The organism is Amorphus sp. MBR-141, from assembly GCF_053628695.1.
The window spans coordinates 56,685-112,654 of record NZ_JBRJGW010000019.1 but is presented as its reverse complement, the minus strand read 5'-3'; the positions used below and the strand labels follow the sequence as shown (position 1 = coordinate 112,654).

The following is a 55,970-nucleotide window of genomic DNA, read 5'->3' as shown; positions in this document are numbered from 1 at the left end:
CGCTTCCACATGGCCAACCTCCGCCGGACGCTGGGGGACGGGGCGGGTGGAGCGCGATACATCGCGACGCAGGTGGGCGTCGGCTACGCCTTCGTCGCGGACGTGACCCGCACGGTCGCCGGGGAGACTGTCGCCGAGGACCCGGGCTTGCGTCCCGATGCGGTACCCACCGACGCCGCGCTGGGTCGGCTGCCGCCCAGAATCCGGGTCATCGGAAGGGAGAACGAGCTTCTGGTGATCCTCTCGGCAACCGAAGGCCCCAGCTTTCTCACCATCGTCGGACCCGGCGGAGTGGGCAAGACAACGCTTGCCGTGGAAGCCGCCTACCGCACCGCCGTGCAGACCGGCCACAAGCCCTGTTTCATCGACCTCGCCCAGATCGAGGATCCGGCGCTGGTGCCATCCGCGCTCGCCGCTGCGCTTGGCATCCGCGTGCACGGCGACGATCCTCTCGCCGTGCTCATCGCATCGCTGAGCGGACAGAGCCCGTGCATCGTGATCGACAATTGCGAGCACCTCGTGGAGGACGTCGCCGCGATTCTCGAGCGCATTCGTGCGGACGTGCCCGGGGTCCGCCTGCTGGCCACCAGCCGCGAACCTCTCAGGGCCCGCGACGAGGCGGTGCACTGGCTGGGACCGCTGGAGTTTCCGGACGACGCGGCGGCGCATTCGGCCGAGGAACTTCTCCGCTTCGCCGCCGTGCAGCTCTTCGTGGAGCGCGCCCGGGCCGCCAACATCGCCATGCAGCTGGACACCGACGACCTCCGTCTCATCGCCGACATGTGCCGTCGGCTCGAAGGCATGGCACTGCCGATCGAACTGGCGGCGGTCCGCTGCGCGACCCATGGCGTCCGCGACACCCACCGCCATCTGGGACAGCACCTGAGCCTCGGCTGGGCGGGGCGGCGGACTTCGTCGGAACGTCAGCAGACGCTGCGGGCGACGCTGGACTGGAGCCACGCGCTGCTGTCCGACGTCGAGGCGCTTGCGCTCGAGCGCCTGTCCGTCTTCGTCGGTCCGTTTTCGTATGCGGGCGCCATCTCCGTCATCGCTGAAGGTTCGATCGACGAACGGGTCGCCACCGGGGCGCTCGATGCTCTCGCCTCGAAGGGACTTGTTGCGATTTCCCGCGGCTCGGGCATGGCGCCGTTCCGTCTGCTCGAAATGACACGCACCTATGCCGGCGAAAAACTGCTCACGCGCGGCGCCGAGGAGGTCGAGACGACTGCCAGGCGGCACGCGTTGCACTGCGGCGAGATGCTTGTCGGGATACGGCAGACCAGCGCGGGCGGCATCGAGTTTGCGGAAGAATTGCCGATCCAACTGGGCAACATCCGGGCCGCGCTGGACTGGAGCTTCGGCCCGGCCGGGAATCCGGATATCGCCATCCCGCTTGCCAAGCACAGCGCCTGCCTGCTGATGCACCAGTCCCTGCTGGTAGAGGCACGGTCATGGTGCGAAAGGGCCCTCGGCGCGCTGGCAGGCGACTTCGTCGGCAGCGCCTACGAGATGGAGCTTCAGTCCATGCACGGGCTGGCGCTGATGTTCACCCGTGGCAACAGCCCGGCCGCGGAGGTGGCGCTGAAGCGCGCGCTGGACGTCGCCGCCGCGCTCGGGGAGTGCTGGCACGAGCTTCGCGTCCTCGGCATGCTGCAGATATTCCACGAGCGGACCGGCGACTTTCACAGCTCCCTCGCATGGTCCACCCGCGCCCTCGAGGTCGCGGAGGCGATCGACGCCCCGGAAGCGCGTGCCGTGGCAGCTTCACTGGCCGGCGTGTCCTACCACCTTCTCGGGGATCAGGCCCGGGCACGGCGTGAACTCGAGATCGCGCTGTCGCACAGCCAGCCCTTCACCTTCGTCAAGACGGTGCTTTACGGCTTCGATCACCGCAATCGCTCCGGAATTGCGCTGGCACGGGTGCTGTGGCTGCAGGGCGCGTCGGACGAAGCTCAGCGCTTGGCGCGCGAGGTCGAGGCCGAGGCCGCGGCGTTGAATCATCCGGTCACGCATTGCATCGCGTTGATGTGGACGATCACGGTACACATTTGGGCAGGCGACCTGAACTCGGCGATCGAGAGCCTGGGGAAGTTGCAAGCGCGGGCCGAGGTGAACGGCTTCGGTCCCCACCTGTCGGCGGTTCGCGGGCTTGGTGGCAGCTTGGCCATCCGCCAGGGCAAGCCTCGCGAGGCCGTTCGCCGCATCGAGGCGAGCCTCGCCGAACTGCACGCCGCCCGATACGAACTGCTGACGACCTCGCTGGAGATCTCGCTGATCGAGGGATTGCTCCTGACCGGCCGCGAGGCCGATGCGCTGGAGGCGGTGGAGCGGACTCTCGCGAGATGCCGGTGCGACGGCGACGGCTTCGCGCTTCCCGAACTCCTGCGCATCAAGGCGAACATTCTGAGAAAACTCCACCCGAAAGACCCGACAGCCGAAGCGACCTGTCTGGAAGGTATGGACTGCGCCCGGCGGCAATCGGCACGGGCCTGGGAGCTGCGGCTCATCCTTGACCTTTCGCGGTTCTTGCTGGAAGACGGGCGGCAGACGGAGGCCGCGACGCTGCTGCGGCCCTTCCGAAGGGATGTGAGAGAGGGAGCTGATTCCGCCGATGTAGGGGACCTTGAGTTTCTCTGGCTTCTCGCCGGAGGCGATGCCGATCCCGGCGGGTCCGCCGCAATCTGAGCGCCTGCTTCGGCGCCCCCTCATCGACTGCAGATCATGCCCTCCATCACCCTGTCCGGGCTCGCCTATGCGACCCCCGAGAATCGTACACTTTTCGCTGGCCTCGACCTCGTGTTCAACCGCGAGCGTGCCGGCCTCGTTGGTCGCAACGGCGTGGGAAAGTCCACATTGCTGCGGCTCATCGCGGGCGAGGCAACACCATCGGCCGGCAGCCTCACCGTCGAAGGCACCCTCGGCGTGATGCGACAGATGGCCACGATTTCGGCGAACGAGACGGTGGCCGATCTGTTCGGTGCGCGCGACGCGCTGGCCGTGCTGCGGCGGGCCGAAGCGGGCGAAGCCACCGTCGACGATCTGTCCTCGGCCGATTGGACCCTGGAAGAGCGCATCGCCGGTGCGCTGGGGCGCGTTGGGCTGAATGCCGGCCCGGCCACGCCGCTGACCGCGCTCTCAGGCGGGCAGCGGACGCGCGCCAGCCTCGCCGCGGCGCTCTTCGACGAACCGGATTTCCTGATCCTCGACGAACCGACCAACAACCTCGACCGCGAGGGACGCGAGGCGGTCATCGGGCTGCTCTCGACCTGGCGCGCCGGTGCGGTCATCGTCAGCCACGACCGGGAGCTGCTGGAAAACGCCGATGCGATCGTGGAACTGACGAAGCTCGGCGCCACCCGCTTCGGCGGAGGCTGGAGCGCCTATAGCGACCGCAAGGCGGTCGAGCTTGCTGCGGCCGAGCAGGACGCCGCCCATGCCGAGAAGGCCGTGACAGAGGCGAAGCAAAGGACCCGGCTCGCCGCGGAACGTAGCGACCGGCGCGCGTCGGCCGGGGCACGAAAAGGGGCCAGGGGCGACATGCCGAGAATTTCCGCAGGGCTCAGGAAGCAGAACGCCGAGGCGAGCCGCGGATCCGCCCGGCGGCTCGCCGACACGAAGGTGGAGGAGGCAGGTGCAGCGCTGGCGGCCGCGCGCAAGCGTATCGAGGTCGTACAGGCCCTCTCCATCACGTTGCCACCGACCGGGCTGGCCGCGGACCGCCGGGTTCTGGAGCTGGAGGACGTTACGGCGGGCCATAGTCCGGACCAGATGCCGATACGCCATCTGTCCTTCACCATGGCCGGCCCCGACCGGATCGCCGTCACCGGACCCAACGGATCGGGCAAGACGACTTTGCTGAGCCTGATTGTCGGCAGGTTGCGGCCCGCTTGGGGCACGGTGCGGCTGTCCGTACCTGCCGCGATGCTCGACCAGCGTGTCGACATCCTTCAGCCCGATGCGTCCCTGCTCGACAACTTCAGGCGCCTCAATCCGTTCGCGACCGACAACGCCGCGCGTTCCGCCCTCGCAAGCTTCCTGTTCCGCGGAGATGCGGCCTTGCGGATCGTCGAGACGCTCAGCGGCGGGGAGCTGTTGCGCGCCGGCCTCGCCTGCGTGCTGGGTGGTCCCACGCCGCCGCAACTGCTGATCCTGGACGAGCCCACCAACCATCTGGACCTCGACTCGATTGCCGCCGTGGAGGCGGCGCTGAGCGCCTATGACGGAGCGCTGCTGGTGGTGAGCCACGACGAGGTTTTTCTGGAGGCGATCGGCATCGCGCGACGGATTGATCTCACGGATCAGCGCCGCCCGGACTGAACCGGGCGGCTGTCTGCGCCGACATCAGGGGACCAGCAACAAATTGCCGGTGGTGGCTCTGACCCAGGCGACGCGGTCATTCTGGATCGACTGGTCAAAAGCACTCCCGTTAGGTCTCGTGGCGGCCCGCCCTCGCAACGGCTCACGCAGGCTCGCGGTGGCTAACGGGCGAACCGCAGGCTGCCGGCTTACTCATCGGATGGCGGCGCGTTCCGGAGCTCCTCTGCACCCCCCGGCCGGGTCGTCCAGTTCAATCCGCGCAGACCGGCCGCGACAGGCGGAGCATTGCGCGCATTCCGGAGGCAGACCCCAGATGGAACATCACCGCGCCCAAGCCGCCGTCGACCATTCCCGGCGGCGGTTCATCGGCGCCGCCACCCTGCTGGCCGCCACGTCCGTGATCGGCCGCACAGGCCCCGCAGTTGCGTCGGACGGCACATCGAAGGTCCGGCCGATGCCGAAGGCGGTCGACCTCTCCCGCGGCCTGAAGCAGATCGACGCCGGCGAGCTGAGCGTCGGCTATGTCGACGCGGGACCGCAGGACGGCCCGGCGGTCCTCCTGCTGCACGGCTGGCCCTACGACATCCACAGCTTTGAGGCCGTCGTACCGGAACTCGCCGCCGCCGGCTGCCGCGTGATCGCGCCCTACCTGCGCGGCTACGGCACGACGCGCTTCCTGTCGGCCGATACGGTCCGCAACGCTCAACCGTCGGCGATGGCAGTCGACGCCATCGCTCTGATGGACGCGCTGAAGATCCCCTCAGCGACCGTCGGCGGCTTCGACTGGGGCGCGCGCACCGCCAACATCATGGCAACGCTCTGGCCCGAACGCTGCAAGGCGATGGTCTCGGTCTCGGGCTACCTGATCGGCAACCGCGACGCGGCCACGACCCCGCTTCAGCCGGAGGCCGAGCACCAGTGGTGGTACCAGTTCTACTTCGCCACAGAACGCGGCCGCGCGGGCTATGCGACGTACACCGACGACTTCGCCAAGCTGATCTGGCGCCTCGCCTCGCCGACCTGGAAATTCGACGACGCCACGTTCGCGCGCACTGCGGCGGCGTTCGACAACCCCGACCATGTCGATATCGTCATTCACAACTATCGCTGGCGCCTTGGCCTCGCCGACGGCGAGCCCCGGTTTGACGCACTTGAGCAGCGGCTTGCCACGACAACGACGATCGGCGTGCCGACGATCACGCTCGAGGGCGATGCCAACGGCGCGCCTCACCCCGAGCCGGCTGCCTACGCCAAGCGGTTCACCGGACCATACGAGCACCGCCAGATCACCGGCGGGATCGGGCACAACCTGCCGCAGGAAGCACCGGACGCCTTCGTCCGGGCGATCCTCGACGCCGCCAAGCTGTAGGGAAGGCGCACCCATGCGACCCTCTCATGCAGCCGCCCTCGCGGCCATCGCCGGGTCGTCCCTGCTCGCCGTCGCCGTCGCGGCCGGCGGCGCCGGCGAGGTCGACCCCTCCTCTCCGATCTACGGCGTCACGCTCCCCGACGACTACCGACGTTGGGAACTGATCGCGCCCGCCGAGGAGGCCGCGCCGCTCGACGAACTCCGCGCGGTCGTGGGCAACGCCGCGGCCGTCGAGGCCTACAGCGCCGGGACGCTCCCGTTCCCGGACGGCGCCATCCTGGTCAAGCTCGCTTGGAGGCGAATCCCGTCGCCCGAGTTCGCGCCGGCCTCGGTCCCCGGTACCGCGACCACCGTGCAGGTGATGGTCAAGGACGCCGCGCGCTATCTCGACTCCGGCGGCTGGGGCTTCGGGCGCTTCACCGGCGGCAAGCCGGCGGACCGGGCGCAACACGAGACCTGCTTCGCCTGCCACGACGCCAACGTGAACGACCACGATTTCGTCTTCACCCGCTTCGCACATTGAACGTCCCGACCGTCGCCGGGGTGCGGTGGCAACAGGGCCTGGTTGGCGACGGGCAGGTACAGCCTTGCGGCGCTGCTGCCCAGGATCACCCCGAAACGCGATGACGGCCACCTGCGCGCCAGGCTCGCACATTGTGCAACCGCGCGCGGATCGGGACAGCAGGCGACAGGGCGCCCGGGCGGCCCGTCGCTCCCGCAGCCCCTCGTGCGCGCCCTGAACGGACACTCCGGCGGCGATACGGTCTTTACCGCCGATCTCGGCCTGCCGATCGTCTCGGCCGCGCTGCACCTCGTCATATCCGGCGACGCCAGCTGATCGGCTCGTTGTGGCAGGGGTCGATGGCCAACACGCCTGTCCCAGGCGATCGGCGCGCAGGCCGCCGGCATCAAGGACCTGCGGATAGAGGATCCCGCCGATCTCGACACGGTCATCGCCGAGGCCCGCGCCTATGACGGACCTGTGGTGGTCGAGCTCGCAAAGGCCAACCCGCTTCGGCGAGAGGCCGCACCCGAACGATCAATCCCCACACAAGGAGGCCGATCATGAAATGGGATCAGATGACAAGCCTGGAACTCGGTGAGGTCGCCCGGGCGACGCCGGTCTTCCTGTCCATCGCGGCCGTCGAACAGCACGGCCCGCATCTCCCCCTCGCCACCGATGCGATGATCGGCGAGCGTCTCCTTGGCGAGCTTGATCGGCGGATCGGGTCCGATGTCCTGATCCTGCCGCAACTCGCCGTGGGCGCTTCGGCACACCATCTGGACTATCCCGGCACGCTCAGCCTGCGACACGCGACCCTGCAGTCCTGCGTGATCGACATCGCCGAGTCGGTGTTCGGACACGGGTTCCGGAACCTCGTCATCTTCAACAGCCATGCGGGGAACCAGGCGCTCGGCGGCGTGGTTCTCGAGCAACTCGGAGCGGCGCATCTGGACCGGCGGATTGTGCTTGCAAGCTGGTGGAAACTGATTGCGCCCGAACTGCGAACGCTGCTCGCCCGCAAGGCGGGCGGGGACTCCCATGCGGGCGACCTGGAGACATCTCTCATGCTCCATCTGTATCCGGAGGCCGTGCGCGCCATAGCGCCGCGCCACGACGAAAGGTCCGCGCCATTCTCCTGGGCGGCAGGGGATCTTCTCACCGCGGAACGGGCGACGCTCTACGCGTCGATGCGCGACCGGACCGGCGGCAGCGGGGTCGACGGAGAACCGGGACGTGCGTCCGCCGAGCGCGGCGCAGCGATCACCGCCCTCGTCACCGAAGCGCTCACGGATCTGGCCCTCGGACTCAAGCGCACTGGCTGACTCGGCCACGTCGCGGCTCTTGATGACTGGTCGATGCAACTGGCTGACCGGTCTCGCTGCATGGTGGTCTTGGAAAATCAACCATGCCGATCGACCGCCTGAGAACGGCCCTGGCAGGCAAGGCCGGCGCCCGTCGGTTCAACGGGCGCCGGGCCGGAGTTGCGCACATGACGGTGGCTGGAACGATTTACCCGCCGCTCGGGATCGGACGGCGCGAGGGCCGCCTTACCGACGCAATCAGAAGCACGGCGGACGCCGCCAACAGCACCAGGTCCTTCAGCAGGAATTGTCCGACCGGAGCCGAGATGGCCGGAAATCCTCCCGCAGCCGGCTCAGCGACGCCGGGCGTGCTGAGGAAGAATGACAGGGTGATCAGGTAGGTCACGCAGGACATCGCCGCCCCGATCGCCGAGATGATGGGATTGAAGGCGCCTATGACGAGCGCCGCCGCGGTGGACAACTCCAGCACGCCGACGACATGGCTTGCACCCTGCGCGCCGAGCAGCGCGCCAAGCCAACCCAGGATCGGACTGTGCTGGATGAACGGGGCGATGCCGGCGGCCTCGTAGGCCGTGAACTTCATGCCGCCGAACCACAGGAAGACGATCACCAGCGCCCTACGCAGCAGCGCCAGCTCCGCATAGGATCCCGAATTCCGCTCGGCGATGATCATCTCCGGCCCCCTGAGCAATGGTCGCTCCGGCCGGCGCGATGCGGCGCCCGCCGCATCGATGATCGAGAGCAGACCGCCCCGTCGCGGGTCCGCAGTCTCGCTGATCCAGTCATCTGCAGTCATGTCCTTGCTCCAGTTCAGGTTACGGAAGCGCCAAACGCTCGGTCCGCTTCAGGCTGAGTGGTTCAATGGAGTTCATTGACGGAGGCGACGATCGCGTCCGCGACGACTTCGGGGTGGCTCAGCATGACGACGTGGCTGGATGGAACCCTGACGACCTTCGCATGGGCCGCGCGCGCCATCTGCTCCTGCAGCGCGGGCGGGATCATGCGATCATCCTGGGTGATCACCGTGTGGACGCGCTTCTCGCGCCAGGCCGCGTGCGTCACCTTCGCGTTGATGCAGTCGGCGTTCCAGGGGCCCTGGGTGATCGCGATGAGTTCGGCCTCCGACGCCGGGAGGTCCTGAGCGAAGTTCTTGCGCACCCCTTCCTCCGACAGCGTCAGGTAGCCGCCCTCGTCCTTTCGCAGAAACGGCGCATAGGGGGCCGGCGGCAGATCGGCGGTCATGCTGGCGATGGACTGGCCGGAGTCCGGAGCGAAGGCCGCCACGTAAACGAGCGACTTGACCCTGGGGTTGGCGCCGGCTTCGGTGATGACCACGCCAGCCCAGCTGTGGCCGACCAGCACGACGGGTCCGTCGACCTGATCGATGGCTCTGCGCGTGGCGTCGACGTCAGCTTCCAGTGACGAAAGCGGGTTCTGCACGGCGACCACGTCAAGGCCCTTCGCGCGCAGGAGCGGGATCACCTTGGACCAGCTCGACCCGTCGGCGAACGCCCCGTGCACCAGGACGACGGTCGGTTCGTTGGTCTGGGCGCAGGCGACGGAGCTTGCGGACACGAGCGCGGCCAGCGCCAGGCCGGACAACAGCTTCTTCATCTTGGACTTCCTTTCAGCGATGACGCCGGGCCGTTCCGGCCCGGATCCGGGGGATATGAAGGGTCCAGAACCGCTGGCGGGCAGGGTCTGTGACACCGACCCCAAGGATAGTGGGGCGGCGTGGAGCAAGCCCGTTATCGACGGTTAGCCTGCATGAGCGCTTGCGATGGTTTCGCTCGCCCCGACGGCATCAAGGCGTTCTCCGAGACGGGTTTTGCCCAGGACCTGAAAGGCATCGACCTGCCGGCGCTCGTCATCCACGACGACGGCGACCATCGTCCCGATCGCGGATTCAGCGCTGCTGTCTGCGACGTTTCTGAAGAAACGCACGCTCAAGACCTGCGAGAAGCGGTAGGAGCGCTCGCCTCCCTCTCGGTATTCCTGCCCGAAGGGGGCGTCCGGGATCAGTCGCGGGTCTCGGTCTTGCCCGTCTTCGGATCGGCGAACGGGACGGGATAGCGCAGCGTCGTGTTGGCGCGCTGCAGGATCGCGTGCTGCGGAATCTGGGCAATCGCCGGATCATCGAGGGGTGGCGGGATCGATGGAGGCCGTGATCGCCGCGGCCGTGTAGTGATGCCGCCAGGGGCCGGTGTGGCCCTGGCGGCAATCTCCCTTCTCAAGACAGCGCGGCTCCGCGGGGGCGGGGCCGCCCGCGCCGTGCAGATGCGCGACGCGTTGGTGAGGGCGCTCGTTAAGGCCGCGCTGATCCGTGAACGGCAGTACAGCCGCTCAGCTCAGGCTGATCGTCTTTGTGACCAAATAGGGCTCCATGCCTTCGATGCCGCCTTCGCTGCCGTAGCCGCTCTGCTTGACGCCGCCGAAGGGGGTTTCGGGCATGTTCACGAAGCTGTTGTTGATGCCGAGCATCCCCGTTTCGACCTCGCGCGATAGCCGGGCGGCGGTGGCCGTCGAGCGCGTGTAGGCATAGGCGGCGAGGCCGTAGGGCAGCCGGTTGGCCTGGCCAATCGCATCATCGAGCGAGCCGAAGGCCGTGACGGTCGCGACGGGTCCGAACGGCTCCTCGTTCATGATCCGCGCCGTTTCCGGCACGCCGGCAAGCACCGTCGGCGCATAGAAATAGCCCTGGTTGCCGATCCGCATTCCGCCAGCCTTCAGCGATGCGCCATGCTCGACGGCATCCGCCACGAGGGTTTCGACGAACGGGACCCGCCTGGCGTGGGCGAGAGGCCCCATCTGGACCTCGGGATCGAACCCGTCGCCGACCTGCACGCCCTTGGCGGCTTCCGCGAGGCCATCGACGAAGCGGTCATAGACGGGCTCCTCGACGAAGAAGCGGGTCGGCGAGATGCAGACCTGTCCCGCGTTGCGGTACTTCGTCGCCGACATCATCCGGACCGCGAGATCGACGTCCGCGTCCGCGCAGACGATGACCGGGGCATGGCCGCCCAGCTCCATGGTGCAGCGCTTCACGCCGGCATCCGCTGCCAGGCGGGCCAGATGCTGGCCGACCGCGGTCGAGCCGGTGAACGAGATCTTCCGGATTGCGGGATGGGCGATCAGTCGTTCCGAGACCATCGACGGCACGCCGTGGACGACGTTGAGGACGCCGTTCGGAAGGCCGGCGTCGGCCAGCGCCCGCGCGATCTCCAGGACGGTCGAGGGCGTTTCCTCCGCCGGCTTGATGACCATGGTGCAGCCCACCGCAAGGGCGGAGGCGATCTTGCGTGCCGGGATGATCCCCGGGAAGTTCCACGGCGTGAAGGCGGCGACCGGCCCGACCGGTTCCTTCACCACGCTCCACTGAATGCCGGGAATCGAGGCGGGGATGATCCGGCCATAGGTGCGCCGGCCTTCCTCCGCGGACCATTCCATGATGAGCGCTGAGGCCTGCACCTCCTGGTGCGCCTGGGCAAGCGGCTTGCCCTGATCCATGACCATGCGGGCGGCGATGCGGTCTGCCCGATCCCGAAGGAGGGCGGCCGCGCGCCGCAGGATATCGGACCGCTGCAGTGCGGTCCTGTCGCGCCAGCCCGGGAAGGCGCGCGCGGCGGCGTCGGCCGCGCGGTCGAGAAGCGCTTCATCCGCATGCGGGAGCCTTGCCAGCACCATCTCGGTCGCAGGATTGATGACGTCCTCGCCGGGGCCGCCATCGGCCCCAATCCATTCGCCATCGACATAGAGCTCAAGGTCACCATACGCCTGCGGGTCGGCCATCGAGATTTTTTCTCCCAGTTTTACAATGCTTTAGGCCAATCTTGACCTGCTGAGGTGAGGCGGAAGGCGATCCTGCCACCCGATGCCATCCCCGCACATAATTGTATGATATATAATACTGTTTGACCATGTGAAATCCAGACGCTACCGTCCCGAAAAATAATATCTCAAGGGAGGGAGCCCCTATGGTCCGTAGAAATATGCTTGCAGCGGCGACTGCCGTTTCCGTTGGCCTGATGTCGTTCGCCGCGTCGGCCGATACCGTCAAGATCGGCATCATCGCCCCCTTGTCCGGACCGCTTTCCGGCTCCTGGGGCGTTCCGTTTCAGCAGGGAATCGACACCTGGGTCGCCATGCACGGCACCGAGATCGGGGGCAACGAAGTCGAGCTGATCTACCGCGACCTGCCCGGGGTCGATCCCCAGAAGGCGCTCTCCCTGGCCCAGGAGCTGATCATCAACGAGGATGTTCAGTACCTCGGCGGGTTCGTCACGACGCCGAACGCGCTCGCGGTGGCGAACATCGTGCAGCAGGCCAAGGTCCCCACCGTCATCTTCAACGCCGCAGGCCCGACCATCGTCGGCAAGTCCGACTACTTCACCCGGACCTCCAACACGCTGCCGCAGATCACCGTCCCGCTGGCAAAGTACGTTGCGGAGAACGGACTGAAGCGCATCGTCACGGCGGTCGCCGACTACAGCCCCGGCCACGACGCGGAGAAGGCGTTCGAGGAGGCCTACGGCGCCGAGGGCGAGATCGTCGAGAAGATCCGCATCCCGATGTCGACGACCGACTTCGGCCCCTTCGTGCAGAAGATCCGGTTGCTGGAGCCGGACGCGCTGTTCGTGTTCCTGCCGGTTGGTCCGGCCACCTACGGCTTCGTCAAGGCCTACAACGAAAACGGGCTGAAGGAGGACGGCATCCGGTTCTTCGGCCTGGCCGAGACGCAGGAATCCGACCTGCAGCAGCTCGGCGACGGGGCGATCGGCATGGAGACGAGCTACATGTACTCCGCCGCCCACGATTCCGACACGAACCGGGAATTCCTCGCGAAGTTCGCCGAGGTGAATCCGGGCGCGACGGTCAATCCGGCGACGGTCATGGCCTTTGACGGCATGCATGTCCTCTACGAGATGATCGCCGCGACCGACGGCAAGCGCGACCCCGAGGCCGCCATGACCGCGGTCAAGGGTTTCGCGTGGGAGAGCCCGCGCGGCCCGGTGCACATCGACGCCGATACGCGCCAGATCATCCAGAACATCTCGATCCGCCGGGTCGAGCGCGCCGACGACGGTCTGCTGATCAACAAGGAGATCCAGACCTACGAGAACGTCGCTCCCTGAGCAGCATCAGGACCGGTCGGGGGCGGGTGGACGATCCTCCCGCCCCCGCTGCTGCATAGAAGGCGTCCCCGCCTCTGCCCGTTGGGCCGACGGCGATGAACCGCGACACACTCTCCGGATCAACGGCATCGCATGGCAACGGTCATCAGCATCCTCGTCGACACCATCGCCTACACGATGGTGCTGTTCACGATGGCCATCGGACTTTCCATCACCCTGGGGCTGATGAAGCTGGTGAACCTCGCCCATGGCGGCTTTGCCATGATCGGCGGCTTCATCGCGTCCTATGCGATCGTGTCGCTGGGCGTGCCCTTCTGGCCGGCCCTCCTGCTGGCGATCGTTGCGACCGTCATCGTCGCCATCCCGATCGAGATCTTCCTGTTCCGGCCGATCTACGGCAAGGGCGATCCCCTGGCGCAGGTTCTCATCACGATCGGCCTCGCCTTCTGCATGATCGGCGTCGCCAATCTGATTTTCGGCCCGACGATCAAGATCATTCCCCTGCCGGAGTTCCTGAGCGGTCCGGTCGACCTCGGCTTCCGTCACATGCCGGCGCACCGCCTGTTCGTCGTGCCGCTCGGGCTCGCCGTCGCCTTCGGCCTGTGGTTCCTCATCGAACGAACCAGCTTCGGCGTGCGGCTGCGGGCGAGCGTCGACAACTCCGCCATGGCGATGTCGCTCGGGATCCGGACGGAGCGCATCTACTCGCTCACGTTCGCGCTTTCGGTCGCTCTGGGTGCGCTGGGCGGCATCTTCGGCGCCGAGCTGATGCCGATCGAGCCCCACTACGCCCTGCGCTACATGGTGATCCTGCTGGTGGTGGTCTCGCTCGGCGGGGCGGGCTCCATCGGCGGCGCCCTGCTCGCCACGCTCTTCCTGTCCTTCGTCCAGACCGCAGGCAAATACCTGCTGCCGGGATACGGAGACATCCTGTTCTACGCGGCGGTGATCCTCTGCGTTCTGGTGTTCCCGCACGGCCTTCTCGGCCGGAAGACGCCGCACGCGCACGTGCCGACGCCTGCCACCGACATCAGCGCCCCGTCGCGCCGCACCGGCTACATCCTGGTGGCGGCGATCGTGGTGATCGCGCTGATCGCCCACAACCAGTTCCCGACCTACGCCGGGTTCTTCAGCCGCATCATCTCGCTGAGCCTGCTCGCCATTTCGCTGGACCTGGTGGTCGGTTTCTGCGGCATCGCCACGCTGGGCCAGGCGACGTTCTACGGGGTCGGGGCCTATGCGGCGGGGATCCTGGCGGTCCGTCTCGGCATCACCGATCCAGTGGCCATGATGGCCGGAGGGGCCGCGTTTGGCGCGCTGTCCGGGGTGCTGTTCGGCGCGATCGTGGTCCGGGCCTCGGGACTGGCCCAGCTCGTGCTGACGGTGGCCATCGTCGAGCTGGTGAACACCGCCGCCAACAAGCTGACCTGGCTGACCGGCGGCAGCGACGGCCTCGCCGGAGTCTCCGCCGGGCCGCTCTTCGGCGTCTTCGCGTTCGATTTCCGCGGGCACACCGGCTTCTACCTGTCGCTGGCGGTGCTGGCGATCGTGCTGGTGCTGCTCGTGACCCTGGTCAACGCGCCGTTCGGCCTCCTGTGCCGGGCGATCAAGGGCGACCAGGTCCGGGTGGAGTCGATGGGGGGATCGGTCAGGGGAAGCCTCGTTTCCATGTTCGCCGTTTCCGGGGCCGTCGCCGGCATCGGCGGTGCCCTCGTGGCCATCAACACCAGCGTCGTCGGCCTCGACAGCCTGACCTTCACGCGTTCGGCCGAGGTGTTCGTGATGCTGATCGTCGGTGGCGCGGGGACGCTGTTCGGCGCGGTCGCCGGCACCGTGCTCTACCTCTTCGCCGAGCACAGCATCGCCGTTCTGAACCCGTTCCACTGGCTGATCGCGATCGGTGGCCTCCTGATCGTGATGGTGTTCGCGCTGCCGACCGGGCTGCAGGGCATTGCCATCGCGCTCTACGACCGGCTGGGGAGGCGCCGACCGGAGCAGCCCGCGAAGCAGGGGGCGGACCGATGACCACGCCGCTCCTGCGCGTCGAGGCCCTGAGCAAGGCCTTCGGCGGTCTGGCCGTCAGCCGCGACATCTCGATGGACATCCACGCCGGGGACCGGATCGCGCTCATCGGTCCGAACGGCGCCGGCAAGACCACGTTCGTCAATCTTCTGACCGGGCGGCTGCGCCCCGATCGCGGGCGGATCCTGCTCGAGGGCGTCGACGTCACCGCCATGCCCACCGCGGAACGCGCCCGGCGCGGCCTGATCCGCTCGTTCCAGATCAGCCGGCTGTTCCTGGACATGACCACGATCGACCATCTGCGCCTGGCGCTGCTCCAGCGGGAGGGGCGGTCGCACGGGATCCTTCGCTCCGCGCAGGCCTATCCGGCGGTGGAGGAGGAGGCGCGGGAGATCCTGGATCAGTTCGGTCTCTCGGACATCGCGGAGATGAAGGTCGGCCGCGCCGCGTACGGCCAGCACCGGCTCCTGGAAATCGCCCTGTCCTTTGCGATGCGCTCCCGGGTGCTGCTCCTCGACGAGCCGGCGGCGGGCGTCTCGCGTCAGGAGATGCCGAGGATCCTGTCGGTTCTCGAGGCCCTGCCGGCCGACATGGCGGTGCTGATGATCGAGCACGACCTGGAGCTCGCCTTCCGGTTCGCGCGCTCCGTCGTGGTGCTCGCCGCCGGCTCCATCATCTATCGCGGCACCCCGGCCGACGTGGTCGAGGATGCGGAGGTTCGGGAGGTCTATCTCGGCAGCTTTGCCGGGCAGCCTCGTTCGGGCGACGACCAGGGGCGGCCGGCCAATGTCTGACGTCGCGTTGCAGGTCGACACTCTGTGCGCCGGCTACGGCCGCCTCCAGATCATCAACGATGTCTCGCTGTCGGTGCCGGCCGGCGCGCGGGTCGCCATCCTGGGCCGCAACGGCATGGGAAAATCGACGCTGTTCGGCTCCATCATGGGGCTGACCACCTATCGAAGCGGGCGCGTCGCGGTACTTGGGCACGACGTGACGCGCCTGAAGACCACCGATCGGGTGGAGGCGGGTCTCGGCTACGTGCCGCAGACCCGGGACATGTTCATGTCGCTGACGGTGGAAGAAAATCTGCGGGCCGGTCTGCGCAACCGCCCGCGCGGGGACGTCGCGGAATCCTACGAGCTGTTTCCGCGGCTCGCCGAGCGCCGCACCGCCATGTCGACGACCCTGTCGGGTGGCGAGCAGCAGATGCTGTCAATCGCCCGCACGCTGCTGGGGCGGCCGAGGGTGCTGCTGCTCGACGAGCCGCTGGAAGGACTGGCTCCCGTCATCTGCGATGAGCTGCTGGCCGCGCTGGGCGCGATGACCGGCAACGGCGAGATCACCACGGTCCTGATCGAGCAGCAGCTCGCGCGCGCGCTCGAGTTCGTTCAGTCCGTCGTGGTGATGGAGCGCGGCTCGGTCGCGTGGCAGGGATCGGCGGACGCGCTGAAGCGCGATGCGGCGCTGGTCGATCGATATCTCGGGGTTGGCGTGCACTGAGGTCGCCGCGCCGGACCTGTCCGGCGCCGAGGCGGAACCGACACGTCTGGTAACAGCAGAGGCAGGACATTTCGACATGAGCAGGCTCGACGGCAAGGTTGCGATCGTAACGGGTGCAGGGCAGGGGATCGGGGTGTTCTATGCGCGCGCGCTGGCGGCCGCGGGCGCGAAGGTGATGCTCTCGGACCTGAACGATCCGGCCGCCGTCGCCCAGGAGATCAACGCGGCCGGCGGCGAGGCGGCAAGCACGCCTGCCGACGTCTCCGACTGGGAGGCGTGCCAGAACCTCGTCGCGCGCACCGTCGACTCCTTCGGCGGCGTCGATATCCTCGTGGCGAACGCGGGGATCTACACGGCGATCCGGCGCGCCCGGCTTCTCGACCTGGAGCAGGAAGACTGGGACCAGGTGATGGCGGTGAACGCGCGCGGCACGTTCTTCTGCTGCAAGGCGGCCATTTCGGAGATGATGAAGACCGGCAAGGGCAAGGTCATCACCATCTCCTCCACCACCGTGACCACCGGCGTTCCGGACCTCACCCACTACGTCGCGTCCAAGGGGGCGGTCGAGGCCTTCACGCGCTGCCTCGCCCGGGAGCTGTCGGGAACGGAGATCTGCGTCAATGCCATCGCTCCGGGCCTGACGATGAGCGAGAAGGTGGTGGCGAACAGCAACCGGATCGGCGCCACCATCCAGGCCCAGCGCGCCGCGCGCAGCATCCAGCGTGACATGGTGCCGGACGATCTCGTCGGCACGATGCTGTTCCTTGCCTCTCCGGAGAGCGACTTCATGACCGGCCAGACGCTCACGGTCGACGGTGGAATCGTGTTCCGATAGCCGCGACGCGTCACTCTCTGGCCAGGACGGTTGGTTGCGCGATCTGCGGTTTGCGCTGTGAGCGCAGCCAGGTTCGGAGGGTTCCTTTGACACGGTTCCGGGCGCTCAGCGCTGTCCGCCGGGCGTCAGCGCTCCCCCTCCGGCAGGAACCGGTAGCCCACGCCGGGCTCGTTCAGGATGAAGCGCGGGGCGGCGGGGTCGTCCCCGAGCTTCTGGCGCACCCGGCCGACGAAGACCCTGAGATACTGCAGGTCCTGCTGATGGGCAGGGCCCCAGACGTCGTGCAGGAGCTGCCGGTGGGTGACGATCCGGCCGCCATGCCGGGCGAGGTGCAGCAGAAGCTCGAACTCCTTGCGGGTGAGGCGCACCGGTTCGCCGGCCAGCGTGACCGTGTGCTTCGCCACGTCGATCCTGAGGTCACCCGAGACGATCTCGGCCTGGGTCTCGCCGGGCTTGCCGCTGTTCCTCAAGAGGACGCGGACCCGGGCCAGGAACTCCGAGATCCCGAAGGGCTTCACCACGTAGTCGTTGGCGCCGGCGTCGAGGGCGGCGACCTTTTCCGTCTCGTCCTGGCGGACCGACAGGATCAGGATCGGCACCGGCGACCATTCGCGGATGCGGGCGATGACCGCCTTGCCGTCCATGTCCGGCAGGCCGAGATCGAGCACCACGAGGTCCGGCTTCTCCAACGCCGCCTTGTTGACGCCCGCCTGGCCCGCCTCGGCCTCCACGACGGCGAAGCCGTGGGCCTCGAGCGCGACGCGGAGGAACTTCCGGATCTGCGGCTCGTCGTCGACGATCAGGATGCGGCCCTGGCTCACCTCGGTCATTCCTGCTTCGCCTCCACGCTGGCGTCGTGCGCGACCGGCAGGCCGACGCTGATGCGCGTGCCGCGTCCGTTCGATCCTTCCGACACCACGATCCGTCCGCCATGGGCCTCGACGATGCCCTTGCAGATGGCCAGTCCGAGGCCGGTCCCGGCGCGCTGTCCGTCGCCCGCCCGCACGCGGTAGAACATGTCGAACACCTTGCCGCGGTCGGCCGGCGGAATGCCCGGTCCCTCGTCGACGATCGACAGCACGACCTCGGTCGTCGACGCCACCGCCTCGATGCGGATCGCGGTCCCCGGCGGTGCGTATTTGGCTGCGTTGTCGAGGATGTTGGCAACCACCTGCTCGAGCAGCACCGGGTCTCCCAGGACCGGCGGCAGATCGCGCGGAAGGTCGAACGCGATCGGGTGCGACTGGAACGCCGAGCGGAGCTGGCGCACCGCGCGGCCGACGGTCTCGCGGAGATCGACCACGTCCCGGGCGATCTTGAGGGCGCCGTAGCCGAGACGGGTCATGTCCAGCAGGTTCTGGACGTAGCGGTTCAGGCGCTCGCCCTCGTCGCGGATCGTCTCCGCCATAGCCTTGCGCCCGTCGGGGCCGAGCGCGGTGTCGGAATCGAGAAGGCTCGTGGCGGCGCCGATGATCGAGACGAGCGGTGTCCTGAGATCGTGGCTGACCGAGGAGAGGAGCGCCGCGCGCAGGCGTTCGGTCTCCGACAGCACGCGCGTCTCTTCCATGTCGGCGACCAGGCGCGTGCGCTCGATGGCGAGCGCGACCTGGTCGACGAGCGCTTCCAGCAGGCGCCGTTCCTCCGGTCCCATCGGCTGCGCCTTCGGAAACTTCACGCCCAGCAGCCCCTGGTTTCCCTGGGCGGTGGCAAGCGGCAGGAACAGCCAGGACGCGGCCGGAAGGGTCGCCGACCCCCAGCCGGCCGGCTCGCCGTGGTCCCATGCCCATTCCGCCGCGCCCCGGTCCTTGACGTCGAGCGTGTCCTCCGGCGGATAGCCGCCGAGGATCTCCAGGCTGCGACCTTCGCGCGGGCCGAGCACCAGGGAGGCGCAGTTCAGCGTCGAGGCGACATGATGGACGGCCGCCCAGACGACGTCGTCGAGGGAGGCCGCCCGGGCGATCTTGCGGCTGAACTCGAAGAGGTTCGCCGTGCGCCGGGCGATCGTCTGCTGGGCCTGCACCTGCGCCCTCAGGCGGGCGGCCAGGTTGCCGGTGGCGACGGCGATGATGAGGAACAGGACGAGCGTGCGGACGACGTACTCGCTGTAGACGTGCAGCGTGTAGTAGGGCTCGGTCAGAAAGAAGTTGTAGGCGAGGAAGCTCAGGATGCTCGCAACGATCGACGGCCACAGCCCGCGTCGCGTCGCCACGATCAGCACGGCGATCAGGAACAGCAGCGACAGGCTTTCGACCGGCAGCAGGCGGTGGAAGGCGATGCCGATCGCGCTCGCGATCGCCACGGCAGCCAGCGCGAAGCCGTAGGCCTTCGGATCCCGTTCGGGGGTGAAGCGCGGCGGCCGGATGGCCGCTCTGCGCGCTTCCTCCGCGTCGGCCGAGACGAGCGTCACCTCGAAGTCGGTGCCGGACGAGACGATTCTCTCGCCGACGCTCTCGCGAAACAGCCAGGCGCCGAAGCGGCGGGGGCGCGGGCGGCCGACGAGGATGCGGCTGACGTTGCGGGAGCGGGCGTAGGAGAGGATCTCGGCGGCAAGGTTGGATTCGGCGTTGAGCGTGACGACTTCGGAGCCGAGGCTTTCCGCCAGCTTCAGGGTCTCGACGATGCGATCCTTGGCCGCTTCGGGAAGGGTCTCGCTCGCCGGGGTTTGCACATGGACGACGATCCACGGCACGCGCGCCCGGTCGGCGGTGCGCTTTGCGGCGCGCACCAGCGCCTTCGCCACGGGGGATTCGTTGATGCAGACGAGGATGCGGTCCTGCGCCGGCCATGGCCCGGCTATGGCGTGGGTGCGCATGTGCGCCGTCATCTGCGCGTCGACGCGGTCTGCGGCGACGCGCATGGCGAGCTCGCGCAGCGCCGTCAGGTTGCCCTTGGAGAAGAAGTTCTGGATGGCCCGGGCGATCTGGTCCTGGACGTAGACCTTGCCCTGCCGCAGCCGGTCGATCAGCTCTTCCGGCGGCAGGTCGATCAGCTCGATCTCGTCGGCGATCTCGATGACCCCGTCCGGCACCGTCTCGCGCACCCGCACGCCCGAAATCCGGGCGACGACATCGTTCAGGCTTTCCAGGTGCTGGATGTTGAGCGTCGTGTAGACGTCGATGCCGGCGGCGAGCAGCTCCTCCACATCCTGCCAGCGCTTCGCGTGCCGGCTCTCGGGCACATTGGTGTGGGCGAGTTCGTCGACGAGCACCAGCCGGGGGCGGCGCTCGAGGATGGCGTCGAGATCCATCTCGGGCAGGTAGTGTCCGCGATAGACGATCCGCTGGCGCGGGATGATTTCCAGGTTGGCAAGAAGCCGCTCGGTCTCCGCCCGTCCATGCGTCTCGACGATGCCCACGACGACGTCGACGCCGCCGGCGCGGCGTTCGTGGGCAGCCTCGAGCATGGAATAGGTCTTCCCGACGCCGGGGGCGGCGCCGAGAAAGATCTTGAGACGGCCCTTGCCCTCCTTGGCGGCTTCCGCCAGCAGGGCTTCGGGTTCGGGTCGGCTGTCCGTGTCGCTCATCGCGTCCCGATCAGTTCGTGCCCGCTTCGCCGGCGCCGTCGGCTGGCGGCGACATCTTGTCGAGGCCAAGGTTCAGTTCAAGCACGTTCACCCGGGGCTCGCCGAACAGGCCGAGCGCCCGGCCTTCGACATGGGTCCGGACGAGGGCGCGGACCTCGCGGACCGGCAGGCCGCGCGCCTCGGCCACGCGCGGCGCCTGAAAGTAGGCGCTCGCGGGCGAGACGTGGGGATCGAGCCCGCTGCCCGAGGTCGTCACCAGATCGACCGGGACGGCGGCGCCCTGGGCGGCCTGGCTCAGGCGCCGGGCGTCACCGGCGACCCGCTCCAGCAAAGCGGCGCTGGTCGGGCCCAGATTGCTGCCGGTCGTGGCCGCCGCGTCGTAGTTCGCCGCGGACGGGCGCGGGTGGAAGTAGGCCGCGCCCTCGAAGTCCTGGGCGATGAGCGGCGTCCCGATGATGGTGCCGTCCTCGCGAACGATCAGGCTGCCATTCGCCTGGTGCGGGAAGATCGCCTGCGCGAGCCCGGTCATGGCGAGAGGGTAGCCGACCCCCAGAAGGAGAGTCATGAGGCCTATCATGACGAGGGCGGGGCGGAGTTGCGAGATCATGGGACCTGCCTCACACGATTGAAAGGGAGTTGATGACGATGTCGATCAGCTTGATGCCGACGAAGGGCACGATCAGCCCGCCGAGCCCGTAGACGAGGAGGTTGCGGCGCAGGAGGCTCGCCGCCGTGGCGGGGGTGTACTTCACCCCGCGCAGGGCGAGCGGGATCAGCGCGATGATCACCAGCGCGTTGAAGATCACTGCCGACAGGATGGCGCTGGCGGGGCTCTGGAGATCCATGACGTTCAGTGCCTGGAGCCCGGGATAGGCGGTCACGAAGATCGCCGGCAGGATCGCGAAATACTTGGCGACGTCGTTGGCGAGCGAGAACGTGGTCAGCGAGCCGCGGCTGATCAGCAGCTGCTTGCCGACCAGGATGATCTCGATGAGCTTCGTCGGGTCGCTGTCGAGGTCGATCAGGTTGGCGGCCTCCTTGGCCGCCGGCGTGCCGGAGTTCATGGCGACGCCCACATCGGCCTGGGCGAGGGCAGGGGCGTCGTTGGAGCCGTCGCCGCACATGGCGACGAGCTTGCCCTGGGCCTGCTCCTCGCGGATCAGATCCAGCTTCTTCTCCGGCGTCGCCTCGGCGAGGAAGTCGTCGACCCCTGCCTCGGCGGCGATGGCCGCGGCGGTCAGCGGGTTGTCGCCGGTGATCATCACGGTGCGCACGCCCATCCGCCGCAGTTCGGCGAAGCGCTCGCGGATGTCGGGCTTGATGATGTCCTTCAGATGCACGACGCCGAGCGGCTTCCTGTCCCGGGCGACGACGAGCGGGGTGCCGCCAGACCGGGCGATCTGCTCGACGATCTGCGTCAGGTCGGGGTTCGCGCCGGTCTCGCACCATCTGGCGATCGCATCCGCCGCGCCCTTGCGCACGGCGGACCCGTCCTTAAGGTCCGCGCCGGAGATGCGGGTCTGGGCGGTGAAGGGGATGGTCTCGGCGACACCGTCCCGGCCGTCGATGTCGCGCCCGAGCGTCCTGCGGGCAAGGTCGACGATCGACTTGCCCTCCGGCGTCTCGTCGGCAAGCGAGGCGAGGAAGGCGCATTCCATCAGCGCCTCGCGGGCGACGCCCGGAAGCGGCTCGAAGGCATCCGCCATGCGGTTGCCGAAGGTGATGGTGCCGGTCTTGTCGAGGAGCAGCGTGTCGACGTCGCCCGCGGCCTCCACGGCGCGGCCGGACTTGGCGATCACGTTCGCCTTCACCAGCCGGTCCATGCCGGCGATGCCGATGGCGGAGAGCAGGCCGCCGATCGTCGTCGGGATCAGCGTCACGAGCAGCGCGACGAGGAAGACGACGGGCACCGCGGCCCCCGAATAGATGAGGAACGGCTCGAGGGTGACCGTCACGATCAGGAAGATGATCGTCATGCCGGCAAGCAGGATCGACAGGGCGATCTCGTTCGGCGTGCGCTGGCGCTCGGCGCCTTCGACGAGCGCGATCATGCGGTCGAGGAAGCTTTCTCCCGGCCTGGAGGTGATCTTCACCTTCAGCCAGTCCGAGACGATCCGCGTCCCTCCCGTGACCGCCGAGCGGTCGCCGCCGGCCTCGCGGATCACCGGCGCGGACTCGCCGGTGATGGCGGATTCGTCGACCGAGGCGACGCCCTCGACGATCTCGCCGTCGGCGGGAACGATATCGCCCACCTCCACCAGCACGATGTCGCCCGGCTTGAGCGCCCGGCTCGACACGGTCTCCGGCACGCTTGCGCCGAGCGATGCGAGCTTCTTCGCCGGCGTCTCGGTCTGCGTTGCCCGCAGGGTGTCGGCGCGGGCCTTGCCGCGGCCCTCCGCCATCGCTTCGGCGAAGGTTGCGAAGTAGACCGTGAACCAGAGCCAGGCGGCGATCTGTCCGACCACTGCGACGGTCTCCGATCCCGCGACCGCGTCGCGGACGAAGAGCACGGTCGACAGGACGGCGACGACCTCGGTGACGAAGATCACCGGATTGCGCATCAGGCTGCGGGGATCGAGCTTGACGAACGCCGCCTTGAGGGCCGGTCCGGTCACCCGCATGTCGAAAAGCGAGATGTCTGGTTTCTTCTGCATGGATTTGGCTCTGCCGGAAGGGGAACCACTGGGAGCGGCCGGGGCGGGTAGCGATGCGGTGGGGATGCGCGGCATCAGAACACCTCCCCCGACAGCATCGCGACGTGCTCGGCGATCGGCCCCAGCGCCAGCGCCGGGAAGAAGGTCAGGCCGCCGAGGATGAGGACGACCGCGACCAGCAGCGTCACGAACAGCGGCGTGTGCGTCGGGAAGGTGCCGGCCGAGGTGGGCACCGTCTTCTTGGCGGCCAGCGCGCCGGCCACGGCGAGCATCGGCACGATGAAGACGAAGCGGCCGAGCAGCATCGCAATGCCCTGCATCGTGTTGTGGTAGGGCACGCCAGCGCCGAAGCCGGCGAAGGCGGAGCCGTTGTTGCCGGTCGCCGAGGAGTAGGCGTAGAGGATCTCCGACAGGCCGTGCGGCCCGGCGTCCTGGATCGAGGCGAGAGCCGTCGGGATCAGGACCACCAGCGCGCCGAAGATCAGCACTCCGATCGGCATCACCAGGAAGGCGATGACGGCGAGCTTGACCTCCTTCGCCTCGATCTTCTTGCCGAGATATTCGGGCGTCCGCCCGACCATCAGCCCGGCGAGGAACACCGTGAGCACGACGAAGGCGAGTATGCCGTAGAAGCCCGAGCCGACGCCGCCGAACACGACCTCGCCGACCTGCATCATCAGCATCGGCATCAGCGCCCCGAGCGGCGTGAAGCTGTCGTGCATGGCGTTGACGGAGCCGTTCGAGGCGGCCGTCGTCGCCGTGGCCCAGAGGGCAGAGTTGCCGGTGCCGAAGCGGACCTCCTTGCCCTCCATGTTGCCGGCCGTCTGGTCGATCGGGAGGGTATCGAAGAGCGCGTTGCCGCTGATCTCCGAGCCGTAGGTCAGGGTGAGCGCGCCCAGGAAGATCACGCCCATCGCCGCGAAGATCGCGACGCCCTGGCGCATGTCCTTCGCCATGCGGCCGAACATGAAGCAGAAGGCGGCGGGGATCAGCAGGATCAGCACCATCTCGAACAGGTTCGAGATGGGCGTCGGATTCTCGTAGGGAACGGCGGAATTCGCGTTGAAGAAGCCGCCGCCGTTGGTGCCCAGCTGCTTGATGATGATCTGCGAGGCGGCCGGCCCCTGGGCGATCGTCTGGTGCGCGCCCTCCACCGTCGTCGCGGTGACGTAGCTCAGCAGGTTCTGCGGCACGCCCTGCCAGACGAGGAAGAGCCCGCCGAGGATCGACAGCGGCAGCAGCAGGTAGAGAACGGTGCGGGTCAGGTCGACCCAGAAGTTGCCGAGGTGCTTGAGTTCGCGGCCGCAGAAGCCGCGGATGACGGCGGCGCCGACGGCGATGCCGGTGGCGGCGGAGACGAAGTTCTGAGTCGTCAGCCCCGCCATCTGGCTGAAGTACGACATCGTCGTCTCGCCACCATAGGCCTGCCAGTTCGTATTGGTCATGAAGCTGACGGCGGTGTTGAAGGCGAGGTCGGGCGACAGCCCGGGCAGGCCCTGCGGGTTGAACGGCAGGACGCCCTGCAGCCTGAGGATCGCGTAGAGCACGAGCCAGCCCGCCAGATTGAAGGCGAGGCAGGCGAGCGCATAGCGCGACCAGTGCTGTCCCGCCTGCGCATCGACCCCGGCTGCCCGATAGAGGCCGCGCTCCACCGGGGCGAGCACCGGCGTCAGGATGGTGCGCTCGTCCATGAACAGGCGCGCCATGTAGAGGCCGAGGGGCCAGGCGAGCGCCGTCACGAGGGCGCAGTAGAGGATGAACTGGAGGATATCCGCCGACATGGCCCGTTCCTCAGAACCGCTCGGGGCGCAGGAGCGCGTAGCCGAGATAGACGAAGAGGCCGAGCGCGGTCAGGGCGCCCAGGACGAGGTCGATCGTCATGGCCGGCCTCACAGCCGCTCGATCAGCCGCACCGACAGGGCGCAGGCAGCGAAGAAGCCGATCGTGATCGCGATGTAGGCAAGGTCCAGCATCGGGTGCTCCAACGGTTGGATGGAGCCCATCAGATGCCATCGAGGCCCGTAAACGGGCCATTCGTGATGCGGTGGGTGCGGATAAACGGGGCGTAAAGATCGGGGACGGACCCGCCCTGCGCGCAGCAGAGACCCACTCCCGAGCTCGCCGCGGGCCACCGTTCGACTCCGTCTCGAGCGGGGCCGTGCCGATCGCCGACACGCTGGTGAGTTTCTGGCGCGGCATCGATCCGCTGTTCCAGCTGTCGACGCTGCCGTTCGTGGCGCCGGACATCGAGGCCGCCCGCGCCCTCTACGGGCGCGCGGAAGGCGACTATCGCAAGGTGCTGGCCGACAACGGCCAGAAGCTGCTGAGAAAGCCGCCGCCGAGGCCAACGAGCGGACCTGGCAGGCCCTCTCCGCGCGCATCGAGACGAACCTCGCCACGCTGAAGGCGCACGACGTGGCCGTCGTCCAGGAGGTTCCGGAGCCGACGATGGCGGCTCTCCGTGCTGCGGCCGAACAGGCCGTCGCCGAGTGGAAGGAGCGCATGGGCGCCTCCGCCGACACGTATCTCGCGGCCCAGTAAGGGCCGGCCCGGCGGAGCCGGAGCGCACTCAGGTCCCCGCCGCATCCAGCAGTCGGGGCGGCTTGATGGTCGTCCCCTCCCGAGAGCCCGTCTCTCGAGGGGGGACCAGCCCGGAAAGCCGCCCCGTTCGGCTTCGTCGCGATGCGTGGCCGGAGACCTGCCGCATCCCCGCCCGGATCATCCTGCGGTGCCGGGCACCGGCGTGTGGAGAAGCTGCTGCTCCCAGAGGTAGGCGATGCCGCTGCCGGCCGCATGCTGCAGGAGGATGTCGGTCAGTTCGCCGGCGTGCTCGAGCCGGGCCCAGTCGCGCTGCCATTCCGACGCCACCGCGAGCCAGGTCATCATGTTCGCGCCGGCCCCGATCATGCGTTGGATCGCGACCTCGTGCGCCTCGATCGACGTGCCGCCGGACGCATCCGTCACCACCGTCACATCCCAGCCTTCGCCGAGTGCCTGGATGGTCGGCATGGCGACGCAGATCTCGGTCCACAGGCCCGCGATGATCAGCTGCTTGCGGCCCGTCGCCTTGACCGCATCCACCACCTTCTGGTCCTCCCAGGTGTTGATGAACGTCCGGTCGATCACCTCCTGGCCAGGGAACACGTCGGTGATCTGGGAAAAGATGCGGCCCCCCCGATCGGCGATCACGCTCGACAGGATGGTGGGGACGCCAAAGGCCTTGGCGACCTTCGCCAGGGCCGTCACGTTGTTGACCACCATGTGCGGGTCGTGGCTATTCAGGTTCGTGAGCTGGTACGGTTGGTGGTCGATCAGAACCAGGACGGAGTCTTCGGGACGAAGAAGCGACGTGAGGCCGTTGCGAAGGGTCATTGCTCTGCACTTTCCTGCCGGTGTGGGCGGTATCCGGGTTTGCGGACGACATGCTCGGTGGAGCCGGTTTCTCGCCTCTACCTGCCGCTCCTTGCGCCGGCGCGATAGCGCCGGGCCGCAGTATTCTGTGTCGCGAAACGGGGAACGCCGACTTGGACATCGAAGACCTGCAGACCTTCGTGGCCGTGGCCGATACAGGGGGCGTCTCAGCCGCCGCGCGCAGGCTCAGCGTCTCCAAGTCGATCGTCAGCCGGCGGCTCCTCCGGCTTGAACGGGAACTCGGCGTCCAGCTTCTGGCGCGAACGACCCGGGGCGCCGCTCTCACGGAAGCGGGGGTCACGTTTCGAGATCATGCGGCCCGGGCCGGCGCCGAGATCGACGCGGCGAAGGAAACGATCCTCCCGACCGGAGACCTCCGCGGCCGCCTGCGCGTTGCCCTGCCGCTGTCCTTCGGCCCAACGCACTTCGCTCCGGTGCTCGCGAGCATGGCGCGCCGCCACCCGCAGCTGCAGATCCACAGCGCCTACAGCGATCGCTTCGTCGATCTCATCGCCGAAGGGTTCGATTGTGGGATCCGCGTCGGGCTCCTTGCCGATTCCAACCTGATCGCGCGGCGTGTCGGACCGAGCAGGGGGCAGCTGGTCGCAAGCCCGGACTACATCAAAGCCTACGGTTCGCCCGAGACGCCGGCGGAGATCGCGGCCCATGAGGCCCTGATGCAGGGGACCGAAACCTGGCAGTTCATGGACGACGGCAAGGTCGTGACGGTTCAGCCGCAGGGGCGCTTCAAGGCCGACAACGGCATCGCCCTGACGGTTGCTGCGGCAGCGGGACTGGGCATTGCCTGGCTCCCCGATTGCCTGACCCATGACCATCTGGTTTCCGGAGCCCTCGTTCCGATCATGACGCGCTATCCACCCCCGTCGGCCGGTGTCTATGTCGTTCGCCCGCCCAGTCAGCATCCGGCGCGCAAGGTCCGGATCCTGACCGAGATGCTGATCGAGCATTTCCAGCAGAACCCGGACGTCTGGGGCCTCGACCGGTAGAATTCCGGTGGCGCGGTGCTCGGCCGGGCAATGGGGCGCGACGGCCGCTCGGCCGCCCCCGGCCCCTGCGGGGCGGCCGGAGCGTTCCCGTTTGCGCGACACGGCTTCGCGGATCGCGGGGCTAGTGGCGGAGACGCCCGCTCGCCAGGTTGGGCACGTCAACGCGGCATCCGCCTTCGCCCCGGCGGGGGCGGAGCCGTGCGCAAGCCCGAGGAAGAGCCAGGCATCATGAGTTGGAACCCAGGACTTGAACCGGGCAGCCCCGACGAGGTGGGCGTCGATGCGATCGAGACCCTCATCGTGCCGCGGAGCCGCGACCTTGGCGGCTTCGAGGTTCGGCGCGCCCTGCCGGCGCCGAACCGCCAGATGGTCGGGCCGTTCATCTTCTTCGATCAGGCCGGCCCGGCCGAGATGCTGACCGGGCAGGGCGTCGATGTGCGGCCGCACCCGCACACCGGTCTCGGCACCGTTACCTACCTCTTTCGCGGCGATTTCCATCACCGGGACAGCACCGGCGCCGACCAGGTCATCCGTCCCGGCGAGCTGAACTGGATGGTCGCCGGGCGCGGCGTCACCCATTCGGAGCGCACGACGGCGGCCGCCAGAAGCGGTCCGAACAGCCTGTTCGGCATCCAGACCTGGCTGGCTCTGCCCGACAGCCATGAGGACATGGCGCCGCTGTTCGAGCATCACGGCAGGGAGGCGATGCCGGTGATCGAGGATCGCGGCGTCTCGGTCCGGCTGATCCTCGGGCACGCTTATGGCGCGGCGGCCCCGGCGACGATGTACTCCGAGACGTTCTACGCCGACGTGAGGCTCGAAGCCGGGCACCGGCTGCCCATGCCGGACGATCACGAGGACCGGGGCATCTACATCGTCGAAGGCTCGATCTCGGTCGCCGGCCAGGACTTCGAGGCAGGCCGGATGATGGTCTTCCGCCCCGGCGACCGGATCACCATCGCGGCGGGCGCCAGGGGCGCCCGGCTGATGATCCTGGGCGGGGCAACGCTCGCCGGGCCACGCTATCTCTGGTGGAACTTCGTCGCTTCCTCCAGGGAGCGCATTGAAGAAGCCAAGGCCGCCTGGCGGGCGCAGGACTGGGGCAAGGGACGCTTCGATCTTCCGGCCGATGACCGGGACGAGCACATCCCGCTGCCGGACTGACGGGCGGCCGTTGGAACACCGCTCGCACGCGCCGGGCGGTTCAGTACGATGCGAGCGGCATCGCGGATCGAGCGAGTGCGGAACGGAGACTGCCAATGAGCGACAAGTGGCCCCACCTCACCTATCTCGGCTGGCGCGAGACGTGCTCCGCCCTGCATCTCTATTTGCAGATCGCCGGCAAGTACAGGCTGGCGCATTCCCCGTGGCTCAACCACTCCTGGAATGCGACCTTCTATGTCACCCCGAACGGCCTGGCATCGTCGCCGATCCCGGACGGCCCCGGCATCGAGATCCTGTTCGACCTTCGAAACCACATGGTCGTGGGCACCTGCGGCGCGGGGCGGCGGGCGTCGTTTGCGCTCGGACCGTCGACGGTCGCGGCGTTCCACGCCAGCTTCGTCCGGCTGATCTCCGACCTCGGCGGCACGCCGACCTTCGACGGCAGGCCGAACGAGGTGCCGGACCCGGTTCCGTTCAGCGAGGATCATCGCGAACGGCCCTACGACCGCGACGCCGTGCACGATTTCCATCAGGCTTTGATCGCGGTCGACAGCGTCTTCAAGAGGTTCCGCACTTCCTTTCTCGGCAAGTCCAGCCCTGTCCACCTCTTCTGGGGCAGCTTCGATCTGGCCGTCACCCGCTTCTCGGGACGGCGCGCCCCTCTCCATCCCGGCGGCATCCCGGCATTGCCGGACGACGTGGCGCAGGAGGCCTACGACCGCGAGGTCTCGTCGGCGGGCTTCTGGCCGGGCGGCGGCGGCATCGACTACCCCTGCTTCTATGCCTACGCCTATCCGGCGCCGAACGGTTTCCGGGGGGCCTCGGTCCAGCCCGACGCCGCCTTCTGGCATGACGGCCTGTCGGAGTTCGTGCTGCCCTACGATGCCGTGCAGTCGGCGGCCGACCCCGACGAGACCCTGATGGCCTTCCTCGTCTCGACCTACGCGGCGGCCGCCGATCTCGGCGGGTGGGACCGCGATCTGCTGGAATGCGCGCAGGGGCAGCCGCGTCGGGTGCGGCCTCCGGACGCCGAACTGCCGAGGGTCGCGCCGCTGGCGGCCGACCGGGAGGTCGAACGGGAGGATGGCGCATCGAAGGGGCGCTACCGGGTGGTCGTCGATGGCGTCGAAGCCGAGATGACCTACAGCCGGGCCGGCGCGGCGCTGATCATCATCGACCACACAGCCGTTCCCGCGGCCTTGCGTGGCCGCAAGGTCGGCGAGCGGCTGGTGCGCCAGGCGGTCGAGGATGCCCGGAGCGAAGGAGTCGCCGTCATTCCGCTCTGTCCGTTCGCCAAAGCGCAGATCGACCGCCATCCGGAATGGCAAGACGTGCTGCGCCGGCCGGCCGGGCGGTGACCCTACAGACCCCGCGGTCGGCTCCATCGCCGCGCCGCCGGGCGTCCCTCAGGCCGTTGCCGGCGCCGTGCACGGCGGGGGTTGGTTCTCAAGCCGTTTCGACCCGATCGGGTGAGCCCGCCCGATCGGGAAGGGCGCTAGCCAGCGAGCCGTCGTTCGAGGATGCGGGCCAGGATCGAGGCGCCGACCGGCAGGATACCGTCGTCGAGAAGGAACCCCGGATTGTGCAGCGGGATGTCGCCCGCGTGGCCGACCCAGCAATAGGCCCCGGGCACGACGCGCAACATGTCGGCGAAGTCCTCGCTGCCCATGAACGGCCGGGGCGTGGTGTCGACGCCCTCCTTTCCGACCACGTCGCCGACGGCCTCGGCCAGCGCGCCGGTCTCGTCGGGGTGGTTTTCCAGCACCGTGAACACGTCCCGCACGTCCACCTCGATCGTGACGTCGAAGCTCTGCGCGAAGCCCGCGCACATGCGCTCCAGACGGCTGCGGACAAGCGCGCCGACGCCGTCGTCGAAGAAGCGGATCGTGCCGGCAAGCAGGGCTTCCTCGGGGATGATGTTGTAGGCCGTCCCGGCGATGATCTTCGTGATCGACAGAACCGCGGCCGCCAGCGGATCGACGTTGCGGCTGACGATGCTCTGCAGGCTCTGGGCGAGGGCGGTCGCGACGATCACCGGGTCCTTCGCATCCTGGGGCCGCGCCGCATGGCTGCCGCGTGCCCGGATCCGGATGTCGAAGAAGAACGCACCGGCCATGGCCTTGCCGGGAAACACCGAGACCTTGCCCGGCGGCAGGTCGGGCGCGTTGTGCAGGCCGTAGATCTCGTCACAGGGAAACCGCTCGAACAGCCCGTCGGCAATCATCGCGCGGGCGCCGCCGAGGCCTTCCTCGGCCGGCTGGAAGATGAAGACGGCGGTGCCGGCGAAGTCCCGTGTCTCCGCAAGATAGCGCGCGGCGCCCAGCAGCATGGTGGTGTGGCCGTCATGGCCGCAGCCGTGGAAGCGGCCGGGGTTCGTGGAGCGGAACGGCAGGTTGGTCTGTTCGTCCATCGGCAGCGCATCCATGTCGGCGCGCAGGCCGACGCGCCGATTGCCGGCATGGCGACCTTGCAGCACCCCCACCACCCCCGTGCCGCCGATGCCCGGGTGAACCTCGATGCCCCACGCCTGCAGGCGCTCGACCACGACCGCCGAGGTGCGGGTCTCCTCGAAACCGATCTCGGGATGCGCGTGCAGGTCGCGGCGGATGTCGACGAGCTCGTCGGTGAAGTCGGAGATCCGGGAAATGACGGTCATGTCCGTATCCTTGTCGTCGTGGCCGCGCTGCGGGAAGCGCAGCATGGCGGCGTCCGTCGTCTCAATCGGCGTCCGGCGCGGGCGCGGCACCGGTCTGCCTGGAGCCAAGCAGCGCAATGGCGTCGGCCAGCTCGTTCAGCCGCTCCAGCAGCCGCTGCCGTCCGTCGTCACCCAGCGGTTCGAGCCGCGCGGCCTGGGCCGCGAAGACCACCGGGATGACCTCGTTGATGACGTCTTCGCCGGCGGCGGTGAGCTGGATCCGCACGGTGCGCCGGTCCGACGGCTCGGGCAGGCGGGCGACCAGATGGAGATCCTCCAGCTTGTTCAGCCGGCTCGTCAATCCGGCGCCGCTGAGCAGCAGATGACGGGACAGCACCTTCGGCGTGAGGCAGTAGGGCGCGCCGGCGCGCCTGAGCGCCGTCAACACGTCGTAGGTGCCGCGCACCAGCCCGTACGGGGCCAGCACGTCGTCGATGAACGCCGTCGCCTGCAGGTGGATCTGGCCGATCAGCCCGTAGATGCGGACGGGGGTGGGATCGATGTCCGGCCGCTCCGTCTGCCACTGGCGGAAGATCTCGTCGACCTGCTCGCGTGCGGCGCGGGTCTCCGCCGATCGTCGGCGCGGCCGGCGGGCCGGCCCCTCGGCTGCCGCCGGCGTCCCGTTTCCGTTTCGAACCGGGCGGTCCTCAGCTGGCATCACGGTTCCCCTCGTTCGCTTCGACGCCGTCGCGCGCCCGTCCGGCCGTCGCTCACGTCGTCCAGCCGACGACCCTGCGCTGCGCCGCCTCGATGGCGCCGAATAGCACGACACCCATCAAGGTGAGCACAATGATCGCCGCAAAGGCGAGCGGCGTCTGCGACTGCGACGTCGACATCAGGATGAGATAGCCGAGGCCCTCCTGGGCTGCGACGAACTCGCCGATGACGGCGCCGATGATGGCGAAGGTGATCGCCACCTTGCAGCCGGTGAAGAGATGCGGGAGCGCGTAGGGCATCCGCAGCCGGCGGAAGATCATCACCTCCGAGGCGCGCAGCGAACGCATGAGATCGAGCATGCCCCTGGGCGCGGATTCCAGCCCCGCCACCACGTTCACCAGGATCGGGAAGAAGCAGACGAGCACCACGATGACGATCTTCGGCCATTCGTTGATGCCGAACCACAGCGTGACCAGCGGGGCGATCGCCACCTTCGGCACGGATTGCAGCGCCAGGACGATCGGGTAGATCACCCGGCGGGCCCGCGCGCTGAACGCGAGGATCATCGCCAGCGGCACCGAGAGGACGAGGGCAAGGGCGAAGCCCACCACCGTCTCCCGGAGCGTCACGATGCTGTTGAAGAAGAGCTCGGGCGCCCAGAGGACGGCCGCTTCCCAGATTTCGGTGGGCGCGGGCAGGATCCAGGTGGGCACCGCGAAGGCCCGCACGCCGACCTCCCAGACGACGAGCAGCAGGACGTAGACGATGGGGGTGGTCGCCCGGTCGGCGACGCGGGAAAACGTGCTCACAGCCGCGCCTGTCCCCGGTCTGCCCCGAAGAACATGGCTCTGACGGTGCGCATGATCTCCTGAAAGCGCGGGTGGTTTTCGGTTTCGATGGTGCGCGGCCGCGGCAGGTCCACCTCGATGTCGGCGCGGATCACGCCCGGGCGCGCCGACATGACGATCACCCGGTCGCCGAGCAGGATCGCTTCGCCGATGTCGTGGGTGATCAGCAGGGCGGTGCGCGACAGCTCCTGCCAGAGGCGGGAGAGCTCCAGCGACAGCTCTTCGCGCGTCAGCGCGTCGAGCGCGCCGAACGGCTCGTCGAGAAGCAGCAGCTGCGGATCGGACAGCATCGCCCGGCAGAACGCGGCGCGCTGCTTCATGCCGCCGGAGAGCATCTGCGGCTTGTGATGGGCGAACTCCTTGAGGCCGGTGAGTTCCAGGAGCCGGAATGCCCGTTCGCGCGCCTCATCCTTGGCCATCCCGAAGACGTCCGCCGGCAGGAGCACGTTCTCCAGCACGCTCGCCCACGGAAACAGCACGTGGTCCTGGAACACGATGCCGACGTCGCGCGAAGGCCCGTCAAGCGGCGCTCCGCCGCGGGTCATGGTGCCCGAGCTCGGGGCATCCAGGCCGGCGATCAGGCGCAGCAGGGTGGACTTGCCGCAGCCCGACGGGCCGACCACCGAGACGAAGCTGCTCGTCTCGATCGCCAGGTCGATCGGGCCGAGCGCGTGCACGGCCTGACGGTCGCCGCCGAAGGTCTTGGTGACGCCCTTGAGGTCGATCATCGCCGCGCAGCTGCCTTGGCCTGCCGGAGAAGCGCCCCGGCCGGATGCCGGGGCGACAGGCGGGACGGGGCCCGCGTTGCTGGACGGAGCGCAGATCACTCGACGAAGCCCGGGGCGTAGACGTCCTTCGCCTCGACCGGATTGTTGAGCTGGAAGTTCTCCGAGATCACCTCCACCGTGCTCGCGACCCGGGCCGGATCGATCTCGCCGAGCTTCTGGCCGGGCACCTGCGCGAGTTCGGCGACGGCCTCCGTCTCGCCCTTGCCGACCTCCGGCGCGATCTGCTTCTGGTACTTGGCGAGGATCTCCGCGGCCTCGTCCGGATCGGCGAACGAATCCTCCATGCCCTTGATGGTGGCGCGCACGAAGGCCTTCACCATCTCGGGGTTGGTCTCGATCGTCTCTTCGGTCGCGATGATGCCGTTGCCGTAGTAGTCGAGGCCGGCATCCTTGTAGGCGAGGCGGGTGAGCTTCTTCGGCGCGGCGGTGGCGGCGAGCAGCGGCTCGCCGACGATGAACTGGCCGATGGCGTCGACCCGGCCGTTGGAGAGCAGCGACGGCAGCGACCCGCTCTCCGCGGCCACCCACTCGACCTTGTCGGGGTCGATGCCTGCCGCCTTGGCGTAGGCCGGGAAGAGCAGCCGGATCGAGCTCGAGGCGGTGTCGGCGACGGTCTTGCCCTCGAGGTCCTTCGGACCGGTGATGCCGCTGTCGGCGAGCGCGTAGAGCGCCTGCGGCGGCGAGGCGTAGACGATGGAGACCAGCTTCACCGGAACGCCGTCGTTGCCGCGAGCGAGGATCAGCGATCCGGCGTCGGCGAACCCGATCTGGGCGGCCCCGGCGGCGACCTTCTTGATGGCGTCGGCCGAGCCCTGGCCGCGCAGGATGCTCACGTCGAGGCCTTCGTCCTTGTAGTATCCCTTGTCGAGCGCGACGTAGTAGTAGGCATGGCGGCCGTTGAAGCCGAAGTCGGTGATGAAGTTCACGTCCTCGGCCTGTGCCGCCGAGGCGGCGGTGCCGACGATCAGCCCGGCAAGGGCGGCATACCTCAGGATTTTCATGGTCTACCTCGACTGCTGAAGGCGCTGTTCCTGGGAAGAAGGTCGATGCGTGGGTGCGCCATGGCGGACTGCAACGCGCGGCGCGACGACCTCGTGAAGCGCCTGTCCCCCTGCCGCCGGATCTTCCTGGCGAAGTCCGCTGATATCGTTCGCTATCGAATGAAATAAGCGTAGGGGCACGCCGCTTGGGGGTCAACGCGAGGGCGACGCAAATGATAGGCAGATGGGCGCCGCGGACTGCTCAATCGATCGGCATTCTGGCCAAAATGCAAGCATATCCCCTTGTGCAGACCGACATGGCTGCAATTTGGCGGGGCCTCGCTTGACAGGGTGAAGCCGGCCTGAATACCGTTATTCATTCGCTATCGAACGACTTGGTTCGACGGTGCGCGCGGACCGCTCGGTCCGTTCGGCAGTCCGCGGCATCCCAGACCGGCCCGCTGTCTCGCCGCGGTCGCGGACGGCGACCCGTTCCACTTCGCGGGGAAGCGCTTTCGCGGCCCGGGCGCAGCGGTCTGCCGTCGCTGCGGCCGCCGCGCACGTCTCCGCATTCAGAAGGTCGCGCAATGGATCTCGGAACCAGAATCGCAGTGGTGGGCGGCGGGCTTGGCGGGCTCACCGCGGCCGGCCTGCTCCAGCGGCAGGGCCACGCCGTCACGGTCTACGAGCAGGCGGAGAGCTTCTCGCGCATCGGCGCCGGGATCATTCTCAGCGCCAATCCGGTGAAGGTGCTGCAGCGGCTTGGCCTCGAGCCGGGCCTCGTCGCCCGCGGGATCAAGCCGGACGCCTATGTCAGCCGTCACTGGGAGACCGGCGAGACGACCTACGAGATCGAGTTCGATGCGGCCTCCGAGCGTCGCTACGGGGCGCCCTATCTGAACGTGCACCGCGCCGACCTGCACGATCTGCTGCAGGAGCCGCTGCGCCCCGGCACGCTGCTGTTCGGCCACCAGCTGGCCGGCATCGAGACCCGCGGCGAGGCGCTCCTTCTGCGCTTCGGCAACGGCGCGACGGCCGAGGCCGACATCGTCATCGGCGCCGACGGCATCGACTCGCGGGTCCGCGAGGCGCTGTTCGGTGTCGAGCCGCCGCGCTACACCGGGCGCATCGCGCCGCGGGCGGTGTTCCCGAGCGCGCAGATGGACGGCCTGGCGATCCGCGACTGCACCAAATGGTGGGGCCCCGACCGGCACATTCTGACCTACTACATGACGAAGCGGCGCGACGAGGTCTACGTCATGGGCGCGACGCCCGCGCCCGCGTGGGACCTCGAGCAGGGGGTCGTCGACGGCAGCCGGCAGGATTTTCTCGACACCTTCGGCCACTTTCACTCCGACCTCGTCCGCGTCATCGAGAAGGCCTCCAACGTCACCGTCTGGCCGATCTGCGATCGCCCCCGCAACGACCGCTGGAGCGACGGGCGGATCGTGCTGCTGGGCGACGCCTGCCACGCCATGCGGCCGTACATGGCGGCCGGCGGCGCGATGGCCATCGAGGACGCGGCCATCCTCACCCGCTGTCTCACCCGGTTCGACGACCCGCAGACCGCGTTCGCCGTCTACGCGGCGACCCGCATCCCGCGGGTCGGCGAGGTGCAGCGCATCTCGATCGAGAACACCTGGATGCACGGCCCGACGGAGGTCGACTGGTTCTTCTGCTACGACCCGTGCACCGCCGAACTCGCCCAGCCCGTCACCGCATAGAGCGCGTCCCGATCGGGCGGGCATGTCCGACCGACGGGACGCGGCGTCCGTTCAAGCGACCAAGCTCCGAGGCCGACTGCGATGCCCCTTCTGCCCCCTGATCCCATGATCGAACGCGACCTCGTCGGCTACGGCGAAACGCTGCCGGATCCCGCCTGGCCGGGCGGCGCCCGCATCGCGGTCAACTTCAACCTCAACGTCGAGGGGGGCGGCGAGGCAAGCCTCGCCAACGGCGATCCGGTCTCGGAAGGGATGCTCAACGACATCGGCGTGGAGACCAAGACCGGCAAGCGGGTGCCGCTGGTGGAGTCGCTGTTCGAATACGGCGCGCGACGCGGCGTCTGGCGCGTGCTGGAGATCTTCCGCGCCCATGACATCAGGATCAGCGTGCTCGGGGTCGTCCGCGCGCTGGAGCAGAACCCGGAGCTCGCCCGCGCCTTCGTCCGCGACGGCCACGAGGTGGTCAGCCACGGCTACCGCTGGATCGACTACGTGGAGGTGCCGGAGGATGTCGAGCGGGAGCACGTCCGGCTGGCCGTCGAAGGCCTGACGCGTCTCCTCGGCGAACGGCCGCTCGGCTGGATGACCGGACGGCCCGGCCCCAACACGCGGCGGCTCGTGGCGGAGGAGGGCGGCTTCCTCTACGACCGGGATTCGCTCGCCGACGAGCTGCCCTACTGGGTCCGCATGCCGGGCGGCCCGCATCTGGTCATCCCGTACTCCTACGAGACCAACGACAACCGCTTCAACGAGAACAGCGGCTTCTCGACCGCTGACGACTTCTTCCACTACATGCGCGACGCCTTCGACCTGCTCTACCGCGAGGGCGAGCAGGGCGCGCCCAAGCTGCTGTCCATCGGCCTCCACGACCGGCTCATCGGCCGCCCGGGCCGCGCCGTCGGCCTCATCCGTCTCCTGGAGCACATGCGCGGCTTCGACGGCGTCTGGTTCTGCCGCGGCATCGACATCGCCCGCCACTGGCGCGCGACGTTTCCGCCGCCGTCGGAACCGGGCTGAGACAGCCGGCCCGCGCGCGCAGCTCCCCGGCACCCGGGAGGAGCCGCCGCGATTGACAATTTCCATATTTCCATATTTATGGAGATATGGTTTCAAACGATGCCGTCACGGCGCTGTCCGCGCTTGCCCAGGAGACCCGGCTCGCGGTCTTCCGCCTTCTCGTCAATGCCGGGATGGAAGGGCAGACCGTCGGCCGGATCGGCGAAGCCCTCGGGCTCCCCTCCGCGACGCTGTCCTTTCACCTGAAGGAACTGAAGCACGCCGGGCTTGTCGCGGTTCGCCGCGACGGCCGCTCGCTGGTCTACAGCGCGAACTTCGCTGCCATGAACGCCCTCATCGACTACCTCACCCGCAATTGCTGCCAGGGCAATGCCGCGGCCTGCTCCCCCTCGGCCATGGGCACCGCGCAGCGGATCCGCGCATGAGCGCCGATCGCCCCGGTCCCGCAGCACCCGCCCGAACGGATCGCGCGCCCCGTTCCTGCCCGGCCGCGACATGGGAGGCCCACCATGGCTGACGAGGCCATCTCCACGGCCGTCGATCTGCCGAACGTCGATCCGGCGTGCCTCGAGCCGATCGACGTCGCGGCGCTGGCCGGCGCCGACGCGCCGCCGCATCCGCCGCGCATCCTGCTGCTGCACGGATCGTTGCGCGAGCGCTCCTTCTCCCGCTTCGCGGCGGAGGAGGCCGGCCGGCTGCTGCGCTGGTACGGCGCCGAAACCCGCAGTTTCGACCCGAGGGGGCTGCCGCTCCCCGACGCCGAAGGCGCGGAGCATCCGAAGGTCAAGGAACTGCGCGAACTCGCCATGTGGTCGGAGGGGATGGTCTGGTCCTCGCCGGAACGGCACGGCGCCATGAGCGCCGTCATGAAGGCGCAGATCGACTGGCTGCCCCTCTCGCTCGGCGGCGTCCGCCCGACCCAGGGCAAGACGCTGGCGCTGATGCAGGTCTGCGGCGGCTCGCAGAGCTTCAATGCCCTCAACCAGATGCGCGTCCTCGGCCGCTGGATGCGCATGGTGACGGTTCCGAACCAGTCGTCGGTCGCCAAGGCGTTCAACGAGTTCGACGACGCCGGCCGGATGCGGCCCTCGCCCTACTACAACCGCATCGTCGACGTGATGGAGGAACTGATGAAGTTCACCATCCTGACACGCGGCCGGTCGGCCTATCTGACCGACCGCTATTCCGAACGCGTGGAGAGCCCCGAAGCCCTGTCACGACGGGTCAACCAGCGCTCGCTCTGAACGGCGGCGACCAGCGGCGCGGAGACCGGCCCTGCAGGAAGGCGGCGCGCCCGGGAAGTCTGCCGGACCCGCCGGCCGGTCGGCCGGGCGCTCAGGGGGCGTTCCGCTGGGACGGATCGCGCAGGAATGCCGCCTCGACGTCGGCCACGCTCCGGTGCTGCCGGGCAGCTTCCGCCCACCAGGCGAGCTGCCGCATGCCGCGATCGAGATAGCCAGACCATCGCTCGGCATCGATGCCGTCCGCGAAGGTGCCATCCTCGTCGAACACCTCCTGGGCTTTCGGCACGTGGATCATGGCCGACACCGGGAGGCAGCCGAGTTCGCTCAGAAAGGTGCGCATGTTCACCGCCGCCCGGGCGCCGCCCCATTGGCCCGCGGAATAGGTGGCGATCAGGCTCGGCTTGTAGGACCACAGCGAGCTGCCGAAGTGGTTCAAAAGGTCGGCGAGCGCCGGGCTCATCGCATGGTTGTATTCCGGGCTCACCATCACGTAGCCGTCGGCGGCGGCGATGGCCTTCGCCAGGTCCTCCAGGTCGGCGGGGGCGCGACCGTTCGCGTAGGCGAAGTGCGGCTTGAACGTGCGTCCGAGATCGACCGACATCGGGTCAATGAGGCTGGCGTCGTGACCGCCCTGGGCAAGCCTCGCGGTGCATGCCCGCGCCACCCGGAGCCCCAGCCGCGCCGGCCGTGGGGGCGTGCTGTCGCGCACCGTGCCGAGGAAGACCAATATCCTGAGCATCTGGGGCTTTCCTCTCGCTTCTGCATGCCGGGCGTGGATCTTCATGTTTGAAGCCTAGCAGAAGACGCTCCGGACAGTCCGCGAAGGCGGCCGGCTCAAGCCGCTCGCCGCCCAGCCCGCAGCTATTTCGACAAATCTCGAAATAGATCTTGACTCGGCGGTGCGCCGGCAGCCATATATTTCCATGGATATCGAAATAGCATCACGACAGCTTGAGGCGCTGGGGAACCGGACCCGTCTCGGGATCTACAGGGCCCTCGTCCGGGCGGGGTCCGCCGGGCTGCCGGTCGGGCGGCTGCAGGAGTGCATGGGCGTCGCCCTTTCGACCCTGTCGCATCACCTGAAGCGCCTGATCGCAACGGGGCTGGTGACCCAGGAGCGGCAGGGCACCACCCTGATCTGCCGGGCGCACTACCCCGCCATGAACGCGCTGATCGGCTATCTGGCGGACGAATGCTGTGCGGACGCCGTCGGCACGCCCGTCGCGGAGCGTGAGGCAGCCAAGCGCTGAGGGTCCTTCCGGGAGCCGCAAGTCCACACTCTCGAAAGCACGCGAACATGAGGAGCCGTCAGATGCCGAAGGCGACAAGCGTGGGCCATCCGGTTGCCGTGATCGGCGCCGGCCCCGTGGGGCTGGCGGCCGCGGCGCGCCTGGTGGAGCAAGGGCTCACCCCGCTCGTTCTGGAGAAGGGGCCGGCCGTGGCAAGTTCGCTGCGCGCCTGGGGGCACGTGCGCGTCTTCACGCCGTGGGAGCTCAACATCGACGCGGCCGCGCGCGCCCTGCTTCGGAGGACCGGATGGATCGAGCCGGATCCCCGCGCCCTGCCGACCGGCGCCGACCTCGTCCGCGCTTACCTCCAGCCGCTGGAGGCCCATCCGGCGATCGCACCGCATCTCGTGCTGGAGGCGCGGGTGACGGCGATCACGCGGGCCGGTTTCGACAAGATGCGGTCGGCCGGGCGGGAGGAGCGACCGTTCGAAATCCGCTGGCAGGACCGTGCGGGCAGGGAGCGACGCGCCCTGGCTGCGGCGGTGATCGACGCCTCCGGCACATGGGATCAGCCGAACCCGATGGGCGCCGACGGCCTCTGCGTGCCCGGCGAGACCGGGGCAGGGGACGTGGTCGCCTACGGCATTCCCGACATCCTCGGAGCCGACCGGATGCGCTACCGGGATCGCCACGTTCTCGTGGTCGGCAGTGGTCACTCCGCCATTCACGCGGTGCTCGATCTCATCGCGCTCGGGCATGCGCATCCGGCGACGCGGGTCACGTGGGCGATCCGCACCGACACCGTCGACAAGCTCCTCGGCGGCGGCCTGAACGACCGGTTGCCCAAGCGCGGCGCGCTCGGGATCGCCGCAACGGAAGCGATTTCCGCCGGGCATCTCGATCTGCTGGCGGGCTTCGCGGCGCAAGCGGTGGAACGGGAGGGCGGCGGCGTCATCGTTCGCGGCCTGCGTGGCGGCGAGGCGATCGACCTTGCGGTCGACCGGATCGTCGTCGCCACCGGCTTCCGTCCCGGGCTCGACATGGTGCGGGAACTGCGCGTCGAGCTGGATCCGGCCGTCGAGGCACCGCCGGCGCTCAGTCCCCTGATCGACCCGAACCTTCACTCCTGCGGCACCGTACGGCCGCACGGCGTCGTCGAGCTCGCCCATCCGGAGACCGGCTTCTACATCGCCGGCTCCAAGTCCTACGGACGCGCGCCGACCTTCCTGATGGCGACCGGATACGAGCAGGTCCGCTCCATCGTGGCCGAGATCGCCGGCGACGCGGTGGCCGCCCGGGAGGTCCGGCTCGTGCTCCCGGAAACCGGCGTCTGCAGCGCCGGACCCGTCGTTCGACCGCTGCAGGCGGGAACGGCGGCCCCCGAATGCTGCGGCGGCGCGGCACCAGCCGGCATCGACGCCTGCTGCCGCGCGGACGCCGAGGCGAAGGAGGCGGGCGGCGAGGGATGCGGCTGCGGCAGCAGCGGCCGGACCGGACCGGAGCCCGCGCCCGCTTCCTGCGGCAACGTGCCGGCATGACGGACGCCGCTGCCGGCCACAGCGGGCAGCCATCGGCCCGGCGCTACCGCGTCCTGTCCGCCCTCGGCATCGGGCAGATCATCGCCTGGGGCTCGTCCTACTATCTGCCAGCCGTGCTGGGGTATCCGATCTCCGAGGCGACGGGCTGGTCCTACGCGTGGGTGACCGGTGGCCTGTCGCTGGGCCTTCTCGTCTCCGGGCTCGTCGCGATCCGCGTCGGGCGGGCCATTCAGACCTACGGCGGCCGGCCGGTCCTGGCGACGAGCTCCCTGCTGATGGCGGCGGGTCTCGCCCTGCTCGCGATCGCCCCCAACCTCGCGGTCTACATGGCGGGCTGGCTGGTGCTGGGGCTCGCGATGGGCGGCGGCCTCTACGACGCCGCCTTCTCGACGCTCGGCCGGCTCTATGGCGAGACGGCGCGGACGGCGATCTCGAGCCTGACCCTGTGGGGCGGGTTCGCCAGCACGGTCTGCTGGCCGCTGTCGGCCTTCCTGGTGGAAAGCGTCGGCTGGCGCGGCACCTGCCTCGCCTATGCGCTCATCCATCTGTGCCTGGTGCTGCCGCTCCACCTGTTCGCCGTGCCGCGCGAGCCGCGCGAGCCGCGGCGGGAGGTGCCGAGGCGGACCGACGGCCGGCTGCCCTCCGAGGGCGGCACCGGGCTCACGGGCCGGCGGTTCGCCGTCTTCGCGCTCCTGGCCGCCATTCTGACGTCGGGCAGCATGATCGCGGCGATGTACTCGGTCCACATCATCACGATCCTGCAGGCGAACGGGCTGACGCTGGCGGCGGCCGTCGGGCTCGGCGCGCTCGTCGGCCCCTCCCAGGTCGGGGCGCGGATCGTCGAGCGCCTCGCCGGCACGCGCCATCACCCGATCTGGACCCTCTTCGCCGCGTCGCTGCTGGTCGCGGCAGGCCTCGTCGTGCTGGTGCTCGCCCCGGCCGTGCCCGCCGTCGCCCTGATCGCCTACGGTGCCGGAAACGGCATCTGGTCGATCGCCCGCGGAACGCTCCCGCTGACGGTCTTCGGGGCCTCCGGCTACGCCGTGCTGATGGGACGCCTCGCAACCCCCAGCCTCGTCGCCCAGGCGGTCTCGCCCTCCATCGGGGCGCTTCTCATGCAGGCGTTCGGAGCTTCGACCACCCTGTCGGTGCTCGGGGCGATGGCCGCCTGCAACGTCGCCGGCGTCGGCGTGCTGTGGATCGTGCTGCGGAGCGGCGCGTCGGCGGAGGCGCGGTAGCGCCGCTCCGCCTGCCGCGGCAAGGCCGGCCGGTTCCGAGCAACCGTGGTGTCGCGCGTGCGGGCGGCGCAGCGGTCCCCCCGTCGCCCGGAAGCCTCCGGCGGCAGGCGGTCAGGCGCGCCGCACCACCTCGCCGTCCTCTTTGGCAAACGCGCCGATGTCCGGGTTCGGCAGGATGTCGAGGACCGTCTCCGACGGACGGCAGAGCTTCACGCCCTTCTGGGTCACGACGATCGGCCGGTTGATCAGGATCGGGTGGGCAAGCATCAGGTCGATCAGCGCGTCGTCGGTCCATTCCGGGCCGTCGAGGCCGAGCGCGTCGTAGGGCGTGCCCTTGCGGCGCAAGAGGTCGCGCACGGGCATCCCCATCCGGTCGATCAGGTCGACCAGCACCTCGCGCGACGGCGGCGTCTTCAGGTACTCGATCACCTCCGGCTCCTCGCCGGACTGGCGGATCATCGCCAGGACGTTGCGCGAGGTGCCGCAGTCGGGGTTGTGGTAGATCGTGATGGCCACGGTCTGTCTCTCCTTGATCATCAGGACGTCGATCATCGGGACGTCGGGTCCGGGCGACCCGCCTGCAGGGACCTGATCGCCCCTCATGTCCGGGAGCGGCAGGCGCGCGGACAGCCGGTATCCAGCCGTCCTCGTCCCGCTCCGGCTCCGCTCACGCCTTCGGAAAGTGGCGCTGGGTGGCATTCGCGAAGGCCACCAGCGACAGCATCACCGGCACCTCGACGAGCACGCCCACCACGGTCGCGAGGGCCGCGCCGGAGCCGAGCCCGAACAGCCCGATCGCCACCGCAACGGCCAGCTCGAAGAAGTTCGAGGTGCCGATCATCGCGCACGGGGCGGCCACGTTGAACGGCACCCGCCAGGCCCAGGCCGCGGCATAGGTCAGCGCGAAGATCCCGTAGGACTGGATCAGGAGCGGCACCGCGATCATCACGATCAGGATCGGTTGCGCGACGATCACGTGCCCCTGGAAGCCGAACAGCAGCACCACGGTGGCGAGCAGCCCGATCACCGAGACCGGCTTCAGGGCGGCGGTGAAGCGCCCGACGGCGGCCTCGGCGTTCTCGCCGCGGCGGGCGTGGGAGGTCAGCCAGCGCCGCGTCGCCGCCCCGGCGGCCAGCGGGATGACGATGTAGAGGACGACCGAGAGGATCAGCGTCTCCCACGGCACCGAGATCTCGGTGACGCCGAGCAGCAGCGCCACGATCGGGGCGAAGGCGAACACCATGATGATGTCGTTCACCGACACCTGGACGAGGGTGTAGGCCGGATCGCCCCGGGTCATCTGCGACCACACGAAGACCATCGCGGTGCAGGGCGCCGCGCCGAGCAGGATCAGTCCGGCGATGTATTCCTGTGCGCTGGCCGGATCGATCCACCGCGCGAACACGACCTCGAAGAACAGGACGCCGAGGGCGGCCATGGTGAACGGCTTGATCAGCCAGTTCACCACCAGCGTGAGCACCAGCCCCTTCGGCCGGTCGCCGATGTGGCGCAGGCTGGCGAAGTCGACCGCCACCATCATCGGGTAGACCATCGCCCAGATCAGGATCGCGACCGGGAAATTGACCGACGCGTATTCCAGCCCGGCCAGCGCCCCGAACACGCCGGGCAGCAGGTTGCCGAGAACCAGGCCGGCGAGGATGCACAGCGCCACCCACACCGACAGCCACTTCTCGAAGAAGCCGATGCCGCCCGCGGGCGGGTCGGCCAGTGCTGCGGACTGTGTGGTCATGTCATTCTCTCGACCGGACGGGAGGATCAGGCTTCTTCGGGAAGGGGCTTCTTGCCGATTTCGTCGAGCTGGCGCTGCAGCGAGAGCGCATCGAGCGACGACATCGGCAGGTTGAGGAAGATGGAGATGCGGGAGTTGAGCATCCGGAACGTGTCGGCGAAGGCGAACCGCTTCTCCGCCTCGTTGCCTTCGGCGGCGGCCGGATCCGGCAGGCCCCAGTGGGCCGTCATCGGCTGGCCGGGCCAGACCGGGCAGCTTTCGGCCGCCGCCTGGTCGCAGACGGTGAAGACGAAGTCCATCGCCGGCGCCCCCGGTTCGGCGAACTCCGACCAGTCCTTGGAGCGCAGGTCCTCTGTCTGGAAGTTGAGCCGCTGCAGGAGCTCGATCGCGTAGGGGTGGACCGCGCCTTTGGGGTGGCTGCCGGCGGAATAGGCGCGGAAGCGTCCGGCGCCGTCCCGGTTCAGGATCGCCTCCGCCATGATCGAGCGGGCGGAATTGCCGGTGCACAGAAACAGCACGTTCTTTGGGGTGGTGGTCATCGCAGGGTCTCCCGGCCCGCCGCACGGGCGGGCGCTCTCGATAAAGTCCACGACGGGTGCGCACACCTGCGGATTGCCGTGGCAGCAGTCCTGCATGAGATAGACGAGAAGATCCCGTGCACCCTCGAGATCCGCCCGGTAGACGATCGACCGTCCCTGTCGTTCGCTCACGACGAGCCCGCTGCGCTCCAGGATGGCGAGGTGGCTCGACATCGTGTTGGCCGCGGTGCTCATCCGCCGGGCGATGTCGCCCGCGGGCAACCCGTCCGGTCCCTCGGCGACGAGGAGCCGGAAAACCGACAGACGCGTATCGTGCGCCAGCGCCCCGAACTTGGAGATGGCCGCTTTCATTTCCATAGTTCATGGATAATCGAAATGAAAGCCGCTGTAAAGGGCCGATCGCCACCGCGCCGTCCCCGGAGGATGCCCCTCGCCGGGGGCGCCGTCCCGTCGTCCGCCTCACGGCGTGGCGAACGGGAAGCCCAGCAGCCAGGTGGTGACGGTGAAGTAGAGGATGAGGCCGGTCAGGTCGACGATGGTGGTCAGCGCCGGACCGGAGACCACGGCCGGGTCCTGGCGGACGAGCACGGCAGCCAGCGGCAGCGCCGCGCCGATCAGCGTGGCGGTGATCACCTGCATCGCCAGCGCCACCGCGATGGCGAAGCCGATCGCCTCGATGGTCAGGCCGCCGGGCACGTCGGCGGAGTTGGAGATCAGGTAGACCTTCAGGAACGCGAACGCGAACAGGGTGGCCGCCATCATCAGCGCCACGCGGGTCTCGCGCCAGAGGATCCGGGCGGTGTCGCGCAGGCCCACGTCGCCGACCGACATGGCGCGGGTGATCAGGCTCGCCGACTGCGTGCCGACGTTGCCGCCGGTGTCGGCGACCATCGGCATGTAGAGCGCCAGGATGACCAGCGCGCTCAGCGCATCCTCGTAGATGTGCACCACGTAGCCGGCGGCCAGCCCGGCCACGGCGAGGCCGAGCACCCAGGGCGCCCGGCGCCGGTAGTCCGACCAGACGCTGTGGTCGAAATAGTCGTCCTTCGGCTCGCCGACGAGGCCGGCGAAGCTGTCGCTGTTCTCCTCGAACTCCTCCAGCAGGAAGCGCTGGGCGGCTTCGGCCGTCACCAGGCCGGTGACGCGGCCGGCGTCGTCGAGCACCGGGGCGCTTTCCATGCCCGCCTCCAGAAGCCGGTGCGCCGACACGCGGGCGTCGTCCGCCTCGCGCAGGGTCATCGGCGGCCGCACCAGCACGTCGGCCAGCGGCGTCTCGCCCGGTTCGACGAGGCACCGGCGCAGCGACACCAGCCCGGCCAGGCCGCCGTCCGCGGCCGTCACGCACGCCTGGTAGATGGTGCCGGCGCCGGTCTGCGCGGCAAGGCTGGCGACGGCCTGCGCGCAGGTGAGGCCGTCCGGCAGCAGCGCCACCTCCCGGCTCATGATCGCCGCGACCGGCTCCGCGGTCGCAGCTCCCAGCGGTTCGGCAGGTGCAGCCATCGGTCTTCCTTTCGAGGTCGGTGGCGCCTCGGGGCCGCGACGGAAGGGCGGCCGGGATCGGCGGAACGGGGTTGGGGTGGGCCGGCGTGGTGACGGGGGTTGAGCGGCTAAGCGGGGGCGGCGGTCCCGGCGCCGGATGGGCCGGACGGGCACGCCATGGAGCACGGTGCCACCCTCGCCGCATCGGATGACAAAAACTTGACGCCGCGCTCCGGCCCGCGTGTCCGCTCAGGCGCGGCCCCATGTCGCCTGCACCAGGTCGACGACGGGATCGATGCGGTCGAGATCCCACGGGCGGTCGAGACGGAACACGGGGACCGTCGCCGCCGTCGCTGCGGCGAGGCGGAAGATGCGCGGCGTCAGGCCGAGGCACCGGGCGAACTCCGGGCGGAACGCGTTGCGAAGCACGGTGGTGATCGCCTCGGCCCCGGCGAGCGGCTGCAGGGACGGCGCCGGCCCCGGCGTCGTCGCCAGGGCGACGATGGCGCGCAGCGGCCGCGCGGTCACCTCCGGCTGCTGGCGCAGATGGTATTTCTCCCAGCGCAAGGTGTCCCGGTGGGCGTCCAGGCGCGGCTTGCCGAGGGCGTCCATGCTGGCGCCCCAGAGCTTGAGCCGCGCGATGGCGGGCCGCACCATCGCTCCGGCGGCGCCGGGATCGACGACGCAGACGTCGTCGGCGAGCGTCTGGTGGCCCCGCTCGGACAGGAACGCCGCCATCGTCGACTTGCCCGCGCCGGAGACGCCGGTGAACGCGACCACGCCGTCGCCGAAGCGCATGGCGCTGGCGTGCAGCGGCAGCAGGCCGCGCATCTGGATGAACGCGCCGAGCACCGATCCGAACAGGATCGCCCGCAGGTCCTGTTCGACGGCGGGCTGCCGGGGGTCGATCCGGACCGTGCCGGGGGCGGTGAGCAGGAACCGGCCGATGTCGTCGGGCTTGATCAGGATCGCTTCGCCGCCGCGGGTCTCGAACCGGCCGACGGCGTGATCGGCTCCCTCGAGGTGTTCCGGCACGTGGTCGAAGCGGATGTCGAGATCGGGGTCGGTGCCGGCCGGCAGCGCGCCGGCGTCCAGCGGCCGCAGCTCGGGCAGCGCCAGCTCGGAGCGGACGGTGAACCCGCAGAGATGGTAGAGCCCGGCCGGCGCGGGCGAAGACGGTGCGGGGGCGCCGGGTTGCGGGGTCATGCTGTCCTGATCGCTGCGCCGGCATCCTGTGCGCCGCGCGGAACGCTCAGATAGCGCCTTTTCCGCCCGGGGGGAATCGTCCGGGCGACGGTGCCGGCGACCTCGGTCCGGTCTTCCCCAGAGAGATGGGCCGGCCGGCGAAGGCCATCCGGGCGGATGGAGCCGGCCGGACCGCGGCAGGCCGCCGCGCGGCTATTTCAGCCCGTAGAAGGTCGAGATCGCCAGGCAGGTGGCGACGCCGACGATGATGTTCATCGGCACGCCCACCCTGAGGAAGTCGGAGAAGCGGTAGTTGCCGGCGGCGTAGACCAGCGTGTTGGTCTGGTAGCCGATCGGCGTGGCGAAGCTCGCCGACGCGCCGAACATCACCGCCATCACGAACGACCGCGGCTCCAGCCCCGCCGCCTGGGCGAGGCCGACCGCCAGCGGCGTCAGGATGACGGCCACCGCATTGTTGGTCACCGCCTCGGTCAGCACCGAGGTCAGCGCGTAGACGCACAGCAGCAGCAGGAACGGCGACAGGCTGTCGAGCCACGGCGACAGCGTGTCGACGACCAGCTTGAGCGCGCCGGTCTGGTCGAGCCCGGCGCCCACCGCCAGCATCGAGAAGATCAGCACCAGCACGCTGCCGTCGATGGATTCCAGCGCCTCGTCGAGGTCGATGCAGCGCAGCAGCATCAGCAGCGCCGCCGCGATCAGCGCCAGCGCCGCGATCGGCATGACGTCGAACGCCGACAGCACCACCACCGAGGCGAGCGCCAGCACGGCGACGGGCGCGCGCCGCCGCCGGTAGCCGCGGGTGCCCGTCTCGGTGAACGAGACGATGTCGCCTTCCTCCTCCAGCGTGGCGAAGCTCTGCGGCTCGCCGGCCAGCAGCAGCACGTCGGCGCCACGCAGGCGGGTGCTGCCGAGGTCGGGGCCGGGGATGTGGCCGTGGCGGCGCACGCCCAGCGGGGTGATGCCGAAGCGGGCGGGGAAGTTGTAGTCGACGAGCGTGCGCATGTGGCCGCGCGAGCGCGGCGAGACGAGCGCCTCGACGATCTTCTCCGTCTTGCCGGCATTGGCCCGCTGGCGGGTGCCGACGGTGAGGCCGTCCTCCTCGTGGAAGGTGAGGATCTCGGTGGCCGGCGCCATCAGCACGACGCGGTCGCCCGCTGTGCTGGCCTCGCCCTGGAGGCCGGAGCGCAGCACCTTCTCGCGGCGCTTGACCGCCAGGATGCGCATGCCGGGCCGCTGGAACAGCGGCAGCTCGGCGTAGGTCTTGCCGAGCGCGTCGAAGGCCTCGCCGATCTGCACCTCGGTGAGGTAGATCTCGCTGCCCTCGCTCTCGCCGCCGGTGCGGAAGCCCGGCCGGTCGGGCAGCAGGAAGCGGCCGCCGATCAGCATGAACAGCCCGCCCGCCGCCGCGGCGACGAGGCCGATCGGGGTGATCTCGAACAGTCCGAAGCGGGCCAGCCCGAGATCCGTCGCCACACCGTCGACGAGCAGGTTCGTCGACGTGCCGATCAGCGTGCAGGTGCCGCCGAGGATGGCGGCGTAGGAGAGCGGGATCAGCAGCCGCGACGCCGGCGTGTGGATCGAGGCCGCCAGCCGGATCACGAGCGGGATCAGGACGATCACCAGCGGCGTGTTGTTCATGAACGCCGAGGCGACGATCGCCCCCGCCACCACCGCGAGCACGGCGGTCACCGGGCGGGTCTTCGCGCGGTCGAGGACGAAGGTGGAGATCGCCTCCAGCGCGCCGGTGCGCACCAGCGCGCCGGACAGGATGAACATGGCGGCGATGGTGATCGGCGCGGAGTTGGAGAACACCGCCAGCAGCTGGTCGGTGGTCAAGAGGCCGAGCAGCACGAACGCCGCCGCCCCCGCCGCGCCCACCACCGCCGGCGGCCAGCGCTCGAGCAGGAAGCCGATGAAGATGATGGCGACGAGCGCAAGCGCGGCGGTTGCCGCCCACTCTTCGGCAACGAGCATGAGGCCTCTCCCAGCGGACGTGTCGGTCGGTTGGTACGGGCCGTCCCGCCCATGTCAGGAGGCATGAACCCGCAGGGGGTGGTCAGGGTTGCCGCCCGGGCGCAACAATTCGCATCGAGGGATGCGATTTCTGCGCAGGCGCGGCATTCGTGTCATGCTTCGCGGTGGGTCGCCTGCGGCCGCGGCGGCAGCCGGAGGTCGGCTCCGGGGGCCGGGGCGCCCGGCCGGCGGGGCACCAGCAGCCGGAAGGCGATCCACGAGGCGCCGAACACCGCCACCACGATCGCCGTTCCGATCCCGAGGTTGACCGCGGTCGGGAACGGGTAGCGCATGGCAGCCATCTCGACGAACGCCACGCCGAGGGTGAAGCCGCCGGTGAACGTCACCGCCACCGGCATCACGACGCCCTCGGTCTTCAGGCGGGAGGTGTCGTCGACGGAGGCGAAATGGCGGATGGTCCAGAGGAAGGCGAGCGTCACGCAGGCGAGCGCGATCGCCGCAACGAGCAGGGACATGATCAACACCTCGAAGAAGCGCGGACCCGCGGGTCCGCCAGAGCGAGGAGCCCTCGCCGGCTCGAGGCGGAGTGTTTTGGCGCGGTTGGGGACGCCGGCTGCCGGATCGCGGCCGCACAGGCGCCTTGCTCAGGCCGGACGCTCCGTCCGACGGCACCCATTTTAGTCGGCCTCGGGATCGGCCGCAATCGCCGTCGCGCGGCGCGTGCCGTGGCGTCCGTGGCGTCGGCGCAGCGGTCCGGCGCCGCCGCCGTCCGCGCGGAACCCGATGGCCGTCCGAACGCTTCGCTTCACAGCGATGGCCGTGGCGGGCCATGATGCCGGCCGGCGGTGTCCTCCGTCGCCGCCGGCCGCCCCGCCGTCCGCCCCGCTGCCCTCCCGCCACCGCCCCCATGGAGCCGACATGACCGCCAGCAAGAACCGGAGCTTCGTCGTCATCGGGCTCGGCACCTTCGGCGGCACCGTCGCCGTGGAACTCGCGCACTTCGGCAACCACGTGCTCGGCATCGACAGCAGCGAGACCATCGCCAGCCGCTTCGCCGACGAGCTCTCCGAGGTGGTGATCGCCGACGGGCGCGACGAGGATGCCCTGCGCGAGGCCGGCGTCGGCAGCTACGACGTCGCCGTGGTGGCGATCGGCGAGGATCTGGAATCCAACGTCCTGTGCACCATGAACGTGAAGATGCTCGGCACGCCGACGGTGTGGGCCAAGGCGACCAGCCGCACCCACCATCGCATCCTCGCCAAGCTGGGCATCGACCGGGTGATCCAGGCCGAGCACGACATCGGCCTCCACGTCGCCCAGATGCTGCACAACCCGCTGGTGCGCGACTATGTCAGCCTCGGCAACGGCTTCCACATCGTCGACTTCCAGGTGCCGGAGCGCATCGACGGAAAGAACGTCGAGGCGCTCGACCTGAAGGCCGGGTTCGAACTGCGCTGTCTCGGCCTGATGCGGGGCAGCGAGTTCCACGAGTGCGGCGCCGACCGGGACGTGCGGCTCGAGACCGGCGACAAGCTGCTCCTGCTCGGGCAGCGCCAGAACCTGCGATCCTTCGCCGACAGCCTGGCGTAGAGCGGGAGGAGGAAGGTTGGCCCCGGCTTTTTCGCCCATTCCGCTCCCGGGCATGAGGATCTAGGTTTTCCCCGCGATGCAGATCCTCTCGCACTTCACCCGCCGCCGCATCAACGTCCCGCCGCCGGCCGTCCTCGCCGGCTTCTACGCGGCGATTGCCGCCGCGGGCGCGCTGCTCCTGAAGCTGCCGGCGGCCGCCCACGGCCCGACCAGCTGGTTCGACGCGGCCTTCACGGCGGTCTCCGCGGTGACCGTCACCGGGCTGGTGGTGCTCGATACCGGCAGCCACTTCACCCTGTTTGGCCAGGCGGTGCTGCTGGTGCTGATCCAGCTCGGCGGCCTCGGGCTGATGACGTTCGCGGTGCTGGTGCTGTCGATGTTCGGCGTCCCCATCGGCCTGCCGCACCGGATCTTCCTCAAGGAGGAGCTGAACCAGACCTCGATCACCGACCTGTTGCGGCTGGTGGCGACGATCCTGCGCGTGGTGCTGGTGTGCGAGGTCATCGGCGCGGTGCTGCTGGCGTTCGTGTTCGTGCCGGAGTTCGGCTGGGCGGGCGGCCTCTGGCAGGCGGTGTTCCACAGCGTGTCGGCCTTCAACAACGCCGGATTCTCGCTGTTTCCCGACAGCCTCACGCGCTATGTCGGCGACCCGCTGGTCAATGTCACCGTGCCGGCGCTGTTCATCGTCGGCGGCCTCGGATTCAGCGTCATCGCCGACGTGCGCGAGCGACGCCGCTGGCACCGCTTCACGCTGCACACCAAGCTGATGCTGCTGGCGACCGCGGTGCTGCTGGTCGGGACGACGGCCATCTTCGCCGCGCTGGAATGGACCAACTCCGACACCCTCGGTGCACTGCCCGACACCGCGACGCGGCTGATGGCGAGCTGGTTCCAGGGGGCGACGCCGCGCACCGCCGGCTTCAACACGGTGCCGATGGAGGGGCTGACCGACGCGTCGGCGCTGATGATGATCTCGCTGATGTTCATCGGCGGCGGCAGCACCTCCACCGCCGGCGGCATCAAGGTGACCACCGTGGTGGTGCTGCTGCTGGCGACCGTCGCGTTCTTCCGGCGCACCACCCATCTGCACGCCTTCGGCCGCAGCCTGGGCCTGGAGGAGGTGCTGAAGGTCCTGGCGCTGACGGTGGTCAGCATCCTCGTCGTGATAAGCGGCGTGTTCGCCCTGGTGATCTTCCAGGAGGGCGATTTTCTCGACATGGCGTTCGAGGTGGTGTCGGCCTTCGGCACGGTCGGCGTGTCGCGCGGCGTCACCGGCGAGCTGGAGCCGATCGGCCGGATCATCATCATGGTGGCGATGTTCATCGGTCGGATCGGCCCGCTGACGCTGGGCTTCTTCCTGGCCACCCGCTCGGTGCCGCGCATCCGCTATCCGGCCGGCCACGTGTTCCTGGGATAGAGCCTCTTCCGATCAGGGGGACTCGGCCGGTCGATAGGAAGCTGCCGCGAAATCAATGGCCTGGAACATCGAGCCCGAAAGGGGACAGCCGGTTTCGATGCGGAGACAGAAGGCCGGGGCCCGTTCCGGGTGGATCAGGACGTGAGGCGCTCAAGGCCGCCCACGCCGATCGCCCCGTCCTGAGGGCAGAGGACGCACCCGGTCCGAGGCTTCCTCCGCTCGCTCAGGCGTCTGCGCCCATTGCCGCCCGCTCGCTCAGGCGCCAGCGGCAACGGGCGCCCGCTCGCTCATGCGCCTGCGCACGTTGCCGCCCGCTCACTCAGGTGCCGGCGCCCGCGGCCGCCCGCTCGCCGTCGGTGCAGGCGCGCCAGAAGCGGGCCGCATCGGCGGCCTCCATCATCCGCATGCCGTCCGGCGGATAGCCGCCGTTGGCGGCGACCCAGGCGCGGATGTCGTCGGACTGGGGCGGGTCGATGGCCCCCAGGCGCTGGCTCAGGTCGGCGGAGTAGATGGTGGCCTTGTGGAAGCCGAAGCGGGCGGTGGGCGTGATGCAGACGTGGGCGCGGGCCTTGTCGGCAAACGCCGCGCAGGCCGACTGGCAGGCGCCGTCGATGACGACGAGCTGGCGGCTGCCGGCGTTCACCTCGTCGGCGGCGCCCAGGAAGTACACCAGCTCGCCACCGGTGCTCGACCCGATCCGGCACGGCTCGCCGCACGGCCCGAAGGCGCGCGCGAAATCGCTGGCCGGCACCGGCGCGGGCGGCGGCGCCGCCGGCGCGCAGGCGGAGAGCAGGAAAAGTCCGAGCAAAACGAAGGGAAGCCCGGCCGGCCCCGCGAAAGCCTGCCTCATCGGGCGCCCTTGAAACGGAAGGAAGTGGTGCCGCTTAGGTGACTCGAACACCTGACCCCATCATTACGAATGATGTGCTCTACCAACTGAGCTAAAGCGGCTGACCGGGAGGTGCATTCAACACCACCTTCGCCGGGCGCTCCACCCCCTTCGGCCGAAGCCGAAGCGGGAACCAACGCCGAGCATTGCGCGGGATGTACCGGCAACCGGCCTTCATTTCAAGAAGGCGCGTCGACAAGGCCCGCAAAAAACGGCGTCGAGACCGCAGACCGGTGCGTCGCCCGCCCCGCCGCGGGGCCCTTCGGGAGACGTCGGGAGGCCGCGGGAGGCCGCGGGACGGCGCGGAAGGCCGGGGGACAGTACGGGAGGCCGGGGGACGGCACAGGAGGCCCGGGGGACAGTACGGGAGGCCGGGGGAAACCGAGGGCGACAGGGGGACGGCACGGGAAACCATGGGACCGGCCGGACCGCCCGGGGCCGTCGGGCGCTCCGGCCCGGGCGTCGGCTGCGCGCCGGTCGGCGGGCCGACGGGCGATCATGGGCGAACCGGGGACGCCGTGGCCGCCGGCGGGACGGCTCCCCAAAACGTGGGAAACCGCGGGACGGCTCAGTCGCCGCGCGGCGGCATGTGGCGGCGGGGCGGCCGGGCGCGGCGCACGCGGGCGGGCTTCGCCGCGGCATCCGCCGTCCCGGGCGGCGCCGGTCCGCGGGCCGGCTCGGCGGCATCGGCGGGGCCGCGCGCCGCGTCCGGCTGCGGGGCCGGGGCCGGCCCGGCCTCGCGCGCCGGGTCGGGGGCGGCCGGCTCCGGATCGGGCTGCGGGGCCGGATCGGGGGCGGGTGGCGCCGCCGGCACGAACCGGGGTTCGACGAGGCCGGCCGGCAGCGGCTCAGGCCCGGCCGGCTGCAGCCGCTCGTGGTCGATCAGCGGGTCGGGCAGGTCGATGCGCCGCCACGGCGCCAGGCCCTGCTCGGGCGGGGCGGGGCGGACGCCGCCGTCCGGCGGCCTCTGGCGTCCCCGCGGCAGCGCCAGCGCGCCGATCGCCGCGGCCGCGGCCGCGATGCCTGCGGCGACGAAGCCGACGAGCGCGAAGGTGGCGCGGACGGCCTCGGCGCGGATCGCCTGGATGTCGGCCGGGCCGTCGACGGGGGCGGCGAAGTCGGCCCGGGCCAGCACCGAGGCCAGCTGCGGCGCCAGCCCGGAGAGGGTGTCGCGGTAGATCATCGTCGCCATGCCGCCGAGCGCCGCCACCGCGATGAGGCCGGCGAACCGCGCCACCGCGTTGTTGACGGCCGACGCGATGCCGGCGCGGTTGGCCGGCGCGCCGGCGAGCACCGCCGCCGACAGCGGCGGCACCGCCAGGCCCATGCCGATGCCCAGCAGCGCCATCACCGGCAGCACGCCGAGCGCGTAGGCGTCGGCGCCGACCGCCAGCGCCAGCAGCGCGAAGGCCAGCGCCGCCACGCCGCAGCCGGCCACCAGCGGCGCCCGGGCGCCGAAGCGGTCGACCACGTCGCCGGTGCGCCGCGCCACCACCGCCATCGCCAGGCTGAACGGCAGGAACACCGCGCCGGCTTGCGCCGCGTCGCGGCCGCCGCCGTCGATCAGCGCGATCGGCAGCAGGAAGAACAGCCCGCCGAGCGCCATGTAGAGCAGCAGCGTCACCGCGTTCGCCGCCGAGAAGCCGCGGTTGCCGAACAGCCCCACCGGCATCATCGGCTCGGCCGCGCCGCCGGCCTCCCACAGGATGAACAGCGCCATCCCCACCAGCCCCGAGAAGACCAGCGCCGCCGGCACGGTGCCGGAGGAGCCGGTGTCGATCCCGGTGACCGTCAGGCCGAGCGCCAGGATGCCCATGCCGGCAAGCGCGATGCCGCCGCCGATCAGGTCGAAGCGGCGGCCGTCGAGGGTGGGGAAATCGACCGGCACCCGGTAGCGCAGCAGCACCAGGGCCGCGGCCGCGGCGGGCAGGTTCAAATAGAAGATCGCCCGCCACGACCAGACGTCGACGAGCACGCCGCCGAGGAGCGGGCCGATGGCGGCGGCGATGCTCGACCACGCCGCCCAGATGCCGATGGCGCGGCCGCGCTCGGCCTCGGGGAAGTTGGTGGCGATCAGCGCCAGCGCGCCGGGCACCATCACGGCGGCCGCCAGCCCCTGCACGCAGCGCGCCGCGATCAGCAGGTCGGTGCGCGGCGCCAGCCCGCAGGCCGCCGACGACAGCGCGAACAGCGCGATGCCGGCCCGGAACATCCGCCAGCGCCCGAACGCGTCGGCGGCCGCCCCGCCGAGCAGCAGGAACGCCGACAGCACCAGCGCGTAGCCGGCCACCACCCACTGCACGGCGATGAACGAGGCGCCGAGGTCGGTGCGCATCGCCGCCAGCGCCACGGACACCGCCGTCGTGTCGACGAAGGCGAGGCTCGACCCCAGGATCGCAACGATGAG

General features: G+C 69.5%; 50 protein-coding genes, 1 tRNA gene and 1 pseudogene (2 of these 52 cut by a window edge). 26 read left to right on the top strand and 26 right to left on the bottom strand.

The features are described 5' to 3' along the window. From ACSSVZ_RS21860 to ACSSVZ_RS21840, 5 genes are all read left to right on the top strand, one after another. Positions 1-2,685 carry the 3' portion of an ATP-binding protein gene (locus ACSSVZ_RS21860; RefSeq protein WP_453972882.1) on the top strand. It extends 309 nt beyond the left edge of the window, so only the last 2,685 of its 2,994 coding nucleotides appear in the window; the start codon falls outside the window, past its left edge; it ends in the stop codon at positions 2,683-2,685. 36 nt (positions 2,686-2,721) lie between these two features. Continuing rightward, entirely contained in the window at positions 2,722-4,317 is a 1,596-nt protein-coding gene (locus tag ACSSVZ_RS21855) for an ABC-F family ATP-binding cassette domain-containing protein (RefSeq protein WP_453972881.1), read from the top strand. 313 nt (positions 4,318-4,630) lie between these two features. Beyond that, positions 4,631-5,686 carry an alpha/beta fold hydrolase gene (locus ACSSVZ_RS21850; protein WP_453972880.1) on the top strand — a complete coding sequence of 352 codons (1,056 nt, stop codon included), beginning with the start codon at positions 4,631-4,633 and terminating at the stop codon, positions 5,684-5,686. Between the two features lie 13 nt (positions 5,687-5,699). After that, positions 5,700-6,209, top strand: a complete 510-nt coding sequence (locus ACSSVZ_RS21845; RefSeq protein ID WP_453972879.1) for a cytochrome P460 family protein — start codon at positions 5,700-5,702, stop codon at positions 6,207-6,209. 542 nt (positions 6,210-6,751) lie between these two features. After that, entirely contained in the window at positions 6,752-7,513 is a 762-nt protein-coding gene (locus ACSSVZ_RS21840) for a creatininase family protein (RefSeq protein ID WP_453972878.1), read from the top strand. 187 nt (positions 7,514-7,700) lie between these two features. Here the strand turns inward: ACSSVZ_RS21840 and ACSSVZ_RS21835 are convergent, their stop codons facing one another. Continuing rightward, positions 7,701-8,186: a YkgB family protein gene (locus tag ACSSVZ_RS21835; protein WP_453972877.1), complete on the bottom strand. Its 486-nt coding sequence runs from the start codon at positions 8,184-8,186 to the stop codon at positions 7,701-7,703. A gap of 185 nt (positions 8,187-8,371) precedes the next feature. Further along, positions 8,372-9,127: an alpha/beta fold hydrolase gene (locus ACSSVZ_RS21830; RefSeq protein ID WP_453972876.1), complete on the bottom strand. Its 756-nt coding sequence runs from the start codon at positions 9,125-9,127 to the stop codon at positions 8,372-8,374. A 153-nt stretch (positions 9,128-9,280) separates the two neighbouring features. Here ACSSVZ_RS21830 and ACSSVZ_RS21825 point away from each other — a divergent pair, with 153 nt between their 5' ends. Beyond that, positions 9,281-9,586, top strand: coding sequence for a hypothetical protein (locus tag ACSSVZ_RS21825; RefSeq protein ID WP_453972875.1), 306 nt, complete (start codon positions 9,281-9,283; stop codon positions 9,584-9,586). A gap of 270 nt (positions 9,587-9,856) precedes the next feature. Here the strand turns inward: ACSSVZ_RS21825 and ACSSVZ_RS21820 are convergent, their stop codons facing one another. Beyond that, a complete protein-coding gene (locus ACSSVZ_RS21820; RefSeq protein ID WP_453972874.1) occupies positions 9,857-11,302 on the bottom strand; it encodes an NAD-dependent succinate-semialdehyde dehydrogenase in 1,446 nt (481 codons plus the stop codon). 185 nt (positions 11,303-11,487) lie between these two features. Here ACSSVZ_RS21820 and ACSSVZ_RS21815 point away from each other — a divergent pair, with 185 nt between their 5' ends. The 6 genes and pseudogenes from ACSSVZ_RS21815 (at position 11,488) to ACSSVZ_RS21790 (ending at position 17,002) form a co-directional block, all read left to right on the top strand. After that, a complete protein-coding gene (locus tag ACSSVZ_RS21815) occupies positions 11,488-12,645 on the top strand; it encodes an ABC transporter substrate-binding protein (RefSeq protein ID WP_453972873.1) in 1,158 nt (385 codons plus the stop codon). 132 nt (positions 12,646-12,777) lie between these two features. Then, positions 12,778-13,635 (top strand): annotated as a pseudogene (locus ACSSVZ_RS21810) (branched-chain amino acid ABC transporter permease); the annotation flags it as partial. After that, a complete protein-coding gene (locus tag ACSSVZ_RS21805; protein WP_453972904.1) occupies positions 13,609-14,670 on the top strand; it encodes a branched-chain amino acid ABC transporter permease in 1,062 nt (353 codons plus the stop codon). The pseudogene ACSSVZ_RS21810 and the gene ACSSVZ_RS21805, both read left to right, overlap by 27 nt. Next, a complete protein-coding gene (locus tag ACSSVZ_RS21800; protein ID WP_453972872.1) occupies positions 14,667-15,461 on the top strand; it encodes an ABC transporter ATP-binding protein in 795 nt (264 codons plus the stop codon). The genes ACSSVZ_RS21805 and ACSSVZ_RS21800 overlap by 4 nt, the downstream gene beginning before the upstream one ends. Next, entirely contained in the window at positions 15,454-16,167 is a 714-nt protein-coding gene (locus ACSSVZ_RS21795; protein ID WP_453972871.1) for an ABC transporter ATP-binding protein, read from the top strand. Before ACSSVZ_RS21800 ends, ACSSVZ_RS21795 begins: the two co-directional genes overlap by 8 nt. A gap of 76 nt (positions 16,168-16,243) precedes the next feature. Further along, on the top strand, positions 16,244-17,002 hold the full coding sequence (locus tag ACSSVZ_RS21790) for an SDR family NAD(P)-dependent oxidoreductase (protein WP_453972870.1): 759 nt from the start codon (positions 16,244-16,246) through the stop codon (positions 17,000-17,002). A gap of 125 nt (positions 17,003-17,127) precedes the next feature. Here the strand turns inward: ACSSVZ_RS21790 and ACSSVZ_RS21785 are convergent, their stop codons facing one another. From ACSSVZ_RS21785 to kdpF, 6 genes are all read right to left on the bottom strand, one after another. After that, the gene (locus tag ACSSVZ_RS21785; RefSeq protein ID WP_453972903.1) at positions 17,128-17,823 is read right to left on the bottom strand and encodes a response regulator; all 696 of its coding nucleotides are present in this window, start codon (positions 17,821-17,823) and stop codon (positions 17,128-17,130) included. A gap of 5 nt (positions 17,824-17,828) precedes the next feature. Beyond that, a complete protein-coding gene (locus ACSSVZ_RS21780; RefSeq protein ID WP_453972869.1) occupies positions 17,829-20,525 on the bottom strand; it encodes an ATP-binding protein in 2,697 nt (898 codons plus the stop codon). Between the two features lie 10 nt (positions 20,526-20,535). Further along, a complete protein-coding gene (gene kdpC / locus ACSSVZ_RS21775) occupies positions 20,536-21,132 on the bottom strand; it encodes a potassium-transporting ATPase subunit KdpC (RefSeq protein ID WP_453972868.1) in 597 nt (198 codons plus the stop codon). 10 nt (positions 21,133-21,142) lie between these two features. After that, a complete protein-coding gene (gene kdpB / locus ACSSVZ_RS21770; protein WP_453972867.1) occupies positions 21,143-23,179 on the bottom strand; it encodes a potassium-transporting ATPase subunit KdpB in 2,037 nt (678 codons plus the stop codon). 74 nt (positions 23,180-23,253) lie between these two features. Next, the gene (gene kdpA / locus ACSSVZ_RS21765; protein ID WP_453972866.1) at positions 23,254-24,960 is read right to left on the bottom strand and encodes a potassium-transporting ATPase subunit KdpA; all 1,707 of its coding nucleotides are present in this window, start codon (positions 24,958-24,960) and stop codon (positions 23,254-23,256) included. A gap of 10 nt (positions 24,961-24,970) precedes the next feature. After that, a complete protein-coding gene (kdpF, locus tag ACSSVZ_RS21760) occupies positions 24,971-25,060 on the bottom strand; it encodes a K(+)-transporting ATPase subunit F (RefSeq protein ID WP_453972865.1) in 90 nt (29 codons plus the stop codon). A gap of 277 nt (positions 25,061-25,337) precedes the next feature. Here kdpF and ACSSVZ_RS21755 point away from each other — a divergent pair, with 277 nt between their 5' ends. After that, the gene (locus tag ACSSVZ_RS21755; RefSeq protein ID WP_453972864.1) at positions 25,338-25,583 is read left to right on the top strand and encodes a hypothetical protein; all 246 of its coding nucleotides are present in this window, start codon (positions 25,338-25,340) and stop codon (positions 25,581-25,583) included. Between the two features lie 11 nt (positions 25,584-25,594). Then, positions 25,595-25,720, top strand: coding sequence for a hypothetical protein (locus tag ACSSVZ_RS21750; RefSeq protein ID WP_453972863.1), 126 nt, complete (start codon positions 25,595-25,597; stop codon positions 25,718-25,720). Between the two features lie 177 nt (positions 25,721-25,897). Here the strand turns inward: ACSSVZ_RS21750 and ACSSVZ_RS21745 are convergent, their stop codons facing one another. Continuing rightward, complete coding sequence (locus ACSSVZ_RS21745; protein ID WP_453972861.1) at positions 25,898-26,551, bottom strand: hydrolase; 654 nt, start codon at positions 26,549-26,551, stop codon at positions 25,898-25,900. A gap of 152 nt (positions 26,552-26,703) precedes the next feature. Here ACSSVZ_RS21745 and ACSSVZ_RS21740 point away from each other — a divergent pair, with 152 nt between their 5' ends. From ACSSVZ_RS21740 to ACSSVZ_RS21730, 3 genes are all read left to right on the top strand, one after another. Next, positions 26,704-27,597, top strand: coding sequence for a LysR family transcriptional regulator (locus ACSSVZ_RS21740; protein WP_453972902.1), 894 nt, complete (start codon positions 26,704-26,706; stop codon positions 27,595-27,597). A 228-nt stretch (positions 27,598-27,825) separates the two neighbouring features. Then, the gene (locus ACSSVZ_RS21735) at positions 27,826-28,761 is read left to right on the top strand and encodes a pirin family protein (protein ID WP_453972860.1); all 936 of its coding nucleotides are present in this window, start codon (positions 27,826-27,828) and stop codon (positions 28,759-28,761) included. Between the two features lie 95 nt (positions 28,762-28,856). Further along, a complete protein-coding gene (locus ACSSVZ_RS21730; protein WP_453972859.1) occupies positions 28,857-30,119 on the top strand; it encodes a DUF5996 family protein in 1,263 nt (420 codons plus the stop codon). 137 nt (positions 30,120-30,256) lie between these two features. Here the strand turns inward: ACSSVZ_RS21730 and ACSSVZ_RS21725 are convergent, their stop codons facing one another. The 5 genes from ACSSVZ_RS21725 to ACSSVZ_RS21705 form a co-directional block, all read right to left on the bottom strand. Further along, entirely contained in the window at positions 30,257-31,417 is a 1,161-nt protein-coding gene (locus ACSSVZ_RS21725) for a M20 aminoacylase family protein (protein WP_453972901.1), read from the bottom strand. Positions 31,418-31,478: 61 nt separating this feature from the next. Next, complete coding sequence (locus tag ACSSVZ_RS21720) at positions 31,479-32,114, bottom strand: MarR family winged helix-turn-helix transcriptional regulator (RefSeq protein WP_453972858.1); 636 nt, start codon at positions 32,112-32,114, stop codon at positions 31,479-31,481. A gap of 52 nt (positions 32,115-32,166) precedes the next feature. Further along, positions 32,167-32,922 carry an ABC transporter permease gene (locus ACSSVZ_RS21715; RefSeq protein WP_453972857.1) on the bottom strand — a complete coding sequence of 252 codons (756 nt, stop codon included), beginning with the start codon at positions 32,920-32,922 and terminating at the stop codon, positions 32,167-32,169. Further along, positions 32,919-33,689, bottom strand: a complete 771-nt coding sequence (locus ACSSVZ_RS21710) for an ABC transporter ATP-binding protein (RefSeq protein ID WP_453972856.1) — start codon at positions 33,687-33,689, stop codon at positions 32,919-32,921. Before ACSSVZ_RS21710 ends, ACSSVZ_RS21715 begins: the two co-directional genes overlap by 4 nt. Before the next feature lie 95 nt (positions 33,690-33,784). After that, complete coding sequence (locus tag ACSSVZ_RS21705; protein WP_453972855.1) at positions 33,785-34,750, bottom strand: ABC transporter substrate-binding protein; 966 nt, start codon at positions 34,748-34,750, stop codon at positions 33,785-33,787. Between the two features lie 566 nt (positions 34,751-35,316). On the opposite strand from ACSSVZ_RS21705, the gene ACSSVZ_RS21700 reads away from it, so the two are divergent. The 4 genes from ACSSVZ_RS21700 to arsH all read left to right on the top strand — a co-directional run bounded on the left by ACSSVZ_RS21700 (position 35,317) and on the right by arsH (position 38,714). Further along, positions 35,317-36,453: an FAD-dependent monooxygenase gene (locus ACSSVZ_RS21700; RefSeq protein ID WP_453972854.1), complete on the top strand. Its 1,137-nt coding sequence runs from the start codon at positions 35,317-35,319 to the stop codon at positions 36,451-36,453. Positions 36,454-36,534: 81 nt separating this feature from the next. Beyond that, complete coding sequence (locus ACSSVZ_RS21695; protein ID WP_453972853.1) at positions 36,535-37,470, top strand: polysaccharide deacetylase family protein; 936 nt, start codon at positions 36,535-36,537, stop codon at positions 37,468-37,470. A gap of 86 nt (positions 37,471-37,556) precedes the next feature. Then, the gene (locus ACSSVZ_RS21690; RefSeq protein ID WP_453972852.1) at positions 37,557-37,895 is read left to right on the top strand and encodes an ArsR/SmtB family transcription factor; all 339 of its coding nucleotides are present in this window, start codon (positions 37,557-37,559) and stop codon (positions 37,893-37,895) included. An 84-nt stretch (positions 37,896-37,979) separates the two neighbouring features. Next, on the top strand, positions 37,980-38,714 hold the full coding sequence (arsH, locus tag ACSSVZ_RS21685; RefSeq protein ID WP_453972851.1) for an arsenical resistance protein ArsH: 735 nt from the start codon (positions 37,980-37,982) through the stop codon (positions 38,712-38,714). Positions 38,715-38,805: 91 nt separating this feature from the next. On the opposite strand, the gene ACSSVZ_RS21680 is transcribed toward arsH, so the two are convergent. Continuing rightward, positions 38,806-39,453, bottom strand: a complete 648-nt coding sequence (locus ACSSVZ_RS21680; RefSeq protein WP_453972850.1) for an NADPH-dependent FMN reductase — start codon at positions 39,451-39,453, stop codon at positions 38,806-38,808. 184 nt (positions 39,454-39,637) lie between these two features. On the opposite strand from ACSSVZ_RS21680, the gene ACSSVZ_RS21675 reads away from it, so the two are divergent. The 3 genes from ACSSVZ_RS21675 (at position 39,638) to ACSSVZ_RS21665 (ending at position 42,719) form a co-directional block, all read left to right on the top strand. Further along, entirely contained in the window at positions 39,638-39,964 is a 327-nt protein-coding gene (locus tag ACSSVZ_RS21675) for an ArsR/SmtB family transcription factor (protein ID WP_453972849.1), read from the top strand. A gap of 62 nt (positions 39,965-40,026) precedes the next feature. Next, positions 40,027-41,481 carry an FAD-dependent oxidoreductase gene (locus ACSSVZ_RS21670; protein ID WP_453972847.1) on the top strand — a complete coding sequence of 485 codons (1,455 nt, stop codon included), beginning with the start codon at positions 40,027-40,029 and terminating at the stop codon, positions 41,479-41,481. Beyond that, a complete protein-coding gene (locus ACSSVZ_RS21665; protein ID WP_453972845.1) occupies positions 41,478-42,719 on the top strand; it encodes an MFS transporter in 1,242 nt (413 codons plus the stop codon). The genes ACSSVZ_RS21670 and ACSSVZ_RS21665 overlap by 4 nt, the downstream gene beginning before the upstream one ends. Positions 42,720-42,830: 111 nt before the next feature. Here ACSSVZ_RS21665 and arsC read toward each other — a convergent pair whose 3' ends face one another. The 7 genes from arsC to ACSSVZ_RS21630 form a co-directional block, all read right to left on the bottom strand. After that, positions 42,831-43,235 (bottom strand): arsenate reductase (glutaredoxin), encoded by a 405-nt coding sequence (arsC, locus tag ACSSVZ_RS21660; protein ID WP_453972900.1) that lies wholly within the window; start codon positions 43,233-43,235, stop codon positions 42,831-42,833. A gap of 151 nt (positions 43,236-43,386) precedes the next feature. Continuing rightward, positions 43,387-44,469, bottom strand: a complete 1,083-nt coding sequence (arsB, locus tag ACSSVZ_RS21655; protein ID WP_453972844.1) for an ACR3 family arsenite efflux transporter — start codon at positions 44,467-44,469, stop codon at positions 43,387-43,389. A gap of 26 nt (positions 44,470-44,495) precedes the next feature. Beyond that, positions 44,496-45,359: a metalloregulator ArsR/SmtB family transcription factor gene (locus tag ACSSVZ_RS21650; protein ID WP_453972843.1), complete on the bottom strand. Its 864-nt coding sequence runs from the start codon at positions 45,357-45,359 to the stop codon at positions 44,496-44,498. 108 nt (positions 45,360-45,467) lie between these two features. After that, a complete protein-coding gene (locus tag ACSSVZ_RS21645) occupies positions 45,468-46,508 on the bottom strand; it encodes a magnesium transporter (protein WP_453972841.1) in 1,041 nt (346 codons plus the stop codon). Between the two features lie 228 nt (positions 46,509-46,736). Then, positions 46,737-47,693 (bottom strand): hypothetical protein, encoded by a 957-nt coding sequence (locus ACSSVZ_RS21640; protein WP_453972839.1) that lies wholly within the window; start codon positions 47,691-47,693, stop codon positions 46,737-46,739. Positions 47,694-47,885: 192 nt separating this feature from the next. Then, positions 47,886-49,667 (bottom strand): SLC13 family permease, encoded by a 1,782-nt coding sequence (locus tag ACSSVZ_RS21635; RefSeq protein ID WP_453972837.1) that lies wholly within the window; start codon positions 49,665-49,667, stop codon positions 47,886-47,888. A 152-nt stretch (positions 49,668-49,819) separates the two neighbouring features. Continuing rightward, on the bottom strand, positions 49,820-50,182 hold the full coding sequence (locus ACSSVZ_RS21630) for a hypothetical protein (protein WP_453972836.1): 363 nt from the start codon (positions 50,180-50,182) through the stop codon (positions 49,820-49,822). 403 nt (positions 50,183-50,585) lie between these two features. Between ACSSVZ_RS21630 and ACSSVZ_RS21625 the strand changes: the two genes are divergently transcribed. Continuing rightward, positions 50,586-51,257, top strand: a complete 672-nt coding sequence (locus tag ACSSVZ_RS21625; RefSeq protein WP_453972835.1) for a potassium channel family protein — start codon at positions 50,586-50,588, stop codon at positions 51,255-51,257. A gap of 76 nt (positions 51,258-51,333) precedes the next feature. Beyond that, the gene (locus ACSSVZ_RS21620) at positions 51,334-52,674 is read left to right on the top strand and encodes a TrkH family potassium uptake protein (RefSeq protein WP_453972833.1); all 1,341 of its coding nucleotides are present in this window, start codon (positions 51,334-51,336) and stop codon (positions 52,672-52,674) included. A gap of 319 nt (positions 52,675-52,993) precedes the next feature. On the opposite strand, the gene ACSSVZ_RS21615 is transcribed toward ACSSVZ_RS21620, so the two are convergent. From ACSSVZ_RS21615 to ACSSVZ_RS21605, 3 genes are all read right to left on the bottom strand, one after another. Continuing rightward, on the bottom strand, positions 52,994-53,524 hold the full coding sequence (locus tag ACSSVZ_RS21615) for a hypothetical protein (RefSeq protein WP_453972831.1): 531 nt from the start codon (positions 53,522-53,524) through the stop codon (positions 52,994-52,996). 25 nt (positions 53,525-53,549) lie between these two features. Further along, positions 53,550-53,625 (bottom strand) — tRNA-Thr (locus ACSSVZ_RS21610). 506 nt (positions 53,626-54,131) lie between these two features. Next, on the bottom strand, positions 54,132-55,970 hold the 3' portion of the coding sequence (locus ACSSVZ_RS21605; RefSeq protein WP_453972829.1) for an MFS transporter. 87 nt of this gene lie beyond the right edge of the window; 1,839 of the gene's 1,926 nt are visible here — the last part of the coding sequence; the start codon falls outside the window, past its right edge; it ends in the stop codon at positions 54,132-54,134.

Excerpts from the sequence above, each read along its gene's own strand:
- ACSSVZ_RS21855 (WP_453972881.1), top strand. The coding sequence starts at position 2,722 with ATGCCCTCCATCACCCTGTCCGGGCTCGCCTATGCGACCCCCGAGAAT.
- ACSSVZ_RS21850 (WP_453972880.1), top strand. The coding sequence starts at position 4,631 with ATGGAACATCACCGCGCCCAAGCCGCCGTCGACCATTCCCGGCGGCGG.
- ACSSVZ_RS21845 (WP_453972879.1), top strand. The coding sequence starts at position 5,700 with ATGCGACCCTCTCATGCAGCCGCCCTCGCGGCCATCGCCGGGTCGTCC.
- ACSSVZ_RS21840 (WP_453972878.1), top strand. The coding sequence starts at position 6,752 with ATGAAATGGGATCAGATGACAAGCCTGGAACTCGGTGAGGTCGCCCGG.
- ACSSVZ_RS21835 (WP_453972877.1), bottom strand. The coding sequence starts at position 8,186 with ATGATCATCGCCGAGCGGAATTCGGGATCCTATGCGGAGCTGGCGCTG.
- ACSSVZ_RS21830 (WP_453972876.1), bottom strand. The coding sequence starts at position 9,127 with ATGAAGAAGCTGTTGTCCGGCCTGGCGCTGGCCGCGCTCGTGTCCGCA.
- ACSSVZ_RS21825 (WP_453972875.1), top strand. The coding sequence starts at position 9,281 with ATGAGCGCTTGCGATGGTTTCGCTCGCCCCGACGGCATCAAGGCGTTC.
- ACSSVZ_RS21820 (WP_453972874.1), bottom strand. The coding sequence starts at position 11,302 with ATGGCCGACCCGCAGGCGTATGGTGACCTTGAGCTCTATGTCGATGGC.
- ACSSVZ_RS21815 (WP_453972873.1), top strand. The coding sequence starts at position 11,488 with ATGGTCCGTAGAAATATGCTTGCAGCGGCGACTGCCGTTTCCGTTGGC.
- ACSSVZ_RS21800 (WP_453972872.1), top strand. The coding sequence starts at position 14,667 with ATGACCACGCCGCTCCTGCGCGTCGAGGCCCTGAGCAAGGCCTTCGGC.
- ACSSVZ_RS21795 (WP_453972871.1), top strand. The coding sequence starts at position 15,454 with ATGTCTGACGTCGCGTTGCAGGTCGACACTCTGTGCGCCGGCTACGGC.
- ACSSVZ_RS21790 (WP_453972870.1), top strand. The coding sequence starts at position 16,244 with ATGAGCAGGCTCGACGGCAAGGTTGCGATCGTAACGGGTGCAGGGCAG.
- ACSSVZ_RS21780 (WP_453972869.1), bottom strand. The coding sequence starts at position 20,525 with ATGAGCGACACGGACAGCCGACCCGAACCCGAAGCCCTGCTGGCGGAA.
- kdpC (WP_453972868.1), bottom strand. The coding sequence starts at position 21,132 with ATGATCTCGCAACTCCGCCCCGCCCTCGTCATGATAGGCCTCATGACT.
- kdpB (WP_453972867.1), bottom strand. The coding sequence starts at position 23,179 with ATGCAGAAGAAACCAGACATCTCGCTTTTCGACATGCGGGTGACCGGA.
- kdpA (WP_453972866.1), bottom strand. The coding sequence starts at position 24,960 with ATGTCGGCGGATATCCTCCAGTTCATCCTCTACTGCGCCCTCGTGACG.
- kdpF (WP_453972865.1), bottom strand. The coding sequence starts at position 25,060 with ATGACGATCGACCTCGTCCTGGGCGCCCTGACCGCGCTCGGCCTCTTC.
- ACSSVZ_RS21745 (WP_453972861.1), bottom strand. The coding sequence starts at position 26,551 with ATGACCCTTCGCAACGGCCTCACGTCGCTTCTTCGTCCCGAAGACTCC.
- ACSSVZ_RS21735 (WP_453972860.1), top strand. The coding sequence starts at position 27,826 with ATGAGTTGGAACCCAGGACTTGAACCGGGCAGCCCCGACGAGGTGGGC.
- ACSSVZ_RS21730 (WP_453972859.1), top strand. The coding sequence starts at position 28,857 with ATGAGCGACAAGTGGCCCCACCTCACCTATCTCGGCTGGCGCGAGACG.
- ACSSVZ_RS21725 (WP_453972901.1), bottom strand. The coding sequence starts at position 31,417 with ATGACCGTCATTTCCCGGATCTCCGACTTCACCGACGAGCTCGTCGAC.
- ACSSVZ_RS21720 (WP_453972858.1), bottom strand. The coding sequence starts at position 32,114 with ATGCCAGCTGAGGACCGCCCGGTTCGAAACGGAAACGGGACGCCGGCG.
- ACSSVZ_RS21710 (WP_453972856.1), bottom strand. The coding sequence starts at position 33,689 with ATGATCGACCTCAAGGGCGTCACCAAGACCTTCGGCGGCGACCGTCAG.
- ACSSVZ_RS21705 (WP_453972855.1), bottom strand. The coding sequence starts at position 34,750 with ATGAAAATCCTGAGGTATGCCGCCCTTGCCGGGCTGATCGTCGGCACC.
- ACSSVZ_RS21700 (WP_453972854.1), top strand. The coding sequence starts at position 35,317 with ATGGATCTCGGAACCAGAATCGCAGTGGTGGGCGGCGGGCTTGGCGGG.
- ACSSVZ_RS21695 (WP_453972853.1), top strand. The coding sequence starts at position 36,535 with ATGCCCCTTCTGCCCCCTGATCCCATGATCGAACGCGACCTCGTCGGC.
- ACSSVZ_RS21690 (WP_453972852.1), top strand. The coding sequence starts at position 37,557 with ATGGTTTCAAACGATGCCGTCACGGCGCTGTCCGCGCTTGCCCAGGAG.
- arsH (WP_453972851.1), top strand. The coding sequence starts at position 37,980 with ATGGCTGACGAGGCCATCTCCACGGCCGTCGATCTGCCGAACGTCGAT.
- ACSSVZ_RS21680 (WP_453972850.1), bottom strand. The coding sequence starts at position 39,453 with ATGCTCAGGATATTGGTCTTCCTCGGCACGGTGCGCGACAGCACGCCC.
- ACSSVZ_RS21675 (WP_453972849.1), top strand. The coding sequence starts at position 39,638 with ATGGATATCGAAATAGCATCACGACAGCTTGAGGCGCTGGGGAACCGG.
- ACSSVZ_RS21670 (WP_453972847.1), top strand. The coding sequence starts at position 40,027 with ATGCCGAAGGCGACAAGCGTGGGCCATCCGGTTGCCGTGATCGGCGCC.
- ACSSVZ_RS21665 (WP_453972845.1), top strand. The coding sequence starts at position 41,478 with ATGACGGACGCCGCTGCCGGCCACAGCGGGCAGCCATCGGCCCGGCGC.
- arsB (WP_453972844.1), bottom strand. The coding sequence starts at position 44,469 with ATGACCACACAGTCCGCAGCACTGGCCGACCCGCCCGCGGGCGGCATC.
- ACSSVZ_RS21650 (WP_453972843.1), bottom strand. The coding sequence starts at position 45,359 with ATGAAAGCGGCCATCTCCAAGTTCGGGGCGCTGGCGCACGATACGCGT.
- ACSSVZ_RS21645 (WP_453972841.1), bottom strand. The coding sequence starts at position 46,508 with ATGGCTGCACCTGCCGAACCGCTGGGAGCTGCGACCGCGGAGCCGGTC.
- ACSSVZ_RS21640 (WP_453972839.1), bottom strand. The coding sequence starts at position 47,693 with ATGACCCCGCAACCCGGCGCCCCCGCACCGTCTTCGCCCGCGCCGGCC.
- ACSSVZ_RS21635 (WP_453972837.1), bottom strand. The coding sequence starts at position 49,667 with ATGCTCGTTGCCGAAGAGTGGGCGGCAACCGCCGCGCTTGCGCTCGTC.
- ACSSVZ_RS21630 (WP_453972836.1), bottom strand. The coding sequence starts at position 50,182 with ATGTCCCTGCTCGTTGCGGCGATCGCGCTCGCCTGCGTGACGCTCGCC.
- ACSSVZ_RS21625 (WP_453972835.1), top strand. The coding sequence starts at position 50,586 with ATGACCGCCAGCAAGAACCGGAGCTTCGTCGTCATCGGGCTCGGCACC.
- ACSSVZ_RS21620 (WP_453972833.1), top strand. The coding sequence starts at position 51,334 with ATGCAGATCCTCTCGCACTTCACCCGCCGCCGCATCAACGTCCCGCCG.
- ACSSVZ_RS21615 (WP_453972831.1), bottom strand. The coding sequence starts at position 53,524 with ATGAGGCAGGCTTTCGCGGGGCCGGCCGGGCTTCCCTTCGTTTTGCTC.